This window comes from Helicobacter aurati, from assembly GCF_003364265.1.
In the GTDB taxonomy this organism is placed as follows: domain Bacteria; phylum Campylobacterota; class Campylobacteria; order Campylobacterales; family Helicobacteraceae; genus Helicobacter_A; species Helicobacter_A aurati.
In genome coordinates, this window is sequence record NZ_NXLW01000011.1 from 1 (window position 1) to 57671 (window position 57671).

Consider the following 57671-nt stretch of genomic DNA (forward strand, 5'->3'; position numbering starts at 1 on the left):
TAATCCAAATGCAAAAGGCTTTAAAGAAGGTAATCATACAACGCATTATTCAGTAGTGGATAAATGGGGTAATGCTGTGAGTGTGACGTATACGATTAATGGTAGTTACGGTGCGATCGCTGCTGTTGAGGGAGCAGGATTCTTGCTTAATAATGAAATGGATGATTTTTCTATTAAGCCTGGAGTAGCAAATATATGGGGGTTAGTTGGCAATGACGCTAATGCTATCGTACCCAATAAACGTCCCCTAAGCTCTATGAGTCCTACTATTCTCCTTAAAGAGAATCAAGTTTTTATGGTAGTAGGTACTCCGGGTGGATCTCGTATTATTACCACTATTTTACAAGTAATTTCTAATGTTATCGATCATGGTATGAATCTAGCTCAAGCCGTAGAAGTGCCAAGATTCCATCATCAATGGATGCCAGATGAATTGCGTATAGAATCTTTTGCTTTCAGTAAAGATACACAAAATATTCTTCAAAAAATGGGATATAAAATTGTAGAACTTCCAGATATGGGTGATGTTAATGCTATTATACGAGATATGAAGACAGGTGTTTATTATGGGGTGCCTGACCCTAGGAAAGAATTTTAAGGTATATAACTTTGTTGTCCTTGTTACGTGCTAATATAGATCTTATTGGGATTTAGGAATAACATAAAAAAGTATTATGAAAGTGTTGTGAGCATCATTGAAACGGGGATAGAGTTTCAAGTGATTGGTTAATTGGTGATAACTATTATTAAACTATTACTTATTAGTTCGCCGAATTATTTAAGTATAGTTTTATGTTTTCTTTTTAGTTTTATCGGATAGTGCTTTCTTATAGAAGTATTTTTTGTAGGTTATATTTTCTTGATTTCATAAAGCAATCTAATTATAGATAATCTACAAAGATTCAGAATCTTGCTAATTTTTACCTCATGTTTTAATGAAATATTTCAGTGATTCATGTTTGTCAAGTTATTTGAAAAGATAAGGTTAGGTGTGTTGCAATTTTTATAATTTATATTGCGATTCTTAGATGAAGATTAAAAGCTTCATATTTGTGATAAACATATTTTATAAAAATTCACTATTTGTAACTTCCAGACTTAATTTATTAAGCGTACGATTAAAGCTGTCATTACGACAGAGAATAGGGCATTTTGAGCAGTCAATAGCATTATAGACTTCTTTTATACGAGTACCTTTCCATATATCTTCTAGGCTTTGTTCTCGCAAATCCCCCAAGAAATGTTTTTCACTCTGTCTGAAATGTAAGCATGCCCACACTTTGAAATCAGCACTAATTACTGTGCTGAAAAACATGCCATGGCATTTGTTGTAGCCTCGTTCATTGGTGTGTTTTAGATTTTCCATTTCTTTATATTTTTGATAGCTTGCAACGATTTTAAAATTTGCATCTTCATATTTTGCGCGTAAAGATTCTAATTTTGGGATAATGTCTAGTTTGTCTCCAGTAAAAGGTCGAAATTGTGCAAAATCCGCGCCCCTGTCTTTCACTAATCGCACAAAGGATTCCATGTCTTTCTCTGTTACGCAGCTTGTAAGAAAACCTACGCCAAAGCTTATTTTGCTGCCTAATTTTTGTTTTGTTTTTGCAAAGTTTTCAATATTTTGCAATGTTTTTTCGAAGTGATAATCTTTCATGCCGTGTATCTTTTTATACATTTCTGCACTTCCCGCGTCAAGGCTGATTCTGAAATATTCTAAATTTTCTGCAATAACTTCATTGAATTGTTCTTTGAGATTCATTCCATGTGAGTTAAGTCCAATATTTTGCCCAGCTTTCTTGAGCAGTTTAATGGCGTATTCAAAGTATGGTGAACAGGTGGGTTCTCCGCCTCCGCTTAAAATTACTCCTTTATTATCCATGTTTTTCAGGTTTTCGACAACACTTTCTACCTGTTCTTTGCTAAGTTCAGCGTTATTTTCATTGTGTCCGCAACATCCGGGACATCTGTGGTTGCATTTGTTTGTCAAATCTAATTCAGTTACAATAAGCGTTTTGTGCGCATTAAAAAAATAGTCAATTTTATTGTGATAACGTAAGATTTTTTCATCTGAATTAAAATTATTTATTTTCATTATTTGTCTCCATATTAGAATCCTTAGTATTAAGAGCTGCAAAACGTGGCTTTAATTTTCAACTAAAAATAAGCGATTGTCTAATTCTTAAAATTATTTTGAGAATTATAGTGAATAAAGAAGTTTCTCTAAATATTTCCCATAGCCGCTTTTGTCTAGTTCTTTTGCTCTTTTCAATAATGTTTCTTTATCTATCCAATTATTGTTGTAGGCGATTTCTTCTAAGCACGCTATTTTAAATCCTTGTCTACGTTCAATTGTTTGCACAAAACTACTTGCTTCCAAGAGATTATCATTTGTGCCTGTGTCAAGCCAAGCAAACCCTCTGCCAAAAATTTCTACTTTTAGTTTTCCTGCTTGGAAGTAACATTTGTTGATGTCGGTAATCTCTAGTTCTCCTCTTGCTGAAGGCGTCATTTCCTTGGCGAAAGATAGGACATTATTGTCATAAAAATAGAGTCCGGTGATAGCATAATTGCTTTTGGGGTGCTGTGGCTTTTCTTCTAAACTTACAATTTCTAGGTTTTTATTAAATTCTACTACTCCAAACTGTGTTGGATCATTGACTAAATAACCAAAGATTACCCCACCCCCCTCCGTTAAAATGCGATTTTTAGCATTTAAAAGCATAGAGCGGAATCCTTGTCCATAGAAAATATTATCGCCAAGAATAAGACAGACATTTTTGTTTCCTATAAAGTCTCGCCCTAATAGAAAAGCTTCGGCTAATCCATTTGGTTGCTCTTGTATGCAATAGTCAAATTGCATACCTAACCATGAACCATCTTTAAAGATTTCTTGGAATCGAGTAATATCTTTAGGTGTTGATATGATAAGAACTTCACGAATGTTTGCAAGCATAAGAACCGATAAGGGATAATAAATCATTGGTTTATCATAAACAGGCAAAAGTTGTTTTGAGAGAGTTTGTGTTGTAGGGTAAAGTCGTGTTCCACTACCGCCTGCTAGAACGATGCCCTTCATTATTTTTCCTAAAATGACGTTATTAACGTAGCGATTATATCCAAACAAACTAGAATTTTGTAAAAGGTTTTGTATAATTTTAGTATCTAAATTATGGTGAATTGTATGAAATTACAGGGTCAATTGCGTATAGTATATCGTTCCACTATCGCAATATTATTAATCTATACTTTTGTTTTTGTGGGCTGTGTCAAAAATGAAAATGTTGTAAATGAATCTTCTGCGTCTTCTTTTGAATCTTTACTCAAACAAAGCATTGCAGATAAACAGATTTTTCCTAAGGCGGCACAAAGTGATGTTCTTGCGCAATCTCAAAAAATTAACCTTTTTGGTAAATGTTACTATTATGAGGATATGAGTATTTGCAAGAAAATTTTAGATTCTTTACAACAAGAATGTCAATATGATTCTAGCGGATTGAGTTGCGCTTTGCTTGGAGTAGCTGTTCTAGATCGCAAAGACGGTTCAGATACTCAAGATAGATTACTGGCATTACGTTATTTTATTGATGGTTGCAAGCTACAAGATTCTTTAAGTTGTCTGTTTATGAGAAAATATTACAAACAATATGGCTATGAGAGTGAGGCACAAGCAATATTAGATTCTGTAACAAATATTTGTAAAAACGGTGGTGCATTTGAATGTTTGTTGCTATCAATTTTGTATGAAAATGATGCAGAATTTAGTGCAGAACAAAAATATATTAAAGAGTACAGAATAAATGCTTGCAATAAGAATCTTGCTATTGCGTGCGGCTATTTTGATTCTTTTTCTTTACCAAAAAAGGATTATGAAAAGTATCAAAGGAAAGCTTGCAATCTCGGTATGCTTCCTGCCTGTGATGCTTTAAGCGAGTCTATTGAACTCAATATACGTACAAAGCATTTGAGGACTTATAGGATATGGTAATGGACAATAAATACGAAGTTTATATTGTAATGTTCTCTATGAAGAGAATTTGTTTTCCTTGGATTGCTAGAGCATCGAGACAAAAACTACAAGAGTAGTGATGTTTTGCAAGAAAAACATAAATAGTTTTTATCATTTTTTCTAATTTAGTGGGAGTAATTTTTATAAGGGGATTTAGAGATGTCGCGCTTTTTACTTCAATAAAATGTAGAACTTCTTCTTTCTGCATGATTAAGTCTATTTCTCCGTAACGGCTATAAAAATTTTTTGCAATAAAAGAAAAGCCTCTGTCGGAAAGATACTGCAAAGCTATTTCTTCATAATGAGTGCCTATTTTTCTTGTGTTCTTTTTCATTATTTTTCTTATTTTGGGTTGTGATAGATTGTCTATTTTAGCATAGTATAATAGGAGTTTATCTCTCTCAATCGAGGAAGTACATGCAAGAGCTAGAGAAAGTAATAGAATCTACTACACAAAATTTTAAAAGAGTCAAGAAATATATTCGCGCAAAAGATATTAATATATTTTTACGTATGAAATTTATGAAAAAAACAGATATGGAATTTTTAGAGGAAATATGTCTTATTCATATTAAAAATATTGAGCAAGGCGATAAAATAGAGCAAAATTTCTATGCGATATTGGATAACTTTGTTTTTAGTAGTCTTTTACAGAAGCATTTTTTTTCTAGCTTTGAAATATTTAAGATATTTTGTTATAGAGTTTGTTTGCTACCCAAAAAATTATTTATGTGGGAAGTAAAAAGATATTCTCGCAAGGTTATAAGTGATAATTTTGCAAAACTTACTTTTTATAATATGAAAAATGGTGTGCATTTTTTTGCTCCTTTGCCACTTGATGATGGAGAGGCTGAAAAATATTTGCACGATTGCCTCAATATTCTCTCGCATGCAAAGGTAGAAGTGCTTATTGTTAATCCTTTGAATCTTGTACCTAAAGCGCATTTGTGTATGCCTGAAATATTTCAGGAAGTGTTAACGAAAAACCTTAAAATTCTCTTGGAGAATTCTAACGCTAAAGCTATTTTTTTTAATAACACTTATGAGTTTTTTGATACTTTTTTGGAATCTCTGAAAGTTTGCTTGGAAAATATTCCTTATATTGTGAATGTGGGCGTGAGCTTGCAAACCTATTATTTAGATTCTCTACACGGCTTAGATAAGGTTGCGAATCTTAGTAGGGAACTAGTCAACAAAAAAAAAGCAAAATTGCTTGTAAGATTTAAAGATTTAGATTTTGATTATCACAAAGCTTATTTCCAGAGTCTGCACAGGCATAGAACCAATAAGGTTTTTGCTAACCATACAAATAGTAGGGCAAACTATATAGCTATCTTGGCGCGATATAGAGAGTATAGTGAGATTTTAGAGGCGAGTCTTACTAGCTCTAATCTTTTCATTCTTGAATTATTGTCTTTATGGGGACTAGATTCCCAAATGCTCATAGAGATTGAGCCAGAACTCAATTATCCACTCTATAAGTTTGCTAAACAAAAAAAATTACGTTTGATGTCAATACAGTGTTATACCAAACACTTTACGCAAATGTTAGCATATCGTTTAAAATATGTGCATACGGAATTATTGCAAGGAATATGCAGCTACATTGCTATGTCCAATAAACAAGAATGGCAGAAAAAGTGCAATGATTTTACACATAGTTTTGGTATTGCGCAAAAAATTATTCATAAAAAAGATTCGTTAAACTCTGAAGCCACTAAAGACTTTTTGGCAAACTTATCTCAACCTGCAGATTCAATGGTATTTGCTGTGCAACAATACCATTTTGAAACTTTTGATTATGAATTGCAAAAGCCTTTATTGGAATCTTCACATTCGTTATCTTTTGCATACCGTTTAGAATCCTTGCAATGTAGCATTCCTAGTCGGCATAAATTAGATGATATTCTTTATCTCAATACTAATGATATGAATAGATTGATAATACAAGATATTAGTATGCCAATTGTGTTTTCTTTGAACGCGCAAAAGGAGAAGGATGCTATTGCACGTGCACAGGCTAAAAAAGAAGAGATAGAAACAAATAAAATCAATATTATGACGATGATTATTTCGCATATCAAAAATGAAATAAAGACGTTGTTTGCTACATTGTGTGAGGTTTTTCCTGAAACGCCGCGAGATATTTTAGAAGAGCAAGTCTATCTTTTAATTGATACTTTTAAGTACTATGGCTATGTGTATCGCAATCTTATGAGCGAAACGGATTCTGTTTTATTAACACCAGTTGGCAACGTTCTTATTCACGCGGAATCGCTAAGTCTTAATGAGATTGCTTCATGTATAGCAGCGAATATTATGATAGGCAATGTTTCTTTTGTAAAGGATTGTTTGCAGGCGAGAATTTTGTATTATCTTTTCGAGCCTATTTTGGATTTTTGTCCATTCATGTCCCTTTATCGTGATAATTTGCCTTTGGAGATACATAAGCAAATTATCTGTCAGAAAGAGGTGTCTAAACATATTGATGTGACTAATCTTTTGGTAAGCAATAGCGGTATAATAGTAGTGTTTATTAGTTCGTTTTATGACGTTTATGAGGCTTTTTGTGATGTTATGCGTTCTCGCATGACACATTCTATGCCAATGGTTATTTACACGGATTCTTATCTTTATAATGATGCGAAACGTATTTTTGTTCCCTTAAGTGTTTCATACATGAATCTTAATGATTTGATTGCTAATTTACCAAAAGAGACTGCTAATGTTAGTCTGTTTACTTATAATAAAGCTGAAATGAATTATGTGATTACACATGTTAATGTTTCTATTTGTATTAATTCTGCCTATAAGCTGCGCATTATATCTGGTAATTCAAGAGTCTTCTGTGGAGGATATTTGCAGCCATTTTTAAGCCGATTTCTTTTGCATAATCTTGTACATGCGAGTCCTAGCAATGTGATTAAAAAAAATAGTCTTTATTCTGATGTGATTGGTTGTTTTAGTGAAATTCTTAGTATTGACGAAATTGAATTTCTCTATAACCTTAACCACAATTATAGTCAGTATCTTAAGAATCTTGAACGTGTGTCAAACTTTGATAATATTTATGAAATAAAAAAACATTATCAGACAACTTTACGCATCTATCAAGAAGATGATTTTTTCCATGTTTGCGTGATTATGCTTGTTGTGTATTTATTGCAGATTCCAACTAAGTTAAGCTTTACTCGTGAATATTTCACTAGCAATGAAAGCGCAAAACAAATAAGTATTGAGCAGCTTGCCGCAATTTTTGCAGAAAGATATATTTCTATTTTTACTTTTGTTGTTGAAGAAGAGCAAGAGTTTATTGAGCTTTTGCAAACAGGAGAATTACTACGTATCTTGCAAGATGAGGGAGATTTTTCTAGCAAGCAATCACAAACTTATCAACAACTTAGAAGCAAAGGTATTATTGCAGAGTATTCTTTGCCTATTCTCAATAAGAATCTTGAATTAGAACGTTATCTTTATACGCAATATTTACAAATAGAGCCACATATACTTCTTCAAAGTCAAGCAGGGCGGAATGGAGAAGCTTGGTTGTCTTTTTGATTCTACATAGAAGTAATTTATCAAGTTAGTTATTGTGTTTGTTGTGTTGTCGCATGGGTTCTGTGTTGCTTTGTGTACAATAAAAAGATCAAGGATAGTTTTGTAGAAATGTGTAGGAAAGGTTAAGGTAGAGTAAGAATAATATTATGTTCGATACCCAAACACGTGATAGTGCATGTCGTATTTTGTGTGAGATCTAGATTTGGCATTATGTGAAAATACATTGTTATCAATTATAGTGATTCTTCTAAACCTGAATTGTATCTCTTTTGAGCTACTTTGATTCACAAAGCTATTTGTACTATTGTGGTTTATTGGATTGATTATGTTTGTGTATTTGAAGAATGTATTGGAGTTTTTCTATTGTTAGAAGTTGGTAAAAGTTACACGTATAATAATAGAGGTTTCCAAGGAATCTATAACGTCTCTAATATAAGGTAACTATGAAGAATCATTCAAGCAAATCGTGTTTTGGCGACCCTTGGAAGATTTGAACTTCCGTTTCCACCGTGAAAGGGTGGTATCCTTGGCCACTAGATGAAAGGGTCAAAAATTATAAAAGTAGATTCTAGCACTAAAAAGAATATTTGAGTAATTTTTCGTGCGTCCGAATATTTGTATTCGCAGCACTACTCTAGTTACATAAGATGTGTTTGCTTTGCAATCCCTTTTTGCATTATGTGGCTAATTTTAACTGCCTAAGTATTGTCGTAGTTGTCGCCCTATACGAGGGTGTTTGAGTTTTTTAATTGCGCTAGATTCTATTTGTCGTACTCTTTCTCTTGTTACATTTAGTGCTTTACCAATCTCTTCTAATGTCCTATCGCTCTCATCCTCTAGTAAGCCAAAGCGCATTTTTATCACCGCTTTCTCTCGTTCATTTAATAAATCCAATACATTATCAATTTGATGTCGCAAATCCTCTTTAAGTAAATCCTCTATTGAGCTAACCATGCTTTTGTCCTCGACAAAATCGCCGAATTTACCATCATCATCATTTCCAATAGGTGCTTCTAAGCTAATAGGTTCTTTTGTGATTTTTATGACATTTTTTACTTTATCGACAGTTAGCCCCACTTGTTCTGCGATAGTTTCAACATCAAGCTCTTCTCCTTTTTCTTGAGCATGCTTACGCATAAGATTTTTAATTTTATTAATTGTATCAATCATGTGAATTGGGATTCTAATGGTTCTAGCTTGGTCGGCTATTGCACGAGAGATTGCCTGTTTTATCCACCATGTTGCATAAGTTGAAAATTTATATTGTTTACGATATTCAAATTTATCTACTGCCTTCATTAATCCGATATTTCCTTCTTGGATTAAATCTAAGAAAGGTAAGCCGCGATTAGTGTATCGCTTTGCAATACTTACAACAAGCCGTAGATTGCTGCGACTCATTTTTGTTTTTGCAGTGTCTGAAATCTTTTTACCACGTTTGATTTGCTCGAGTATTTCTTTGAGTTTGTCTGGTTCTAAATTAAAACCATTTTCGCTAGCCTTACGTGTTTTATAGAGTTTTTGTAGTTCAATATATGTTGCTACCATAGTATTTTCCGGCACTTGCGCTACAATATCTTCGCGAGTCATATTGGTGATATTTTCCAAGATATTTTTATGGTTTTGTATCAAAGCGTCGTTGAAAAGATTAAGTTTGTATTCCAACCTCTTGAGTTCGCGTTCGAATCCATCTCCGTTTTTGAGGCTGTTTTCCATAGCTTTTGTGAGTTCGTTAATGAGCTTGCTAGTAGGACCTAAGGCAAGCAATCTTTGTTTTAAAATATGCTTTTTGTGTGCAAGTATCAAAATATGTAGAAGTTCTTCGTTTGCTGTACGATCCGATTGACCGTTTTGATTGCTTTTGAATTCTTTTTCTAAAATCGCCAACCAATCGTTTTTTGCATCGTTTAAGGCTTGAAAACTTTCCAATACTTTTTCAATACGCGCCTCGTCAGTTTTACAATTTCTTTTATTTTTTGGCTTAATTTCTTCTTCGTCTTCAAATTCTATTTCTTCAAATTCTATTTCTTCATCTTCTTGGATATCTTCGAAGCTTTTAAACAACTCTTTGACACGTCGTTCTCGATTAATAAGCGCATCTTTGTAATCATAGATAAAGTCAATCAAATAAGGTACGGAACAAATCGCATCAATAATAATATCTTCGCCTTTTTCCATATCTTTACTAAGGTTGACTTCTTCCTCTTTACTTAAAAGCGGAATTTGTCCCATTTCTCGCAAATACATTCGCACAGGACTATCGCTTCTGCTCCATTCTAATAGCTCTCTTTCGCGTTGAAAGTTAAATTCTTCATTAAGCGACATTTCTATATTTTTACGTTTTTTCTTTTGCTCTTGGATTTTATCTTCCTCGTTGAGATTTTTTGCCATTTCAGATGAACTGATAATCTTCTTTTTATGGGTTTTACAAAGCGATTTTATTTTTGTAATGACTGCCATATTGGGCTCTTTGTCAATGGTTTGCGCAATAATTTCGTAGGAAATATATTTCTCTTTTGAGTTTTTAAAGAGATTCTCTAATTTTTCGTGAATTTTCTTATCGGTTACTTTTGTAGTGGGTTTTTTTGTAAGCATAACTCAAACTCCTTTAGTCCATTCATTAGGTATATAGAATTTACCCATTATATCGGTTTTGGAATAATAAATATTAGTGTGAAATAAGAATAGTTAAGTTTTATAGGTTATTTCTTTGAGATTTTAAGTTGGATTTAACAATATTTTCATTACACTAAGGTAAGGGTAAAGGATTGGGCTAATGGGTAAAAAATTCTTTCTAACACTCGCCGTTATATTCATATTGTTGATAGTTTTGATTATTGTTCGTTGTTCAGAATCGAATATTCAAGAGGAAAATATTCAACAAACAGCCAATACATTAACACAAGTGCAGCGAAATCACAACTCGAATATTGATTATCCGCAAGATTCTTCTTTGGATACGAATGTCTCAAGCAATAATCAAGCAAATATTAATCAAGAAAATAATATACAAGAACCAATGAAAGAACAAAACAGCAAATCTGATTCCAATGCACAACAAAATATATCGCATACTCAAACTGCAACAGCCCATTCTCAAACAATAGACAACAAGCAGCCTCATATTTCTAGTGGAGATTCTAAAAATCCAGTAAAATTTTCAGAATCTTCTAAAGAGAGCACTAAAGGGCAATTTAGCAATTCTTCTAGTTCGCAAGGAAGTGGAATGAGTTTAGATAGAGGAGATTCTAAACCGAATAGAGATTCCAGCTCTACAACAGCTGCTCCTGAAGCCTTACATAATAATACTGATAATACTGCGAATTTTAAACATACAGATGATAGACATACTTCGTCAGAGGATACTGATTCTCTAAAATCCAAAAAAACACAGAGTACAACTAATTCGCTTGATTCTTTAGAATCTAGACAAGCAACACAACATGCTATGATTCATAAAGATTCCACGAATATTATACAATCTCAAGAATCCTCTTCTACAAAAGATAGACAAGATACGTCCACGAAAGATATGTATGCTGCTCATACGAATCCCCCTCTATGGCAGGATAATCAGGATAATCAGGATAATCAGGATAATCAGGATAATCAGGATAATCAGGATAATCAGGATAATCAGGATAATCAGGATAATCAGGATAATCAGGATAATCCCGCGCAATTACCCGTTGCAAATAATCAAATTGATGATGGATTAGATAAGGCTAACCATAGCGACAATGATAACGATAAAGTTGATTTACAAGCACATAGCCAAAGTGATGATTTGAGACAAAATGACACCAATGTAAAATGTCAAATCGCACCGAAATGTAATGATATTGCAGTCATACGAAAAATCGCGACTGCTAGCTTAGAATCTCATGCAAATATTCGATATAAAGAGGAACAAAGATTGCGCGGGGAAAAGGCAGCGGCAAATTTTATTGCATTATGGAGAGAGACACATAAGCTTGTTTTGCCAAAGCTTACTTCTCACGTTAGTCGTATTAATGAAAAATCTTTGAGTAAAGATAAACAAATGCGAACTTGCAGTGCCCATTACTATACAGAGGTTTTAGAGGATTTTGGTAATGGATGGCGTGATAAAAAGGGCGATAAATCCCCAAAATATGTAGCCACATATCGTATAGCATGCAAACACAATAAGGCTACGAGTATTGCGATTCTTACAAATAGTATACACAAAGCAGTTTCTGCGCAACATTACCGTTTATATACTCAACAAGACACTCCTAAGAAAAATCCCGAAAAGGCGGCTTTGCCACTTTGTTCTAATGAGCTTGTGCATAAGAATCTCACACGTGCAAGTCTTACATCTCATGCCCGCGCCCGAGCAGATGAAGAGAGACGTAAATATGGTGTGCAAGCTGAAAACAAATTTCTTGCATTATGGGAAAAAACAGAGCCGATTTTATCTTCCAAGCTCGTTTCGCATATAAGCAATATAGAATCAAAAGGAATGGATTATACGTCTAACGCGAGGATTTGTAGTGCCCGTTACTATACAGAGGTTTTAGAGGATTTTGGTAATGGATGGCGTGATAAAAAGGGCGATAAATCCCCAGAATATGAGATTTATTTTACTTTGCGATATAGCAATGACAGACGTGTTCTTATTGTCAGGATTCTTTCCCAAAATAAAGTACGCAATAAATAATTGCTATAACTTATTGTATTACTATGTTAAAGGTATGATTGGTCGCAAGCATTAAATGTATGAATATTAAGTTTCACAGAAGCAGTATTTTACCTTAAAACAACATTTAGCCTTGGGCGATTGTTTGTCAATGAAATAACCCTTTTTCTCTTTCATCTAAATATAAGTCTTGAATTTCAATTGTTGTGCCTTCACTTAAGATACAGGCTCTTTCCACGACGCTTAATAATTCTCTAATGTTGCCAGGCCAGCTGTAACTTAGCATTTTTTCTTGCGCGCTTTCACTCATCTTTTTTTCGCTAAATCCGTAATTGGCACAAACTTCTTTAATATGCTCCTGCGCTAATGGCAAGATTTCTTCTAAACGTTCTTTCAATGGAGGTATCTTTATAGGTACTGTTTGCAAGCGGAAAAACAAATCTTCTCGAAACTCCTGATTCGCAATTTTCTCTTGAATATTTGCATTTGTTGCAGAAATAAATCGTACATCAATTTTCACAGGTTTTGATGATCCTAGTCGTATAATTTCTTTTTCTTGTAGCGCGCGCAAAAGTTTTGCTTGTAATCCCATAGGCATTTCTCCAATTTCATCTAGGAATATTGTGCCTTTTTGCGCAGATTCTAAAAGACCGGGCTTAGTAGCAATGGCGTCTGTAAAAGCACCTTTCTCATAGCCAAAAAGCTCGGATTCTAAGAGATGTTCAGGTATAGCCGCCATATTTAACCCCACAAATGGCGCATTTGCACGTTTTGAATGCTCATGAATAAATCTTGCAAAAACCTCTTTACCCACACCACTTGCACCAAGCAATAGTACTGCAGCGTCCGTTGGCGCGACTTTCTTTGCTAATGTTTTTGCTGTTTCTAGTTGCGGTGAAGTAGACTTAAACAGCTTGTCTTTACTAAGTGTTTTTTTTGGAGGTTTATTTGATTTATTTGTTTTGTTAAACTCAAGAATTTTTTTTGTTCGATAAATTGCGGCTAGTAAGTCTTCTGGCTCAAATGGCTTTTGGAAAAAGTCTTTTACCCCCAATCGAATGGATTCTATCGCTTTGTTTAATGTAGCATTGCCAGTGATTACGATTGCCTCATATTTGCCGTTGAGTTGAGTTAAAAACTCAAGACCATCCATTTGTGGCATATTAATATCTGTAATGATTAGATCAAAACTTGAATCAAGAGATTTTAAGGCGTCTTTAGGATTTTTAAAGCTTGTAATTTCCAAGTCTTTATAATCTGAAAAGAAAAATTCAAGACTTTTTCTCATATTAATATCATCTTCCACAATAGCGATTTTCATTTGCTTCCTTCTCTAGGTAATCTCACAAAGTAATAATTAATTCTAGCAAAACTTAGATAAAACTTTCTTTACTTAAAATAGCCTTTGCTGTATAATTCTTACGTATTTGTTATCGTTAATAAGGATTTATATGGATATTGTTACTCTTGCACACGGTAGTGGTGGTTTGCATTCAGCAGAGCTAACACAGCAAGTTTTCATGCCGTTTTTTACTAAGTTTATGCCTTATGCCAATGAAGATTCAGCACTTTTTGTAATTTCGGATACATCTAGTCATGATTGCATTAATAAACAAGCAATCGCAGTTACAAGTACTGATTCATATATTATTAATCCTCCCTTTTTTCGAGGTGGAGATATTGGAAAACTTAGCGTATGCGGTAGCAGCAATGATGTCGCAATGATGGGTGCAAAACCACTATTTCTCAACATAGCTTTCATTATTGAAGAGGGATTCAGCATAAAGAAGCTTAAGAAAATTGCTAATTCTGTTGCAATAGAATGTGAGAATCTGGGGTTAAAAATTCTTGCTGCTGACACTAAGGTTTTGCCTAAAATATCTCAAGGAGATTCGCAGATTTTTATTAATACTAGCTGTATTGGCATTTTACAAAAAGTAGGTATTAGTGCGAAAAACTTGCAACACAATGATTGCATTATCTTAAGTGGCAAAATCGGCAATCATGGTGCAACAATCTTTTTAGAACAGAATCATATTTCTCTTGATAATCACATACAAAGCGATTGCGCGAGTCTTTATCCTTTATTAGAGGAAATTTTAACAGGTGATATATTTATTCACGCATTAAGGGACGCAACAAGAGGTGGCATAGCAAGCGTTCTTAACGAATGGGCGATTGCTTCAGAGGCTTGCATTGAGATTGAAGAGGAATTAGTAACGATTGATACGCAGGTTCGTGGGGTATGCGAAATATTAGGACTTGATCCATACATATTAGCAAATGAGGGGGTATGTGTATTGGCAGTAGCAGAATGTGATGCCAAGAGAGCATTAGAAATCTTGCATAAGCATTCATTGGGTAAAGATGCGTCTATTATTGGAAGAGTGCGTAAGGATTTTTCTCAATTATCAAGGGGACATCTCGAGGAAATATATTTTCAACGTGTTGTATTGCAGACACAATATCAAAGTCAAAGATTTATGGAATATCCAGAAGGAGAGATTTTACCGAGAATTTGCTGATTTGTGCGAACTATCATGCTAAATGGGGGACTAAAGCCGCAGTAACTATGATGCACCTAGTACATGAGTGATATACTTTAATTCATTAATAAGCGATTGTAATTCTTTTTGTTTCTTGACAAGAGAATCTCGTAAATCCTGTGATTTGCTGTTTTCTCTTTGGATAAGCATTTGAGCGAGTGCTTCTTTTTTATCTGTGATTTGCTGTTGAATAGATTCTTCTTGTTGTTTCCCTAGTGCTGTAAAATATGTTGAAAATGCTAATGAGATTTCTTTGCTTTTTTCAGAAATCACTTTATAAAATAATGCAAATGATTTGTCAAACACAGAATCTAGCTGTATAGCTAAATCATTTTGCGTTTGAAGAGAATGTTTGCTGATAAGATCTGGTATGTGTGATTGTAAAAATGTGAGGCTTTGCTGTATTTGTTCCTTGTTTGCTTGGAGAATAATTCTTGGCTGTGTTGGTGTTACATGTTCTTGCGAGTTTGCAATTTGATGTAAATTTGCTTCTTCTGTTTCTTGGTTTGTTAGCAATTGCGCAATTTTTTCTGAAATTTTTTGTTTGTAATCGCGATTAGTGTCTACGAAACAATCATGCAGTGCTTGCGCTAAAATTTCACAAATGGTTTCTTTGCTTGGAATCTTATTATTGTTGTATCCATAAATTGCATCATGATAGATTCTACTTTTTAGCTTTTCTTGTTCAATCTTGAGATGTTTATTAATAAGATTTTCCGAGATTTGTAGAAAATTCTGCAATTCTTGTGATTTTGCTTGTAACTCACTTTGCTTGTTTTGCAAAGATTGTAAAAGTTCTTTGTTGGCTTTTTCTAGCTCATGTAGCATAATTTCTAGTTCTTCTTTTGAAGCATTAAGTATTTGTGATTCTAAAAGAACCTCTTGTTGTGCTTGAAGGGCTATTTTAAGAAAAGCACGATAAGCAAGATAGAGAATATCTTTATGTTTGAGACTATTTTCTCCTAAAAGCATTGTGTCTAAGTATTGCTCTACGTCCAATATCCCTGTTTTTTCAAGCGTATAACCTTGCGCTAATGCTTCTTCGTTTCTGTTGGTTCTATGGAGGAGTGCTAGGAAACTAGCTATCGGAATAAAATCAATACGTGCAAGTAGTGATTCTATATCGCCTTTGTAATGCGATTTTTTAAGTTGCATAGAGAGACTAGATTTTGTATATTCAAGAGATTGTTGTAGTTCACTTTCTCCTATTAAATCAGCTCTTGTTAATATCACTAAAAGTCTTGAGATGTTTTGTTCGACAAGTGATTCTATAATAAAGTCAATGTCGGTTTGTGTCGCCGCACAACTTGCATTCATCACATGAATAAGCACATCACATGTTTGAATGTAAGTTTTTGTGATTTCTTCCCTTTTTGTTACCGGATCGTCAAGACCTGGCGTATCTACAATTTCAACACCATTTTGTAAAAACTTTAAATCTGTCAAGAGTTCAATTTTTTTAACTAAATTACAAAACTTACTTTCGTGGTTTGCAGAAGTAAAAGTGTTTAATTGCTCTAATTGTATTTCTTCTATTTTCCCTTTTTCTGTAAGAAAATCATAGAGAGTGTTGCCAAATTTTTCTTCAGTAGTTGAGATGAAATCAAGCAGATTTTCATCATGAATAGCCGATTCCTTGAGTGCCTCCCATTCTTGAATGTTCCAAAAATGCACTTTCGCACATTGCTTTTCTCCATATTTAAGTACCGTAAGATTTGCAGTTTCAGGTATAGTAGAGCTACCTAGTATTTCTTTGCCTAAAAGAGCATTGAGGAATGTGCTTTTCCCTGCGCTAAGAATGCCTGTGATTCCTATAGAGAATTTTTGATTTTTTGTGTGAGTAAGAACATTATTAAGCTTGAGATAAAAAGAGTTATTGAGTTGAAGCTCCAAAAATCGTGCTTGTAGAGATTCTAATTCGGTCTTAAGTGTGTGCAAGTCAAGTTGTTGTGCTTGGGTTTTAGAATCTTTTCTGGCTTGAGAGATTGTAGCGTTAAGGAACTGTATAAAATTTCTAGCGTGAGTATTAGTAAGGATATCAGCAGCATTTAATCGAAAGATAGAATTTTTTAAATCATGCAATTCATTTATCTGTAGATTCTGCAATAAGTACCGTTGAAGAAGTTTGACGCTTTGTATAGTTATAATGTCTGATGCTGTTGGAATATGTTGTGAATAGCATTGTTTGTGAAGTGATTGAAACGACGGTGTTGCGCTATAAAGCGCGAAATTATTTTCATTTACCGATAAGAGTATGCTTTTTACATCGGTTGGCAGGGTGTCAATGATCTCGCAGCTTAATTGGGAATATTCCCCTTCAACTGCGCATTCATTATAGAATGTTTGAAAAAAACGCGTTGCAATATCCATATTTATGCTCCTTAATTATATGGTATTCTATAATAACAGTCTTAATAAACACAATAATCAAAGGAAATTAAAAAAGACAAAGGTAAGTTAAGAAAAAAGCTGATTATCTATAAAAGCCACTAAGAAATAGATTTCGTCTAGTATGATTAAGATGCCCACAAAAACAAGGAATATACCACATAGTATTTCAATGATACGCATTTGTTTTTTAAGATTACGTAACAGAGAAAGCCCTGCTTCTAGGAAGATTGCTAGAAGCAAGAATGGAAGGGCTAGTCCTACAACAAAAGCAAAAATAGCGAATATAGCGAGATGTTGGTTGGTTGAGGCAAGTAGTGTGATTGAGCTTACAATTGGACCAGTGCAAGGTGTCCATCCTGCCGCAAAACCTACGCCAAAAATAAAAGGAGCAATAGCTTTTAGGATTTGATTCTGTTCAAATTTTTTGAGATTAATTTGCTTTGTGTGATAGAGAATCTTGATTGGTAAGACTCCCAAGAAATGCAAGCCAAACAGGATAACTAATCCTCCTGAAAGATAACGTACAATAGGATAGTGCAATACATTATCGATGATATTAATCATGGCTAAACCAAATAAAAAAAACACTATACCAAATCCCGACACAAAGAGCAATGCGTTACGGAGAGTATGTGGTCGTGAGTAATTTTCTCTATTATGTAAGCTAGTACCGGAAATATAGCTCATATACGACGGAATAAGCGGAAGTATACATGGAGTAATAAAGGCAAGAACCCCTCCAAGAAAGCTAGCTAAAATCGGTAGGCGAAAAAAAAACGTTTGCAGGATTTCCATTGTTTTCCTTATGTTTGACATCAAAGAAGATTCTAACTAAAAGTTTTTATACGCAGAGTAAATTGCATAGATTTTCTGAATCAAATCAGTTTGTCAGTGATTTTATTATGCAAAATATCATAATTTTCTATCCATTCCCCACACCAACAGAGAATAGCAAGGAGATAAAAGCTAAGCTGGGCGTTGTAGAAATCAGCTCTTAACATAACTTTTCCGCATAGTAGAAAGAGCAATATGCTCATGGCAAAAAGAATCATATTTGCATATTCATAGAATCCGTATGTTTTTTTACTTTGTAGTGAATATAATAACAGGCATGCGCCACTACAAAGGAATATTATATTTATATAATGGCTTGAAATATTTGAGAAATAAGGGTGAAACGCACTAGCAGTAAGTGCTATTGTGGTGCTTGTTAAACGAGGTTTGAATATAAATAAAGATTTACCTAAATGATTCTGTATATCAATATGTAAACGAAACATCTTGTAACACAAAGGCAAGACAATAAAACCTAGCCCGCAAATTAATGCAACTACAAAATCTATCGAAGTATAATATTCATGCCATTCTATGAGATTTGGAATCTTTTGCGACTCCAAAAAATTGTCATTAGATAATGTGTAATGAAAAAGAATCTTGGCGCAGATATGATAGAACAATATTGATAGGCAAGAGACAACTATGAATACTATTAATAAAACAAAAGTAAGAAAGGTTTTACTAAGAACACGTGCTTTCACAGAGATTCTAAGGGAATTACAACAGATAATTAGTAAAACAACACCTAGCAAAATAAGACAGAATATGTCATAAATTTTACCGTCTTGGGCTAGAAGTGGAAAAACTTGTGAAAAAGTATGTGAAAATTCGGAACTCAAAAGTGCAAGCCCATTGAATGATAAGAGTGAAAAAAAAAGGTAGGAGCAAATAATAGTATTAAATCTCAAGATTTCTCCTAAATAAACTATATTTTATTTCACAATCATAGCAAAAAATAGGAATGTCTGGATTGCTTACGATTTCATTTTTCTATTCTTAGAATCAATTATTGATTGACGTTATGCTCATTGTTACAAACATTTATAGAGTTACTTTTTGTAAATACTCTATATATTCAGCCATTTTTAAGTCATTTAAGTTTTAATAAGCAGTGATTTGCGCTAGTATAAAAGCAAAGTGATTTAAGGGAATTGTTGTGATTTGTTTAGAGCATGTCAATAAATTTTATGGCAAACATCATGTGCTAAAAGATATTAATCTTAATGTTCATGAAGGGGAAAAATTAGTCATTATAGGTCCTAGTGGTAGCGGTAAAAGTACAACTATTCGCTGCATGAATGGCTTAGAGCAGATTAGTGACGGTAAAGTGGTTATCAATGGTATTGAATTAACACACAAAACAAAACTTACTATTTGTCGCAAATATTGTGCCATGGTGTTTCAGCATTTTAATCTTTATCCTCACATGAGCGTTTTGCAAAATTTGATATTAGCACCTATGAAGATTCAAAAGAAATCCAGACAAGAAGCTGAAGAGACTGCCTATAAATATCTTAAAGTCGTAGGATTAGAGGAAAAAGCGAACGTGTATCCCGCCACACTTAGTGGAGGGCAGCAACAACGAGTGGCAATTGCAAGGAGTCTTTGCACACAAAAGAAAATCATACTCTTTGATGAGCCTACTTCTGCACTTGACCCAGAGACTGTGCAAGAAGTGCTTGATGTAATGCGTAAAATTTCAGAAGAAAAGGGCACAACAATGGTTGTTGTTACCCATGAAATGGGCTTTGCAAAAGAAGTTGCGGATAGAGTCATTTTTATGGAGGATGGTATGATTGTTGAAGAGAATGTGCCTAAAGAGTTTTTTAGCCATCCAAAAAGTGAGCGCACAAAGAACTTTTTAGGCAAGATTCTCTCACATTAAGGTTGTAGAGGTTTATCTTAAATTAAATATGAATATTGTTTTGAGTTTCTTGATTGTAGTTTAACTAAATATGTTAACGTGATTTTATTTTATTGTTGAGGGAATATTATGATGAGAAAAACGTTTTTTATTAGAGTATTAGTTAGTATATTGTTTATAGGTATTGGAATGCTTTTGAATGCGTGCAATGAGGGTAGTGATAAGGCAAGCGCAAAGGCTTCTAATCAGTTGGAGGCAATTAAAGCAAAGGGTGTTTTGGTTGTAGGTGTTAAGAAAGATACTCCTAATTTTGCGTTACTCAATCATAAAACCAAACAAATAGAAGGTTTTGAAGTTGATATCGCGAAATTGCTTGCAAAAGAAGTATTGGGTGATGAAAATAAAATAAAATTAGAGCCAGTAACAGCAAAAACAAGAGGACCATTACTTGATAATGGGACGCTCGATGTGGTGATTGCGACTTTTACTATTACAGAAGAGAGAAAAAAGACTTATAATTTTTCGGATTCTTACTATAAAGATCCAATCGGATTTCTCGTGTTAAAAGAAAATAACTTTACTGATTTTGAAAGTTTAGATGGCAAAGTAATTGGTGTTGCACAAGCCGCTACTACCAATCAAGTTGTAAGCAACGCGGCGCAGAATATGGGTATTAAAGTAACAATTAGAGAGTTTCCAGATTATCCATCTCTAAAAAGTGCTCTTGATTCTAAACGAATTGATGCCTTTGCTGTCGATAAGTCAATCTTGCGAGGTTATTTAGATAATAACAATATGATTTTGGATGATAGTTTAAATCCGCAAGAGTACGGTATCGTAACAAGAAAAAATGATACAGAATGGAGCAATTATGTGAATAATTTTGTTAAGAATCATCGTGAAGAAATTGATTCTTTGGCAGTTAAATGGAATTTAAAATAAGATTCTTTTGATTGGGAGATTCTTGTGGATAATTCGCCTTTTGCATTGTGGAGATGGGTGGATACCTTTAACCATATTCATCTTTTTATACAGGGTTTTTCATTAACTTTGCTTATTTCCGTGTTGGCATTAAGCATTTCGATTATTTTAGGTGTCGTCCATGCTTTGATGGCAACAAGTAAAGTAACTATTTTGCATTTATGGGCAAGAGCTTATGTAGAATTTTTTCAGAATACTCCTTTGCTAATTAATCTCTTTTTTTTATATTATGTTTTACCGCAGATTCCTTATTTTGGCGTTACTCTTGATGTTTTTACAATAGGAATGATTGGTGTGGGAGTGTATCATGGTGCTTATATGAGTGAAGTTGTTCGTAGTGGAATCGAGTCTATTCCACGAGGGCAGTTTGAGGCAGCCGCTTCGCAGGGGTTTGGTTATATGCAAAGAATGTTTTATATTATTCTTCCTCAAACTATCCCCATTGTTTTACCACCGTCTGTAAATCAAGCAGTGAATCTCATTAAAAATACTTCTGTATTAGCAATTATTGCGGGGGCAGAGATTATGTATAATGCAGATTCTTATGCTCAATCTACATTGAACTATGCTCCAGCCTATGTGGTTGCTGGAGTATTTTATTTTTTTGTTTGTTATTGTTTGTCTATGATTATGAGAAGATATGAACAAAAATTAAAACATAAGTATTTTACAAGATAGAGATTATCATGAGTATCGAGAATCTATATGCACTATTACACGGTTTGTGGCTTACCATTGTTATGGCTTTTTTTGCAGCAAGCGGTGCTATCATTTTTGGGTCAATTTTAGCTGTTATGCGTAATTATTTTACGCATAGATGGCACAAGATTTTTGGATATTTTGCGGGAATATATATTGAAGTTTTTAGAAACACACCTTTATTATTGTGGATGTATGCAGCTTGTTTTGTGTTGCCTGTTGTGCTTGGAATCCCCGCAAATTATTCTGTGTTGGGAACAATAGGGTTATTTTTGTATACATCTTCTGTTATGGCAGAAATTATTCGTGGAGGATTAAACTCTATTCCACGAGGGCAGTTTGAGGCAGCCGCTTCGCAAGGATTTGGTTTTGTTTTTACACTCTGGTATATTATTCTTCCCCAGTGTTATCGTAAAGTTACGCCGACTATTCTTTCACAATGTGTTACTACCATAAAAGACACTTCTTTTCTTGCAGCATTAAATGTAGCAGAGCTTACAAATGTCTCTAAAGATATTTTAAGTAGACTTACGAGTTTTGATGAGATTGTTGCTGTTTTTATTACGGTTGCTGGGCTATATTTTATTGTCTGTTTTTCACTCTCTTGCATTGTTCGATTCTACTCTCATTATACGAGGATTAGGACTTCTTAAAGTTATTCTTTTTTTGTAGTAAAAATGTAGAGGGAATGTAAAGCAGCATTGCAGTAAATCCTAGATACCATAAAATAAAATTCATGTGTGTATGTACAAAAGAATGCGCTTTACCAAGTATAAACCAACTTAGAGCAGGAAGCGCGAAGACAAATAACATAGACGTTAAAAGATATTTTTCTTCTTGATTTTTCATTTGTACTAACAATGCAATACTTACAATGAGCAATACAGCAAAGCCATATTTTCCTGTTCCAGCTAAAAAACTTCCTTCCCAATAGAGATATTTGCCTATTACAGTAAAAATATTCGCATTTAATGACTGTGCATAAACCGGATCAAAAGCTTCGGCTTTGCCTCCTATCATTCTACGTAAAAAATCATGTTGATAGACGTCTTGCAATCCCAACCATATATTTCCCTCACCACGAATATAAATATGCCAAGTGAAAGCCAAGAAAAACCCTATAACACTTAACGTAAAAAGTATGATTGTATAGATATATGCGGATTTGATAGGGATTAATCGATAATTGTTGCTATAAATAGGGGGTGTTTTCCCATATTTATAGCGAGTTATCAGAGAAAATACTATGACAATCAGGAATGGACTAAGAGAGAATAGCACAATACTTGTGAGGTATTCATAACTGCATAGAGACTTCATGCAAATTGCTAAGGAGTAACCTATACAACAAAGAATAATGGGAATCTTACTTTTCATTCTACATATATATATGTAGAATGAAAATAGGGCAGGTAAAAACCACACAGAAATGCTCCAATAAAGATTGTTGCCAAAATTTGTAACCCATCCAGAAAGGAACATTGAAGCAAAAAAGAGTATTCCAAAAAGCTTTCCGAAAATCTTCATCAATAATATACTAATCAACACAATCGACAATGCGCTCATTAATGAATTTATCATACGCAAAACATCGAGATTTTCCAAATGCAACATTTTGTATGTCCATGCCCATACAAAGCCTTGTATACCAATAGCTGATTTATATGGGTGAAAAGATTCTGGTGGAATATGTGTTTCTAGCATTCTCAATGTTCCGTTGCCATAATTGTCTTTGATTCCTTTGGCAGATACAAATCCCAATCCGTAACCTTCTGTATCAAAGTGATATTTTTGGGCTAGGATAGTTGCTGGAATATGACTTTCTACATCTTTACCGAATCTGGCAAACCAATTCTTTCCTGCAATACGAAAAGCATTGTTGTAAAAACTTGCACTCATTGCCAATACACACAAAATAAGAAGAATAATTTGTAATGTTTTACGTTCTGAAATGATCTTTGAGAGATTTTGTAAGAAATCAATACATTTTTCCATCTTTTTCCTTTATAAATTATTAGGCATTGAGCATAAGCAACAGCCTTTTGGGATAGCTCAATTCGTCAACTAATGTTTTATGCTGCTTGCCTCCATTGCCAAAACGCTGCTTTTACCGATTCATAAAAATTGAGCCCTTTGATTCATTGCGTAGCAAAGTCAGACTCACATTGTTATTGTTTGCTGCTTTCTTGGTAATCATAGTCCGTATTAATATGCCATAAATCACATTCTTTCCCTAGAATCTTATCTGCACACATAAGTCCCATTAATATGCTATGATCTTGATTGTTGTATTTAAAGCTGCCATTCCTTCCTATGAAGTAGAGATTCTTAAATTCATCAAGTGCTTTGTAGATTTTGTGTAAATTTTCTTTATAGCCTCGCTCATAGACGGGATAGCTTTTATGAATTTTAAGAATCTTTGTACGTTTTATAAGAGATTCATTGGCTACAAGTTGAGAATCTAACAAATCTTTTTTGGCAATTTGTGTAAGTTCGCTATCGCTAAGATTCCATAATTCTTCATTATCATTGGCCCAATATTCAAGGCACAAAATAGTTTCCGTTTTACCGCATTTGAGGTCTTCAGTCCAATTGGCAAAATTGGTAATTCGTCCTGTATGCGTGTTTTTGCTATGCACATAAATCCAATTATCTTTAAATAAACTAGATTCTTGAATCTTATTTTGCGTATCGGCAATGGGGCAATATATTTCTACATAAACTAAAATAGTGTTACGGAAATGCAATTGTTTAGCGAGATTCTTAGTGTTGCTATCTAATTCCCCTAAAGAAATAACCATATCATTAAAAGGTGCACTTGAGATAATAATATCGCCTTCAAAATTCCCTTTGTCTGTAATAACTCCCGAAGCTTTTTTATTTGTTGTTGTAATGCCTAACACTTGTGTTTGTAGGAGGATTTTCCCTCCGTGTGCAATAATGTCTTCTGCCATGTTTTGATAAACTACGCCACAGCCCTTTTTGGGATAGCTAAATTCGTCAACTAATGTTTTATGCTGCTTGCCTCCATTGCCAAGGAACGCTGCTTTTACCGCTTCATAGAGATTGAGCCCTTTGATTCGTTGCGCAGCAAAATCAGAATCAAGTTCACTGCATTTTATACCCCAAAGTTTTTCGGTATATGATTTGAAAAAAATACTATATAGTCTATAACCAAAGGCATTTGCTACCCATGATTCAAAACTATTGCCTTGGAATGGTTTGAGTTTTGCTCGAATATAACTAAGTACACAGAGAATAGATTCTATGATACCAAGCTTAAAAAGTGCATCAAAGCCCCGTAAGGGATAATAGAAGAATTTATGATTATAAAAAATTCGCGTAAGACGCGATACTTTTTCGTATTCATTGCGGGTATGATTATGCCAAAAGTCATTCAATCTTTTGTCTTTGCTAAAAAAGCGATGCGGTCCAATATCAACAATTTGCTCAAACAGATTAAGACTTTTGCTCATACCGCCAACTTTCGAATCAGATTCAAAAATGATAATTTCATAACCGTTTTCACTTAAAATTCTTCCTGCGCTAAGTCCAGCAGGACCTGCGCCGATAATCAAGACTTTTTTCATGATTATTCCTTGTATATAGGTTTTCTCAAATTCGCTTTAGTAAAACTGAAATGCTTATGTCCTAAGAAATTCAAGATAAAGCCAGCACCAACACCGCTAATATGTGCGAGAAATTCAATAGCAGTAGAATCCAATGAGAAATGTTTATTTTGCGTGAAAGAGCTAGAAGATTCCAAGAAAGATAAGATAGAAGGCAGATAATGCTGTAATAGTGAGAGACTAAACACACTAACATAGAGTGCTACTACGAGCCCAATCAAAGCAACAAGGCTAAATTTCCAAAAGGTAATTTTCCAATTGTACCCTTCAGCATATTGCGATGGAAAGATAAAAATGCTACTTAGAGAAAAATTCACAAAGTGCCCAATGATATAAGCAATAACAACGCTAAGCCAGAAACTCATAAAGAAATTCAAGAAATATCTCGACATCAAATTCGCGAATAATGCAAGTAAAGAGACAAAGAAATATCCTATGAATTGTTTTATTGCTGCATAATTTTTAGTAGATTGTCCAAAAGGATTTTTGAGCGATTCGTTAAGAATCTTTTTAGATTCTATCGAGTGTGATGTGTTATCCGTTGTGGTATGTGGCAGTTTGTTTTGATGATTCTGAATAATTCTGGTTTTTTTTGAATCGGCTGTCTGATTATTAGAGTGAATTGCAGTGTTGTCTGCAATGTGATTAGTATCTCGCATTGCTGTGCCATCTTAATGCGGATTTTATAATTGTTTGTAGGTTTTCGAATTGCGGATTCCATTGCAAGATTTTTCGCGCCTTTGTGCTATCACCAATCAGTATGCTAGGGTCCCCGTCTCGTCTAGGTTCTATGGTATAGGTAATGTTTTGGTTTGTGAGCGTGCTAGCGCATTCTATTATCTCAAAGACAGAAAACCCCCTTCCATTACTAAGATTGAAACTATCGCAATTACCGCCATTTTGCAAATAATGGTATGCTAGAATATGGGCGCTTGCTAAATCGTCGACATGAATATAGTCGCGAATACATGAGCCATCGGTTGTTCCATAATCATCACCAAAAACACCAAAAGATTCTCTCTTTCCAAGTGCAGTTTGGATAACTAAAGGAATAATATGTGTTTCAGGAGTATGGCTTTCACCAATATCAAAAAGCATGCTTGCTCCTGCGGCATTAAAGTAACGTAAAATGACATATTGCAATCCATAAGCGCGGGAAAAATCTTTTAACATTTGTTCAACTACAAGTTTTGAATATCCGTAAGGATTAATAGGGTTTTGAGGATGTGATTCTGTAATCGGTAGATAGATAGGATGACCATAAGTTGCGCAAGTAGAGCTAAAAATGATTTTTTTACAATTGTATTCTTGCATTGTCTCTAAGAGAGTGACCGTATTGGCAATGTTGTTGCGATAATATTTTGCAGGATTGTAGACACTTTCCCCTACATAGGCGAATGCAGCAAAATGGATTACAGCAGCAATGTTATAGGTACGAAAAATAGCCTTGAGGGAGTTTTTATCATTTAGGCTAGCTTGAATAAAAATCGTACTTTGATTGGGCGCGCTAGCAATGTCATTGCCAATTGGGCTTCTGTGTGAATCTGGATTGTTCGTTGTAGTGTTGGAAAGAAGATTGGCTTTATGTAAGAATTGTATTATTGCATGATTTTGTTGGATATTTTGCTGTGTTGAAAGATGTATTGTGTCGGTTGTATTACTTGTACAAGAGTCTTGCCCCCCCCCCCCCGTTTATTGCTTTGTTTAACAGAATCTATTGGTAAATTTAAAAAAGAGAAATTCAATGATTCTTTATGTCCATAAATGAGATTGTCAAGTACAATAGTTTTACTGTCCAGTGTATTAAGGAGAGCGTTGGTGTGTGAACCGATATAACCTGCACCACCTGTGATAAGAATATAAGAATCGGTAAGAGACATGTGTTGCAAGCCTTGCTGTTTAATGAAAATTCAAGTTTTGAGATTATATCAAATTTTGCAAATATTTCTTAATAAATAAGGAATGGAATCTTGAGTAAGACATAAAAAAGCCGTGAAAGAATATAATAAGATTCTGAAGCGAAAGTATCTAGTTTTAGCGTTAATTTCAATGAAAATAATAACGTGTTTGCCTTTATTCTTGTATAAATATGGAGATATTATAAGCAAAAGATGTTGTCTGCTTACGAAAACTATAAGCTCCATGCTCTTATATAAGGGAAGCGAATTGATATTTAGGCTGATACTATTTGCCAACAATGAGATTCTTCAATAAGATTCTTATGAATCTATGGTTATTGATGTAATTTATCTATGATTCTTAATTTAGTAACATAGTAAGTTAGGATTAATAAAGGATAACTATGCAAAATATTCAAAACACTACAAAAGACATTATCAATATGGAAACCACACAGACAATTACCGATAGTGCTCTTACTAGTCGTGTTATGTCAGACAATAAACCCATTTCACACGTTGCACAAACCATACAACCACAGACGCAAAGCATTATTCCCGTTCTTACTCTAGCGGGTAGTGATTGCAGTGGAGGGGCTGGGATTCAAGCGGATTTAAAAACCTTTAATGCACATAAGCTTTTTGGTATGAGTGTGATTCTAAGCGTAGTAGCAGAGAATACGTCTCGAGTAATTTCTAGCTATGATGTCCCTACACAATCTATTAGCGAACAAATGGAGGCGATTTTTGAAGATATTCCACCTTATGCTACGAAGATAGGAATGCTTGGCTCGAATGCTATTATTGATTGTGTTGCAGAGAATCTTGCATTTTATAAGCCACAAAATGTTGTTGTTGATCCTGTGATGTTTGCCAAGAATGGCTTCCCCTTGATGCCCAAAGACTGCAGAATAGCCTTTAAACGACGTATATTGCAGTTGAGTGATGTGCTGACACCAAATATTCCTGAAGCGCAGGAATTATGCGGTTTTACAATCAACGATAAAGAAGATATGCAAAAGGCTGCCTTATGCCTCTATGAAATGGGCGCAAAAGCGGTTTTGCTTAAAGGCGGACATAGTCAAGCAAATGCAGATGATGTTTTCTACAACGGCACATTTCATATTTTAGAATCTCCTAAGATTGCTACCAAAAACACACATGGCACAGGCTGCACATTAAGCTCCGCTATTGCCGCCAATCTTGCGCTTGGGTGTGATACTCTGTATGCTGTTAAAAAAGCAAAAGAATACGTATTTCATGCTATTTTATATTCATTGCAGCTTGGCAAGGGAAATGGTCCAACCAATCATTTTTTTAGATTCTAATTTTATATTCTATTTACCGCGTCTCTTTATGTGGTTTTATAGAAATATCTGTTGCGAAAAGTTATTTGTCCGCACCATTATTGGGGGTAATGATGGTCTCGGGTGTAATGTTAGTTGCATGGTAGACGAAGCTTTGGTAATGCCTTGCATAGTATTTGATAATCATTTGTTGCATGAAATGCTGTATAGACGGAGAGAACCATGCGTTGTTACTGCCTACAAGGATATGTTTCGCTCCAGTTTGGTAAGGCAAGGGCAGTGTTGCTTCATAGCAATTTGCTATTGTAATAGTGTGATTATCCCAAGTCAAACTAAGTGGTTTTTCTCCCGTATTAAATCCAAACGTAATATTGAATCGTTCTAGTAAGCCAGCAAGGTATTGTTGAAAAGGCAATGTTTCTCCAAAAGGCACAAGCACTACTTTGTCTGCCACAGCCGCTACTCCTTGTGTAAAAATATAATAGCTATTATAGAATCCTTCTTGTGTGTTGATGGGATTAATAAACTCTTCACTTGGAAATTGCTTATCGTGATTTTTTATTGTTGACAAGTCGAGGATGAAGGAATCTTGCCTCTTGGTATTTAATGTGATACCAAAAAGCAACTTGGAACGTGTTGTTTCCGTCCATGGTGTTTGCAAAGAATGTGAAGAATATTGTGTAATATTTTGATTAGCGATTGCGCTTTCTTTGGAATCTTGCAGTCGTATTCCTCCTGCATAAATGATAATCTCTCGACTTTTTGCCAAGAGAGCATTAAAGATTTCCTTGTTGTGATTAAGGCTAAAAGGAAAGCTCGTTTCAGGTAGCAATATCATTTTGTAGCCCTCATGTATTGCTTTGGTAATTTGTGTCATATTGTCCTGAATGATTGTTGCTTGATTGTCTTGTAGCCATCGATAATCTTGCGCATAGTTAGTTTGAACAATTTTGAGGATTTTGTTTGTAGTGAAATAATCTTGCATGCTATTGAAGTTATAATCGTAGCTGGCTATTGCAAGGAAGATTCCACAATAAGCAATTTTAGTTTTGCACATTATTAAAGATAGGCAAATGGCAAGACAGGTTAATCCCATTAAGGAAGGAATGAAGATTGTATATGAACTAAAGAATACAAGATTGAGCCAATTGAATCCAAAAGGATGAATAATACTTAGTGCTAGTACGGCAAGGATGCGAAAGAATAAAGCTTGAAAATAGAGTAGCAGACTAAATAAGATTGCATAAACAAGCCCTATGCAGATCACAAGCAAAGGTATAAATTCAGACGCGTCTTCAAAACGTAAGCTAAGCGACATCCAATAGAATCCAAAAACACCAATGAAAAAGCCAAGATAGAATCGATATTGTCGTGGCAGAAACAGCAAAATACTAATGCTTATAGGGTAGGAGAGGCTTACGCAAAGATAAGGATTCTTATGCAAAATATGCAAGAGTATTATGCCAATAGTAAGACAAGAAAGAATGATAAGAGGCATTTGCAAATGTGATGCTAACTTGTTAAAGAGAAAAAGCTGTTTGAATAATAATCGTCGAGGGACAATAGGCTGCGATGTTGCTGTGTAGTAAAGCAATACAACACTTATACTACTTATTATGATGAGTATATTTCCCCAAAACCCTAGGAGTTCTATTAGCATAAAACTCCAGAGTGGCAACCAAAAAATCAGCGCCGCAATGATGGCTGGGTATGCGAGTTTGCCTTGCGTATTGAGTAATCGCTTAAGAGAATCAAGAAACGATTGGTTGTGAAAACTTTTGTTTTGCTTATGTGAATTCGCGGCATTCATTTGAGGGAAATTAGGATGTAAATTATGCTTTGTATTACTCTGCAAGGTTTGCAACGTTATTGTTTGTAGTGTTGTCTTCTCTTGTAGAAAAATATAACTTTGTGTTTTGCATAGGAAAAACCATTTTTGGAAAAACTGCCACATTCTTTGCTCTCAATTAGGATTCTATAAGTTATCCCCAAAAGAATTTTCTTAAGGGCTTAGGAATAAATTTCTTCGTTTTGTCGCGTATTCGCAGTATTTCTTGATAATGTATATAAGCCATTCGTTCGTTGTGTTCTTTTTTCGCATGTTGTGAGAAAAGAATTTTTTTCGGATTGCTGGATTCGAAAATATTGCTAAAGAAGTTCAAAATTCTCTCCCTTACTATATATATATATATATATATATATATATATATATATCAGAATTAGAAAATTCAGAAAACATGTCGTCATCTAAGGAAAAATCAGAATTATCAATATTTGTGAAAGTGTCTTGTTGTGAATTTTTTAATGTTTGTTCTAAGTCAAGGAATGCTGGTTCTTTTAGCATGGCGAAATAGGCATTATCGTCATTATCAATACGTTTAATTTCTTCTAGTAGGTCTGCGAAGTTTTCAAAATCATGCGCATTAATAAAGGCACGTGGATTAAAGACAAATCGATTTGTAGCATATTGTTTATCGCACAAGCTCCAATCTCCCCAATAAATCGGTACGCAACCATTCGCATAACTTTGGATAATCTTTTCTGTTACATACCCTAAATAAGAGGAATTTTCTGGGCATAAGTTAAATTTATAGGCAGGTAGCCACTCTGCTTTAGGTGATGAAAAATCGCTATATCTGTCGCCAATACAAAATCCTATGTTATTTAGCCATTGTCCCCCTGAATCTACTTTTTTATATTGACAAATTGCCTTGAAGAGTTGTTCTCTATAAGGATCACCATGAGGATTGCTTGCGAGGAAACTACAAAATTTTTGTTTGGATTCCATGAATTGTTGCGCTCGAGAATGTTTTGTTGCTGCAAGAAGTAAGTCTCTTGTATAGAGCATGAATAAAGGCAAATGTAAATGTCTGTCTCCAAATTCTAAGAAATCGAAGTCTATACCATAATCTGCTATATTCCAATCTGTCCTTACATTTTCGCCTGTATAAAAAATGCGCACACATTCGTATTGCAAATGTTTTTTCCCAAATGAACCATAGAGCAAGAAATCTGGTTTGTCGGAATAGTTGATGTGATATTTTTTGCTTAAGATTTTGACAAAATAGTTTTTGTAAAAATTTTCCTCGTTTTCTTCATCATCCCAATCTACTATGCGCATAGCAATAGCTTTTTTCATAGTATCCCTTAGACGTGGTAATTAAGGCATTATTATAACATAGCTTGGGTTGATTAAGGAGCTATATCATTGGTTCTATTTTTATGACTATTTTGGGAATCAATTGTGAGCTGGCTGTATGGAATCTTTGCTAAGCTTTTGTTTTTCTAATTCTATTTCTAATGCTTGTTCTAATAATTGCGTGTATTGATTGCAGGCTGTTTGTTCTCCTGCTCGACACTCTTTGCTAAGAGTATCGAGTTTTTTTTCTAGTTTTTCTTGGTGTTTATTTGCGCTTTGTTGTATAGTGTAGTATTGCAAAGTGAAGATTGAGATTGCAGCAATTGGAATAAGAAAAATATCTGCACGGCGAAATTTGAATTTTAAAAATCTCATTATTTCTCCTTAAGAAAACCGATATAAATTCTAACATACTACAATGATTTTTTGAAAATCTTGATAGAATCTTATCGCAAATTTTCTCTGAAGATTTGTATGCAATCTTCAAACAGAAATAAGGAAAAATATGCAGGATAATTTAGAGACAACCATTCCTTCAAATATTTTTGAGATTTTTATTCAAGAATGTCTTCAAGAAAAAAACAAACACACTAGCAACACACCATTACATGCGCTTATTGTTAAGGCACAATACGCTCTTGCGCAAAGCTCCCCTTTGAGTGCTAATACTAAAAAGATTCTTAAAGGATTGCTCAACGATAGTAATACACCCATGAAAGTGGCAATTATAGGGCAATTTAGTAGTGGAAAAAGCACATTTTTAAACGCCCTTTTAGGTTCAGAGATTCTGCCTAGTGGTATCACACCTGTTACGGCAAAAGTTTGTGAGATTGTCTATGGAGAAGAAACTACTTTAGAAATTCACTATAAAAATGGCATGATAATTCATAGGCATCCAGAATATCTCAAGCAAATAGATTCTATTGAAAACGCAAAGATTAGCTTTTATAGGTTGTTTGTGCCATTGGATTTATTGCGAGAAATCACTTTTTTAGATACCCCGGGGTTTAATTCACAAAATGAAAGCGATACTAATACAACAAACGCTTTATTAGAAGAGGTTGATGGCATTATTTGGTTAAGTCTCATCGATAATGTAGGGAAGAATACTGAGAAAGAGATTCTACAAAAATATATTCAAAAGTATGCGAGCAAAAGCCTTTGCGTATTGAATCAAAAAGACAGGTTAAAAAATGCCGATGAAATTAACACAAGTCTAGCTTATGCTAAAAGGGTATTTGGTGATTTCTTTGAGACAATTATTGCTATTTCTGCAAAGCAGGCGATAGATTCTCTCAAAATGCAATCTGACACTCAATCCGCGCAAAAACTCTTTGAAGATTCCAATATAAAGGCTGTGTTAGATTTTATTACAACATGTATTAAGCCCCAATCTATCTATGCAAAAGAATATAGAATCTTACGTAACTTACGCATGCTTCTTGTTATAGAGAAAAAGAAAATTCATCGGAGCAATCAAGCGTTTATCGCATTAACAAAGAAATTAGGAATCTACATTGAACAAGTGCGCTTTCACGCATTGCAAAGCGGACTTGAAAAGAAGTTTCAACGTCTTTTTAATGCCTTTGAATTACATTTAGATTCTTTAGCGCAAGAGATTTTTAATAGTTTTGAACTCAAGGAAATTATTATTGTACGTGAGAGTAAAAGTAGATTGGGGTTTAAAAAAGTAGTAAAACAGACAAAAAATATGAGCTGTATTCCAAAGGATAGGTTAATTACTCGACTTTGTAGCGATGAAAATGAGTTTATGCGCAAATTTAAAAAGTTGGGCTTTGAGATTAGTGAATTTGGTAAGAGTTTTGAGGAATTTATACAATCTGAAACAAAGGAACTTTATGCGCAAATAGAGGAATGGCGCACGCATTCTTTGCGGTTATTGCAATTTGGTTGCGATGATGATAATAGTGATTTGGCATTAGGGCGAATGATATTAGACAAAAGATTCTGGGTAGAAACATTGGAATGTGAGATTTTGAATGATTATAGAATAAATGCTTTACATTGCATTCATTTTTTACAAGATGAATTGTCTTTTTTGCAGAAGATTCTTAATATGGATTTTTGCAACATGATAGCTTTAACACTAGAAAAACTGCATTTTGAAGTACAGAACGCTCTTGCAAAGCACCGTAGCGCACCAGATTCTTTGCCACTGTATAATCCTACGTTAGAAAATGTTCGTATTTTTATTAATAGCGGGATTCATTACGGATTATTTCAAGAAAAACTTAGCCTCAATTTTTCATTATACAAAAAAGCATTATGGAATCTTTCCGAAGAACTTACAAGGCTGCATCAAGACAAAAAAGAGCTGCTTACTTTGTGGATACAGAATAATAATGACAAACAAAATATTTTGCAGAATTGCACTCGTGATATTTTGTCATATCTGCAAAGTTTACAAAGATAAATTAGCAATGATTTATATTCTTGTTTTGACAGTTTTCTTAACAAGCTATTAAAAGCAGATTGGGCAGTGTAGATTTGTTGTTGCATTATTGGTGCTCTTAAGTTTAGATATAATATCTTTAGGCTAATAAAGATTTGCGCTTACAATTATTGAGGAAGAATTATGGTTATTTATGCGTTGATTGTTTATGCGTTGATGAGTGTAGCTATTGTGCTTTCTTGTGTTACTTTTTATAAGCCGTCATTTTACTTTTATAGCCCATTATTAAAAATTGCTTTTAGTTGTGGCATTTTTGCGCTTTGTTTATTCCCTCTTTCTTTCAGTATTTCTTCGTTTTTTTATGTTTTTTTTGATATTCCAAGTTTTTCTATTCTTATTCTTTCTATTGTAAGTATCGTGCGGTTTTTCTTACCAAGCATTCGTTTAATGATAGGCTATCGCGGTTTTATAGCACTGTTTGCTGCATGGTTTTTTTTATCATTAAATTCTTTAGATATTTGGGTTTGCGGATATGTGGGCTTAAGTGATGAGATATTGGTTGCGACGTGGATTATTGCGCTTATTTATTGTATTGATAGGTTATGTGCAGTGATGCTTTTAATTGCATGTATGTTGTGGTTATTGTTTCCTAATATGACAGATATTTATGATGGGTTGTTTGATCCAATTGTTGCTATTTTTGGCTTTTGTATGCAAACTATTTCTCCGAGCAAAGCTGTGTTTATGAAATTTTCTAGGGTATAAATATTAAAGGATAACTATGCACGAATATTCTCTTGTTGCTTCGCTTATTGAGCTTGTATTGCAAGAATTGGATAGACATAATGCGGATTTTGTAAGTAAAATCATTGTCAGTGTAGGAGAGAGGGCGAATATAGAAAAGACGCTTCTTATAAGTGCTTTTGATATATTAAAAACGGAATATAAATCATTATCTGAATGTAAAATTGATATAATTACAGAGCAACTTTTACTTGAATGTAGGGATTGTCAAAAGTCTTTTCATAGTCTCAATGATCCTAATTGTCCTTTTTGCAACAGTAAAGATACTATTATTATTAGTGGCAGAGAAATAAAGCTAGAAAAATTGGAATTGGAGATTTTATAAAGGAGTATTTTTGAAAGAAGATGAAAGAGAAGTCTTAGCACATATTATTCAAAATATTGATGAACAAGAAATTTTTTTAGAATTTGTTGCAAAAGCGGAGGCAATTAAGGAATCTTGGCAAATTGTCAAGATATTTGAAAATAAGAAAAAAGAATTTGCAGAACGTTTGCGCGAATACAATTTGCTTATTAAAGACAAAGAAAAACAACTCAAGATTCTTACTGCGGAAATTACCGATGCCAATAATCTCTTAAAAGATGCTCATAAAGAACTCGATGAGGTACAATCAAGATTAGATTATGTTCGCACAAATGCAAAGATTGTTACAAAAACCAATCAACAACTTACATTCCAGTGTCAAGAAGAGGAAGATGTTGAGAACATTTTAGATTTTGATGGAATCATAGGGGATTTCCAGCCTGTAACTGCAGTAAGCGTGCATGTAAAAAACGGGGCAACGGCTATGGCAAGGGCTGCGCAAATCATCTATGATTCTACTCTTTATGTAGCTTATCAAAAGGCTAGCAATAGGCTTTTACAATTGAAAGAATATGTTACAAAGTTAGAGCTTACAAATAAAAAACTTGCTGTGGAGTTGCGCGATTTGTTTGAGGAAGATAGCTTCAAAGAGATGCTGAATTCTTATGAACAAATGCTTCCACATGCGAAATATGATGAGAACAGAGAATTAGAAAATACGATTTCTTTCAATCCGATACCCAAAAAATCTCATACTAATTTGCAACAAGATTCTATACAATATTCTTTTTTGGGAGATTCCCCTACATCATTTCCGTATGATTCGGCAGTAAGGCAGTCTAATAACCAATTTAATGCACAACATCAGCAACAAGACTATGCTTTAAGCGATTCGACTTTTAAGACAAAGAATCTTCATCTTGATTCACTTGACTTCAATCGAAAGGCTCAGAAAAAAGAACAAACAGTTGAGCAAATTTTCAGTAAACTCAATGAAATATTAACAGAAGATGGTATGAGCATACAAAAACAAGAAGCCATTAAGGAAGCTTTAAGGAATGTCAAATGAAACAGCAAATGAGAATCTTTGTGAGTGCATTAGAGCCTAGCTCTAACCTGCATTTAAAGAGACTTGCTGCTATATTACCTAAGCATTGTGAGCTTATGGGCGTTTGTGATTCCGAAATTGGCAACGCTTTGTTTCTCCCTAGCGATTTTTCTGTGATGGGATTTAGCGATGTCGCACAAAAAATATTATTTTTACAAAATGCGCTGAAGATTCTAAGTATTGAGGCAAGTTTGTGCGATCAAGTTTTGCTTATGGATAGTTCTTCTTTTAATATTCGTTTAGCAAAGCTGATTAGGAAGCATAATCCGCAAATCCCTATTATGTATTATATTCTTCCACAGGTCTGGGCTTGGAAACCTTGGCGTGCCAAAGAAATAGAATCTCTTTGCGATAAGCTTGCTTCAGTCTGGCGTTTTGAGCTTCCTTATTATCGACGAAAGGCTCGTTATGTCGGGCATCCATTGCTTGATATTTATAAAGACAATGAGGACTTTAGCAATAAAGATTCTAATATCTTTGTTTTTATGCCAGGTAGTCGCAAGACAGAAATTAAACAGCTTATTTATGAATATAAAATCCTTGCAAAAAAGCTCTTTGCCTTGAAACCGGATGCGGTACTTCGACTTATTGTTCCCCCTCAATTTAAAGGTGCAACGATAATGAAGCATTATGGAAATATAGACGACTTTGAATTATGCTACGACACAAAGGAGGGATTGAAGGGCGCATGTTTTGCATTCATTTGCTCTGGTACCGCCACTCTTGAGGCAAGTCTTATGCAGATTCCCTTTGTGCTTGTTTATAAAGCAAGATGGTTGGATTATATTATTGCTCGTATGTTTGTGCAGCTTAATTTCATCGGTTTAGCAAATATTATTTATCAAGCAATGCTCGTTGAGCAGGGCAAACAAAGTGAAAAAGTAGGGTTAGGAAGCGAATGGCTACATGAAGAATTAATACAGTGGGATTGTTGCGCAGATAACATGTTACAGGCTTATCAACGTTTTGATTATGAAAAATATTATAATGGAATTCGAGAATTACGTAATTATCTGGGACATGGAAGTGCAAAAAATGTTGCTGAATGGTTGTTAGAGAATGAATATTCCATACAAAAAAATTAGAATCTAAAGCCAGAATAAATATATTTTCATATAGTTGAAAAAAATTTATAGGTTCTTGTAGCATTGTTATTGTCGGTGGTGATAGTAACAAGCATATTAGGAAATCCTAAACTTGCTAATTGTGTCGCAATTTCCTTATTTCCCCATTCGATAAAATGTATCCCTTCTTTGCTTAGGGATTCAAGAAATTCATATTGTATTGCAGAATATTCTTTGAGATATAAATCATAATGATAAATGCAGGGAATCTGTTTAACATGCAATAACAAATCTTGATGATAAGATTCTTTATTATTGGTTTTTAGAGGTTTTTGCGGATAGTTTTGATTGCTATCAAGCGAATACTCTTGAATGAAACTAAAGCTAGGGGAATTTACACATTGTATGCCTAATGTTTGCGCATAATGTGCCACCAAAAATGTCTTGCCTGCGCCAATTTCTCCTTCAAGTAGAAATATATGTATCCCCATTTTTTGATAGTTTAGTAGAGAATCTATAACGGCTACCAAGTTACATTCGTCTGTTGTGATTGTTGACAATTCTTGCATAATGCCCTTTCTATTTTGGTTAGTCAATCATACTCGAGCTCTTGAAAACGTGCATTATGAATAGAATATTACTTTAATAATGTTTCTTAAAAAGTTACATTTTTTTACAGAGTCATTTATATTTCAAGAATATTCTATAATTTACTGAAAAAATATTCAATTTTAAGCTTTATTTAAGAAAATATTGTATAACTTGTTATTAAATTTTAGGATAGATAATTCTAAAATTTATATTATTTGATTCTTAATTATATTGAAATATATTACTTTTAGTAGTTATTGTCTTTCATAAAACAATAAGAATTGGTATTATATGTTTTAATATAATTTATAGTAACTATTCATAAGAGTCTAATGGTATTAATTTTTAATAAGGAGTTTTTATGTCAAAAACAATGAAAGCAGCTATTGTTGAGCAATTCGGTAAGCCATTAGTTGTAAAAGAAGTCGCGATTCCAAAACCACAAGAGGGTGACGTGTTGGTAAAAATTGAGGCTTGTGGCGTATGCCATACAGATTTACATGCCGTTGATGGGGATTGGCCAGTGAAACCTAAGCTTCCCTTAATACCAGGTCATGAAGGTGTCGGATATGTTGTAGAAGTTGGTAAAGGCGTAAAGCACATCAAAGAAGGTGATGCAGTGGGTATCCCGTGGCTTTATAGTGCTTGCGGACATTGTGAACATTGTATGGCTGGTTGGGAGACGCTTTGCAAGGAGCAGCAAAATGGAGGGTATTCTGTTAATGGTGGATTTGCAGAATATGCCATTGCCGATGCAAATTATGTTGGCGTCCTAAAGAAAGACAGCAATTTTCTGAATGTAGCTCCTATTCTTTGTGCAGGTGTAACTGTTTATAAAGGATTAAAGATGACAGAGGCAAAACCCGGTCAATGGGTAACGATTTCTGGAATCGGCGGTCTTGGGCATCTAGCAGTGCAATATGCAAAAGCTATGGGATTAAATGTTGCAGCTATTGATGTTGCTGATGATAAATTAGAGTTGGCAAAAAAATACGGGGCAACAGTTGTTGCAAACGCCAAAGAGCTAGGCGAGCAGGGTACGATTGATAAAATCGTAAAAGAAACCAATGGCGGAACACATGGTGTGCTTGTAACAGCTGTGCATCCCGTTGCTTTCAAACAAGCCGTAGGAGTAGTGCGACGAGGCGGCACTGTGGCGATGAATGGGCTCCCTCCTGGTGAATTTCCTGTCAATATTTTTAATATGATTCTTAATGGCGTAACAATTCGCGGGTCCATTGTTGGGACAAGATTAGACTTACAAGAAGCGATTAATTTTGCAGAAGAAGAAAAAGTACGTGCGCATGTTGCACCTGCTAAGCTAGAGGAAATCAATGATGTTTTTGATAGAATGAAAAAAGGTAAAATTGACGGTCGTATGGTCCTTGATTTTAGGAAGTAATTTTTCTTCGTTAATTCATTAGGCTTTATATCAAAGTGTATAAGCCCAATTTCTCTCATACCATGATTTAATCGTCATGGCTTACATATTTATAAATCTTTTCTTAATGATTAATTGCTTATGCTGAAGGATGTGTTATGTCAGATTTACCCCTACAAGTTATTGCAACGCAAAATGCCATTTTACTCATTAGAGAGCTTCAACTTCAATATGGTGAAATACTTTTTCATCAATCGGGCGGTTGTTGTGATGGTTCTGTTCCTTATTGTTATGCTAAGGGTGATTTTCAAATAGGCAGCAATGATGTATTGTTAGGTTATGTTGAAAATGCACCTTTCTATATTCATAAGGCGCAGTTTGTTTATTGGAATCATACACAGCTTATTCTTGATGCAAAAGAAGGGAGCGGGAGTGAATTTTCGTTGGAATATGGTTGCGGTAAGAGTTTTTTCTTAGATTCTAGAATCTTTACTGAAGATGAATATCGCTCGTTGAAAAATGCACAAAAGATTTAATGATTCGTCATTGCCGAATCATAATCAGATTCACGGCAATATGGTAACACTTATTTAAAATAAAGCAGTGGGATATTGTCAGTATATCGATAACTTAGATTCAGTTTGTTCTATTGAATGAATGGCTGCAATTTCTTTTCTTTCTGTTTTCTCTTGTAAAGTGCTTATGGTATTAGCAAAAATCAATGAACAATTATTCATCAAACCATTCAGATAGTCAAGTTTCTAACATTTATAGACGTTTATAGGTAGTTTCATAGTTGCAAACAAATAACAGAATATTTATGCGCTCTTTATGGGTTTTCGCGATGTTTAAGTTTGGTTTTATAAAAATCTACAAATTTTGTAAAGAGTTGAATCCTAAAACGTAAAATATTGCAATGTTTCTTTCGCTCTCGTAATTTACGTTGTATGGTATTGACTGTTTAATAAATCGCTTGGTTGTTTGCTTAGCCCATCTTGGCTTTGATAAACAATACGAGTGATAGGATAGGCTATATGGATATTTTCATCTTGTAAGTATTTCTCAATAATTTCTTGCGCAATAAGACTTTTGAGATGTAATGTTCCATAGGCATAGTTTTGAAACCATACAGAAATCTCCATTCCATTTTCTTTGATAAAGTTAAATACTCGTGGATTAACATTGACTGAATGTACGAAAGAGAATCTATCTCGCATACGTTGCATTTGCATCCTTGTTTGTTCTGTATAAAGCTTGGCATGCGTGGTTGCGACTTCTAATGCAATGTTTTTTGCTTTAGTGATATTAGAATCAAACGTAACACAAACTTCGACACTATCCCAAATATTGCTTAAATCCCCATGAGTATAATTGGCAATCAGATGCGTAAATATATAGTTATTCGGGATAAAAATAAGCCTTCCAGCACGGTGATTATCTCGATAAGAAGTAAGTGTAATATCATCATAAATGGTAATCCGTAGCATTGAAATATCGAGGACATCACCAATAAAAACTTCGTTTTCTTTTTTGATTCGGATTCTATCCCCTACATGCACGCTGCCACCTACAACTATAACAAGCCAACCCAAAGTACTCATAAACATATCTTTCATAGCAATAGCAAGCCCAGCAGAAGCAAAGCCTACCATTGCTACGGCGTAAGTTGCGTTGTCAATATATGCAAAAAGCAAGATAAGGAAAATGACCGTGATATTAAAAAAATTAATAACTTTACTTGTTGTATAGGCTCTTTCATGGTGGTGAATATAACGTTTGACAAGCATTTTCAATGCAAAAGCAATGACTATGCTAATTAAGATTCCAATGCCAATATATCCCAATTTAAGAATCTGATTCTTAATGTGCATTTCTAAATTCGCAATAATTTCGTCTGAGTCTTTGCCGAAAACATCCATTGTTGTTTCAAAAATATTACGTGCGCTTTGCAATTCTAAAATTTCATTTTGAACATCTTCAAGAGAATTTTTATAGTGATTTTTTTGCGATATTGCTAAATGATTGTCTTTAAGAATAGCTTGAAGGATTTCTGATTTTTTCTCCAATGTTGTAATGAGTTGGTCTAAATCATACTTGTTTTTTTGCATATTATCTCGGACAGAAGAAATATGCTTAATGAAAGACAATGCTCCAAAGATTCCAAAAGGATTATTAATAATTGGCGGCTCATTTAGGAGTGGCTTATCAAGCAATTCTCCAAACGGTTTGCTACGATATTGCTCCAAAAGACTTTGTTGTTTTTTTAGTGTTTCTAGTCTGTGAGATTCTTGAGAATTTAGTGTAGATTCCAAGTTGGTTTTTTCTAGAATCGAAATTTCATTAGAGATGTGATGATAGTTTCTAAAATTATCATATCGTTTGAGCCAAATACTGTCGTTATATTTTAATTGCGCATCGATTCTATTAAGCTTTTCTTGATTCGAATATTCATTGTGTGTTGCACGGTTATTTTTTGTTTCGGCTTGTGTGGTACGTGGAATGTTTGTGGCACTATCAGGGTTCTGCGTTAGACTTATTTGTACTGTCAAGCAAAAAACAAGCAAAAAACAAGCAAAAAAATGAAAGATTTTATTTTGTTTTACTATATTAGCAGAATTCATGTAGAACCTCTAATATCGTGTCTTTGTCAATATCGTTATGGATACGAGCGCAAACATGCGGTTTTGATTCTAATAATACAAAATGCAGTTTGGAATCTAAACTCTTTTTGTCAAGAAAGAAAGATTGGTAAAATAACTCTTTATCTTTAATGCAATACATAGTTGGTAATCCACACCGATTTAATAACTCTTTAATTTGCTGCATTTTATTCTTTTTAAGAATGCCAAGTTTATAAGAAAGTGCATTTGCCATAACGATCCCCATACTCACTGCCTCGCCGTGTAAATATTGTGTAAAATTTCCCTCTAATTCAATGGCATGTCCAAAAGTGTGTCCGTAATTAAGCAAGGCACGTACACCATTTCGTTCTTCTTCATCTTGCTCTATAACTCGCGCTTTAAGTTTAATGCTTTGCTGAATCATAGTCATAAGGAGAGGGGATTCTAAGAGCTTATTTTGTATGGGTTGGGTTTTGTTGTGATGCGGTGTTTCTAATCGTTGTATTTCTTGCTCTAGCTCTTCTAGCATGGAGTAATCAAAGCAAGCAAAAATTTTAATGATTTCAGCAAAGCCAGCACTGATTTCTCTTTTTGGTAGAGTTTGCAAGAAGTTTATATCGATGTATACGGCACTTGGTTGGTGAAAGAGACCAATTAGATTCTTACCATATTTGTTGTTTACCCCGCATTTTCCACCCACACTTGCATCAACCATTGCAAGCAATGTTGTGGGAATGCTGATAAAATCAATGCCTCTTTGGTAAATTCCACTTGCAAAACCTACCATATCTGTGATAACACCGCCGCCTAGAGCTATCATTAAGGAATTACGATTAAGCTTCGCAGTAAATGCTGCATTAAGGATTGTTTCAATGTGCTCTAAATCTTTAGTAGATTCACCATCTGGTAGAATACAAATGGGCAGGCTATTGATTTGCGTACTATTTTTATTGAACAATGCGAGTAAATCATTAAGAAAAATTTTGGCAATAGAATCTGTTGTTACAATAAGAATCTTTTTTGTAGTCATTTCTTGTAATTGTTGAGTGTAGCAAGTGAGATTCCCAAAGTAAATAGGATAACTTTTTGACGTAACGTTAATAGTAAAATGATTAGCAGTGTGTTTCATTGGTTTATCTTTATAGGGGTGTATCTGGGCTTATTGTATCGGATTTTTATTACTTTGATTACTAAGTATTAGCCTTTCATAATTTTTGTTGCCTAATGTAAAGAGGATATTTATCGCAGTATCTTGGTTTTAATTGCTATTTTTTCTCCTGCTGTAAATATATGTTTGGTAAAGATATTTACTCAATTTGTGATAGCCTTTCATTTTACAAAAATTCCAAAACACAAGGTGAGTTTATGAAAAAATCATTCCTTTTTACTTCAGAATCCGTTACTGAAGGACATCCAGATAAAATGGCAGATCAAATTAGCGATGCGGTACTTGATTATATAATAGAGAGAGATAAGAAGGCACGTGTAGCTTGTGAAACACTTGTAAGCAATGGCTTTTGCGTTATTGCAGGAGAGTTGAAAACACATATTTATGCTCCTATGCAAGAAATTGCGCGTAAGGTTGTGCAAGAAATTGGCTATACGGACGCGCTTTATGGTTTTGATTATCGTTCCGCGGCTGTACTTAATGGCATTGGTGAGCAAAGTCCAGATATTAATCAGGGCGTAGATAGAGAAGACGGAGAAATTGGTGCTGGGGATCAGGGATTAATGTTTGGTTATGCCTGCAAAGAAACAGCCTCACTAATGCCCTTACCTATTTGGCTTTCCCATCGACTTACAGAGGGTTTAGCGCAAAAACGTAAAGATGGAACATTGCCTTTTTTGCGCCCAGATGGTAAATCTCAAGTCACTGTACGTTATGAAGATGGTGTACCTGTGGGAATTGATACGATTGTGATTTCCACACAACATAGCCCTGAAGTACAACAAACTCATTTAAAAGATGCCGTGATTGAGGAAATTGTGCAAAAAGTATTACCCGCACAGTACTTAAATGATAATATTCGTTATTTTGTCAACCCTACTGGGAAGTTTGTTATCGGTGGACCACAAGGCGATGCAGGATTAACGGGGCGCAAGATTATTGTAGATACCTATGGAGGAAGTTGCCCGCATGGTGGCGGTGCCTTTAGCGGCAAGGACCCAAGTAAAGTTGATAGAAGTGCAGCGTATGCCGCACGTTATGTAGCGAAGAATCTTGTAGCAAGCGGTGTATGTGATAAAGCAACTGTGCAAGTAGCGTATGCTATTGGAGTGGTTGAGCCAGTTTCGATTTTGATTGATTCGCATAATACAGGCAGAGTAGAGGATTCGAAGCTTACAGAATGCGTAAAACACATTTTTCGACTCACACCAAAAGGCATTATAGAGTCTTTGGATTTATTGCGTCCTATTTATCGTCAAACAGCAGCTTATGGACATTTTGGAAGGGAATTGCCAGCTTTTAGTTGGGAGAAAACAGATAAGATTGAAGCAATTAGAGATTTTTGCGGTTTGAAATGATAATTATTGCTTGCATGAGATAAGTTACGTTAACTTTATTGTTATCCGCAAGCTCCCAATATTCTTAGGGATTCTAAGTTTCTATATTTTGTCTCAAGAATCATATTGATTCTCAACCATGTCTTTCTATTTACGATTTCACTTACCCATTCAATAACCCCGATCATTTAGTAAGAGTGTTGCAGCAGAATCGGTGCTTTATTAACTCTTGCTTTAGACTTCTAATAACTTTATTGCATTATTGGTATTTGGAATAATTTTAGGTTTTTGCAATCGTTTAATGAGGCTTATGGGTGGGTGCGCCATCAAATTTATTAACATTTAGAGCTGAAATAGTTAGAGTAAGCTATGAAGTTATTAGATCCCAAAATTTAAAAATTTGTATGAGAAGTGAAATGTGGAATATTTTGCTATTTTATTATGTATGGAGATAAATAAATACTTATTATTTGATTATCAAATAACCATATAAGATTTATAAGATTTATATCGAGGTGGCGGACAGGGAGGGATTCGAACCCTCGGTAATCTTGCGACTACGCATCCTTAGCAGGGATGTGGTTTCAGCCAACTCACCCACCTGTCCATAGCTAAAAGTAAAAATAGAGTTTGGATTCTATTCTAATAAATATTAAAAACTACTTAAATATTAAAATAACAGACAATATGTTGTTTTATATTGAAAATAACAAAAATTTTTACAAATTAGAGAGCTTGTGCTTTTTGCATTGCATACAATCTACTTGCATTACCTACAACGCTTATTGAACTTAGACTCATGGCAATACTTGCTATCATTGGGTTAAGTATGATTCCAAAGCCGCTAAATATACCCATTGCAATAGGTATGCAAATACTATTATAGAGAAATGCAAAACCGAGATTCTGCGTAATATTATTGAGTGTTGCTTTACCTAGTTGCAATATTTCTACAAGACCCAACAAATGCTTATGAAAATAAATAATATCGCTATATTCAATACTGACTTCATGCCCAGATGCCATAGCTACTGAGACATCAGCTTTTGCAATGGCTATAGCATCATTTATTCCATCGCCTACCATCATGATTTTATGTCCTTCATTTTGTAGAGAATGTATATAGCGCATTTTATCTTCGGGAAGACATTCTGCGCAGTGTTTTATTCCTAAAAGATTAGCGATACTTGCTACATTGCTTGCAGTGTCTCCGCTAAGAATTTCGCATACGAAACCAGCCTTTGTAAGCTTGTCTATCGTTTCTTTTGCATCTTGTTTAAGAGTTTCTTGTAAAACAAGATTGCCCAATAATTGATAGCCGTCTTGTTTCTTTTCTGCGAGATGAATAGTTAATAAATTCTCTTGAGACTTCTCCATTATTGTTATGTTGGCTTTTTCTTTAAGAATCTTGGCATTACCTATTACAAAGTGTCTTTGTTTAGAATCTATCTCTAATGTGGATTCTAGGCCAGCGTTAGCAAGAATAGTCGTCCGCTTATTCTTATAGAGTTCGAATCCTTTCCCTGCTTGCACGATTGCTTTAGCAATCAGATGATTGCTTCCTGTTTCAATCGAAGCGCAGATTTTTAGCAATTCTTCTTTTGTATGGCATGATTGTGTATCGATTAGGTTGATAGAGTGTAATTGTAGATTTCCATCTGTAAGCGTGCCAGTTTTATCAAAAATAATGTAATCTATTTTTGATAAATTTTCTAGGCTTTGAGAACTTTTGAAAAATACACCTTTTTTATTCGCGCGTGCATTAGCAAACAGGGTTGCCATAGGAGTTGCAAGCCCCAAAGCACAAGGACAAGAGATAAGGAGAGTGCTAGAAAAATACAATAGAGCCGTTTGTGTATCTGCATAAAAAAACCAAAATATTCCACTAAGGATAGCGAGTATTATAACGATAGGCACAAAGAAAGCTGAGATTCTATCCGCTAACAATGCAATACGCATTTTACTTTCATAAGTCTGTTTAATAAGCATCTGCATTTTGTTGATTGTAGAATCTTTTGCTAATTGAGTAACACGTGCAATAATCATTGTATCTGTGTTAAGCGTTCCTGCGAAAAGCAAAGAATCCTTTTCTTTATTAACGGGTAGGCTTTCCCCGCTTAACATACTTTCATCTATGCTAGCGTTAGGAGAATATAGTAATGAATCAATGGGAATAAAACTTTGTGGCAGTATTTGTATATAGTCGCCAATTTGCAATGTATCCACTAAAACTTCTTGTATTTGTATCGCTTGATTGCTAGCAGTCGATGCTTGCATCGAATCTACAATTTCGGGATTAAGAATCTTTTGAGCAAACTTAGTGTTTCTTTCAAGTAACTTTGTAGCATTCTGTGTAGCAAGAGACTTTGCATTTTCCTCAATATATTTACCTAGCATGACAAAACTAAGAATCACACAAACGCTTTCAAAATACAAATGCCAGTTTGCCAAATGTTCCTGCGTTATCACTCCAAATTGTAGCAGTGAATATAAACTATAAAAGAATCCAGCCAAGCTTCCTATGCTTATTAAAGAATCCATATTTGGTCTCAAGGAAATAAGTGCTCGAATGCCGCGAAAGTAAAACGTCCTTCCTAAGTGCATAACAATAAGGGTAATTATGAGTTGTGCCATTCCATTATAGAAATTATTGTATAGCCAAGCAGGCAAAGGCAAATGTAGCATTTCATGTAGCATACTTATATAGAGTATTGCGGCTGATAATATGAGGCTTAGTAGTAGACGTCTTTTGTTAGTAAGTAATCGATTCTCAATGAAACAATGAATCTTATTAAATAATGATATGTTTTGCGTAGAAGAATCAGTCAGGAGTACGCTTGGATTAGGCGATGAATGCAACGAAGCAGGGTTGCCATTTTGAGTGATATTTGTTGGGATTGCAGAAGCTAGAGGGGAGTTATGAGCTTGATTGGATAATGTAGAGGAATTTATATCCGAATCAATAATCGCTTCGAATCCTAGTTGTTTAATGCTTTCCATGATGTGTTGGACACTGCATTGCAAGGAATTAAATTTCACTATTCCACTATGTGTAAGAATAAAGATATTCGCTTCTAAGATTCCTTGTTGCTTTCGCAAAGCGCGTTCAATAGACGCAGAGCAACTCGCACAACTCATGCCTTTAATTTGCAAACGAAGAAGTTGTATAGCGGAATCTTCAGCCTCTACATTGTGATTCTGTGTTTTGATATACAAAGGCTTGTTATGCACAGGTGCTAGCCTGTTTTGCTGTATATTATTATGATGGCTATCAGTAGAAAAACGCATATTCTTGTTCCCTCCTCCTTTGTAAATAAAGCAAATTATAGTTGATAATTTTACATTTAGCCAATAATTTTTGTCAAGAGAAAGAGCCAGATTGTGGTTGTAAACGATAGAATCACTTTTGTTTATTTTATATAGGGATATAAGATGATGAAGTCAAAAAAAGTAACATCTCTTTATGAATGTCAGCATTGTGGATGGCAAAGCAGTAAATGGCTTGGTAAATGCCCTAATTGCAATGCTTGGGAGAGCTTTATTGAGCTAAGAAATCAGCATGGATATTCCTTGCAATCTCATTCTACAAATAGCATTTCCTCTGATAAAAACGCAAAGGCACTTCCTATAACGCATATTCAAGAAGAGCAAGTTGAGCGATTTAGTTCTACGCAAAGTGAGTTGGATATTGTGCTTGGAGGTGGTATTGTGCGGGGCGGGATATATCTTGTAGGAGGCAGTCCTGGTGTTGGAAAGTCTACATTGCTTTTAAAAGTGGCAGGGGGGTTAGCGAATGGACAAATGCAAGGGGGAAATTTGACAGCAGATGGAGCGGGTAGCATGCAACACACATCTATCAAAAAAGTATTGTATGTTAGTGGTGAAGAGAGTTTAGGGCAGATTCACAATCGGGCAAAACGTTGCCAATGCTTGAGTGATAATCTCTATTTATTGAGTGAAATTAATCTTTTAGAGATTAAAGAGAATTTACTTAATGGTGGATTTGAAGTTTGCATTATTGATTCTATACAAACGATTTTTTCGCCTAATCTTTCTGCTGCACCTGGTTCTGTGTCGCAAGTAAGAGAAATTACTTTTGAGCTTATGCGACTTGCAAAAAGTTGCAATATTGCTATATTTATCATCGGACATATTACAAAAGATGGACAGATTGCAGGTCCTAGAGTGTTAGAACACATGGTAGATTGCGTACTCTATTTCGAAGGTGAACGTACAAATGAATTAAAGATTTTGCGCGGGTTTAAAAATCGCTTTGGTACAACAAGTGAGATTGGAATCTTCGAAATGAGAGAAAATGGCTTGGTGAGTGCGAATGAGGCAATGAAGAGATTCTTTACTATCAAGAAAGATATGCCCGGAAGTGCTGCCGTGGCAATCATGGAGGGAAGTAGATGTATTGTTGTGGAGATTCAGGCACTAACTTGCGAAAATGATTTTGGGATTCCGAAACGATTATCCAATGGCTTTGATGGCAATCGTTTAAATATGTTGTTGGCTTTGCTTGAGAAGAAAATGGGGATTCATTTAAGCAAACATGACGTATTTATTAATGTCGCAGGTGGGATTAAAATTAATGAAACAAGCGCGGATTTGGCTCTGATTGCAAGCATTCTCTCAAGCTATAAAAATCGCCCGCTAAAATCTTGCACAGCGTTTATTGGTGAAATAAGTCTTATTGGAGACATTCGAGAAGTAGGTGGACTGGAGTTGCGATTGAAAGAATTAGCGAATTTTGGTTTTAGTCATGCAATTGTCCCTAATATTCCTAAGGGATACAAAGGGCAAGTGAAATGCACAAAAGTGTCGGAAGTTGCGAAGATCATTGATTGGATGTAATCCTCTAATGAATAATCTTACTATGATGAATCAAAATATTTACTCGGCTTTTAGATTCTCTTTGTCAAACTTTATGTTTGATATTACTTATTTTCTTGTTTGTCATAAAGCTCGCTTTCTCTTGCTATGTAGAATTGTGCGATTTTGTCATAGGCAGCTCCCCAAGCCTCTAAAACACGATCGTCTGGGTTGAGAATATTTTTGATAGCTTTCAGCAATGATGTGCCAACTAAAGGATAGTGTTCTGGTTGTACCTGAAGTTTTACATGAGTGTGCGCCACTTTATCGACAAATGAGGTTAAAGCGTCTAAGTTTTCTATATTTTGCGCTGCTTTTAAGATAGCTGTCGCCAAAGCTTTAGGTTGTTCTTCTGATTCTTGTTTTTGCGGATTAAAGAGAGGCTTCACTTCGGGATAGTCTTCAAATAAGATTCTATAAAATTCTTTTGTGATTTCTTTACCATGTTGTTCTAATGCAGGAATGCAATCTTTAATAATTTGTATTTGTTGTTGTGTCATAGTTTTCCTTATAAAAAAGTTAAGGAGGTGATTGTAGCTTGAAAGCAAGATAGAAAAATTGACCTATGTCAATAAACGGGCAAGCAAACGTCATTTTGTTGCCGTCTTTTGTGTCTCTTAGATGATATTCTCCAAAACATGATAGAATCTACAACCTTTATTCATTAAGGTAGCCTTATGTCAAATCATAAATTGATTTATTTTATTCTCTATCGATATCTTAAGTTTGATAAAACACAGCCTTTTATTTCCATTACTGCTTTGTTGGCGTTTCTAGGTGTCGGTGTAGGGGTTATGGTTCTGCTCGTAACAATGGGCATTATGAATGGTATGATAAAAGAATTTGAACGTAAACTCTTTATTATGAATTATCCAATCACGATTTTTTCTACTTCGATGCAAGGTTTGCAAGAGGACTTGATTGTGTTTTTGGAGCATAGATTCCCCAATTTGCAATTTAGCCCGTATATGCAAACACAAGCTGTGGTACGTGAAGGTAGTGAAATTTATCCCGTTATTGTATATGGTGTGGATTTGCCACGTGAGAAGCGAGTGAATAAAGTACTAGAAGAGAGTAGAGCACAAATTTTTCATCATACCTTTTCTATGCTATTGGGCGAAAATCTCTACTATGCTTTGCATTTGCAACAAGATGAAAAAGTTACTTTTATATTTACGGATTTAGCACCGACAGGATTAGCACTTACCCCTAAGCTTAAAAAATTCAGTGTGGAATCTACTTTCTCAAGTGGATTAAGAAATTATGATAACTCCATAGCTTACACTTCATTTGAAGCTTTACGTGCTATTCGCGGATTAACACAGAATGTTTATGACGGTATACATATTTTTTCGCAAAAACCTATGGAAGATATTATTTCGATTCAACAGGCAATGCAAGAATATCAAGACAACACAGGTAAGATACTTTATGCCGAAACGCAAGGTTGGTGGGAGCAAAATGGCAACTTTTTTTCTGCGATGGAATTAGAAAAAAAAGCACTTTTTTTGGTTCTTATGTTGATTATTCTCATGGCAAGCCTTAATATTATTAGCTCTTTATTGATGGTTGTAATGAATAGACGAAAGGAAATCGCCTTACTTATCAGTCTTGGGGCAAGCAAGAGTGATATAAAAAAGTTGTTTTTTCGTTTAGGGGTAGTCATTGGCGGTAGCGGGATAATTTTTGGAATCATTGCGGCTTTTGGAGTAATGTGGATATTAAAGACATTCCCTATTATTTCCCTTCCCGTTGATGTTTATGGGGTATCAAGATTGCCTATTGATTTGTTAATGAGTGATTTGATAGGCACTATAATCGGTGCGATTTTTATTGTTTGTTTGTCTTCTTATTATCCTGCAAAAAAAGCTAGCGAAGTGAATGTATTGCAAGTATTGCGCAATGAGTAGCCTAGAATAGCCTAATTTAGCAAAGATACAACGTTAGTTCATCGGCTAAAAATAAATTGTTAGCATAGATTCTTGAATCTTTTTTATAGCATAGTTTGTTATTAAGGACAATAGGCAATTTTTCTTGATTCAGTAGAGTTTCTCGCACTCCGACTTCACTACGTAGCCCTAAAAAAATTTCTTCAAATTCTAAGTCTGTTTTACTCAATTTTTCTATTGTTTTATGCAAAGGATTGGCGATATATTTTTGTAGATTCTTTGGAGCATACTTACGATTTTGCCCCACTCTGCTTACCGCACTTGCGCCAAACCCCAAATATTCTTCACTATTCCAATAGCCTAAGTTGTGTTTGCATTTTTTAGGTATGGCAAAATTTGAAACTTCATAATGCAATGCGCCATTCGTGCACAAAAAATCCCTTACAAAAACCCCTAAGCTTTCTTTTCGCAATAAATGATGTTGATTTGTTTTTGCAAAATGCGAATCTTTATCAATACTTAAGCTGTATGCCGAAAGATGTGAAATACCCAATTGCAATGCGGATTCTAATTCATGTTGTAGTCTGTGTTGAGAATCTAATTGGCAATCATAGATTAGATCAAGGCTTACATTATCAAAAATACGTGTTATCACATCAAACGCGTATTGTATATCTTGCAGAGAATGTTCACGCTGTAATAATGCGAGCTTATCAGCATAGAAGCTTTGCACTCCCAAGCTTATGCGATTCACACCAAAGGAATGAAGTGCATGTAACCATTCGAATCCCAAGTTATTTGGGTTAGATTCTATTGTGATTTCTGTTAGGGAAGAGTTGTTCGAATCTTCGTGTTTGCAAGCCTTGTTGTTTGGTGAATCTTGTAAATTGCAAAGCGGTAAAAGTAGGGCAAAGATTTTTTCGTAATATTGAGGTTTTATAAGATTAGGAGTACCTCCGCCGATAAAGATACTTGAAATGTGCTTGATATTGTATGAACTGAGATTTGATTCTATCTCATGATATAACGCTCGAAAATAATCGTCTATTAGATGTTCTTGATGTGTTTGAGAGAAAAAGGCACAATATCCGCATTTAGAATCACAAAAGGGAACATGGATATATATTCTCATAAATTTCTTTCTTTAATCATTCAACTCAAGTAACTTGATAAATCTTATCAAGAAGTTTGCTAGAAAATTCGCTAGAGACATTAAAATGAAATTGCAAGGGCTGTAAATTAGTTTTGTTTGATGATTTGCAGCACTTGTAATAAACTTATATTTTCGCGTTGCATGCCTGATGTCATATTCTTTACAGTAATGGTTTTTGTTTTAAATTCTTCTTCGCCAATAATCAGACTAAATTCGTGCCCTTTGGTGTTGGCGTAGTTAAGAGATTTTTTAATTTTTGTAATATCTGGATAGACTTCGGCTCTGATATTACTTTGCCGTAATGTTTCACCCACTTTGTGTGCAAAGGGTAAATAATCTTGATGCAAGGGAATAATAAGTGCCCTTGCCATTGTGCCTCGTTGCTCGAGTAAGCCTAGTTCGAGTAAGCCTACCATCAATCTATCAATGCCTATGCTTGCTCCAACGCCGCTTAACTGCTCTTTGCTAAAGCTTTGCGTGAGATTATCATAGCGACCACCACTGCATACGCTACCGATACTCTTTAAACGATTAAGTGTCGTTTCATAAACAATTCCCGTGTAATATCCAAGCCCTCGAGCAATAGAAAAATTCACACGGCATACGGAAATATCAAATTCTAAATCATGTAAAATGTGCAACATAGATTCTAGGCTTTCTAAGCCTCTTTTTAAACTTTCATTGTAGTTTTTTAGATAGGCAATCTCTTTGAAGAAGTCCTCATAATGATTGTTTTGCTTAATTGTAATGATAGAGCAAATTTCTTCAGCCATTTGCACACTGATAGATAATTCTTTTTGCAATTCTAATTTGACAGAATCTATTCCTATTTTATCGAGTTTATCAATAATTCTTAATCCAGAATCAATATTATCTTGTAATCCAAAATGTTCAAAAATCCCATTGAGAATCTCTCTATGATTAAGCCAAATGCTAAATTCTTGCAGATTCAATGCAGTTAAAGAGCTATAAATGACTTGCAAAATTTCGGCATCACAACTTAGTGAACTACTCCCAATGAAATCAAAATCACATTGTGTAAATTCTCTGTAACGACCTTTTTGCGCGCGTTCGCCGCGAAACACATTGCCTATTGCATAACGTTTGAAAGGCATTTCAAGTTCATGTCTATGTTGTACTATGAATCTTGCAAGCGGCACGGTTAAATCAAAACGTAAAGCAACATCTCTATTTCCGTGGTCTTTGAATCTGTACATTTCTTTTTGTATTTCATGGCTACCTTGTTTTATAAGTGTCTCGGCATATTCTAAATGCGGTGTTTCAATTGGCATAAATCCGTAGCTTAAAAATACCTTACTTACGACATTAAGAATCCTAGATTTAGCTGCAGATTCTTTAGGCAATCTATCGCGGAAACCACTAAGAGTTTTAGCATTAACAAGTGTATTGTCCATAACGTAAAACCTTGTTATTCTGTGCTAGAAGTAATTTGATAATCGTTAAGAATGGCTAAGAGATATTCAATATTTGAATCTGCTTTTTGAATAAATGCAGGTAAATCAGCAAAATTAAGCGGAGTTGTTGTTTTTCGTTTGAGGGTAATTTTTGCAGATTCTTTTCGAGAAATAAGCACGTCAGCTATTGCACCGCCAGCTTTAGAGAGGTTAGCATTTGTTTCGCTAGTAATTTCTTTGAACTGCGCCAATGAGGCGGGTATCATAGCAGCCCCTAATGCAATGGTAGAATTATAACTTTCTCTTGTCATGTCTGGCTGTGTGGTTTTCATTGCTTGAAATAATGAATCACCTAGTTTGCTGCCTTTTAATTGAATGGTAATTTGTTTGGGATTAACTCGGAATTTAGAAAGGATGTTTTTTAATTCTTTTTCGGTGGTATTTTCAGATATTGTTGCAAGCGAATCTATTATTTCGTCAAAATTTTTAGATTGAAAGTTTTCAGATTGAATATCAAGTAGATTATTTAATAACAATGTGTAGATTGACGAATCAATTTGGCAGTTTATTTCTTGAGCCATAGTAACTTTTTGTACGGAATATTGGGTAGAGCATTGAAATCTTTGTGGCAAAAATGGCTTTTGTGTCGCTGTAATCTCTTGGTCGGTTATTTGAATATTTCCACTCATGTGAAAAGATGCGTTTTTATTGTTAAGCGCAGTGGTAATCTTGAGGTTTTTTATTGCAGTAGTACTAGTAGAGTCATTTGCAATCATTATTTTTGGTGCACTACATGTTGCTTTAAAACGATCGCCTTCACAGGAATAACTATTGTCCTTTGCCATAAAGCGCATAAAACTCTCCGCGATATCTTTAGCTTCTATAGTAAAAGCACTATTAAATAACCATAGGAACAAAAGAGAAAGGCTAGAGCAAAGAGAAAAGATTCTGCAATAAGAGTTACTAAGAGAATGTCGCATGATATTCCTTGAAGTTGAATTTGTGTAAGAATTATGATTATACAACAAAAAGTTATTTTTATTTGATAATTGGGATTTATTTGAGAGTAGTGGTTTTGTGATATAATTTAAACAGCCTTGCATTTTGAGGGGATAATAATGTTACGATATGTGATATATTTTTCTTTAAGTATTCTTTTAGGAGTAAGTATGGCAAATGGAAAGGACAATAAAAAGCCAAACAATGATAGTGAAATAGTTGAGAAAGCTGCTACAAAGGCGAATGATTTTCGACTATTACATGAGAATGCTATGGATTTTCTTGTGATCAATGGGATAAAAGTACCTGTTATTAGTGAAATTTCTTCATTTCTCCCTGTTGGGCATTTGCAACTCGTTTTTATCGGCGGTGGAAATATTTTTAACCCGAACAAAAAGCCGTTAGCAAAAGTTGCTAGCACACTGCTTAATTTTGGTACAAAGAAATTAGGAAAGGTGGGATTTGCCAATTTACTTGACAGCAAAGCGGTGAGTATTAATGCCTCGGTTGGACAAACTACTTTAACTATTGAAGTCGATTTTTTAAAGGAATATGAAGATTTTGCTTATGAGCAATTACATAGTTTATTAAGCGATCCCAATATTACAGAATCTAGCCTCAAAGATACAAAAACACAATTACAGGCTGCATTTATGAGCAAGCAAAGTGATTTTGATTATCAGGCAATGACATTGCTCAATAAAAACGTTTTTGCAAATACTCCTTTGGCATATCCAGCACTTGGCAATAAGGTTTCCGAAATAGATTCTATAACCTTAAGAGAGGTTAGAGAATATTTGCAAGATAATCTTGCATTAGCAAGATTGGTGGTTGTCATTGGAGGAGATATGAATCTCTCCTCTAGCTTAGAAAAACTTACTAAGATGCTTTCTATGTTGCCACAAGGCACACAAATCCAAATCCCCAACTATCAAGTTAAAAAGAACCCGTTAAAAATTTTGCGAAAAGACACGCAGCAGGCATTTATTTACTTTGCAAGTCCATTAAATATTGATAGTCTTCGTACCGAAGGATATAAAGCGCAAGTAGCTGGCTTTATACTTGGGAGTTCCGGGTTTGGTTCTCGTTTAATGGAAGAAATTCGTGTAAAAAGAGGGCTAGCTTATTCTGCCTATATGTATCCTAATCTTTCTAAAATTACCACTTCTTTCTTTGGATATATACAAACTGCCATTGACAAACAAGACACAACTATTGCGCTTACACAAGAGATAGTTAGAGATTTTGTAAGCAAAGGTGCTACACAAGAAGAGCTTGATTCTGCAAAACAATTTATCATTGGCAATAAGCCATTAAATGAAGAGACGTTAAGTCAAAGATTGCAGGCAAAATTTATGAATTATTATAATGGATTGCCACTTGACTATAAAGAAGAATTTATTGAAAATGTAAAGAATTTAGATTTACAGACACTTAATGATTTTATTCTAGCTCATCCAGAAATCGCTAATTTGACTTTTAGTGTTGTTACTAAGCAAAATAAGTAAGCAATCATTTCCTATTCTAATCAAATTATGATAGCTCAAATTTATAGGAGAAAAAATGCTTATATGTTGCTTTTTGTTACCTTGGTTAAGTCTTTTAATGATAGGTCGCCCATTTGCCGCAATCATTTGTCTCATTTTACAAATTATTTCTTTGATAGGTAGCTCTTGGATATGGTGGCTTATAGCAGTGATTTGGTCAGTTTACGCTCTTAATCAATATAAAACATACAAGAAAATTGAGGAAGCATTGAATCAATATGAAATAGATAGAGAAAGCACAGAGAGCTTCAACAAATGATAATTTTTGGTAAACAATGCTTTGAATATGTTTTTTTGCATAGTCCTAAACAAATACAAGAAGTTTATCTCTCAAAGGAAATACCAAGAGCACTGTTTCAACAGATTTGCAAGCACAATATAAAAATTCTACGCATAGATAATCAAAAGGCGCAGGCTCTAGCACATGGGAAAAATCATCAAGGCATATTAGCAAGAATAACAGATATAGAATTGATGAGTTTAAAAGAGATAATAGAATGTAATTCACTGCTTATTCTTTGTGGATTAACCGATGTCGGGAATATTGGATCTATCATTCGAACTGCTTATGCCATGGGTGTAGAGGGCGTAATTCTATGCGATAGAGAATCTCTTCGACAAAATACATTAGAGGGAATATTTCGTGTAAGCAGCGGGGCACTATTGAATTTGCCCTTTTGCTTTGAGCCTTCGAGCCTTGAAGTAGCCAATCAACTTAAAAATCGTAATTTCTTTCTTTTAGGTGCTGGTATGCAAAATGATGTAGCGCATTGCACAGAGCGAAAAAACGATACACTGGAATTAAAAACTACAAAAAGTTATAAAAAATGGGCGTTATTTATTGGAAAGGAAGATAGCGGATTAAAGCAAAAATTATTAAAAAGATTCGATAAAATTATTCATATTGAAATGGCAAATCAATTTAATTCATTGAATGTGAGTATAGCAACCGGGATTTTGCTTGACAGAATACGATGTCAAAGACTTTAAAATTACAAATTTATTTTAAATAGAATCAAAGGATTGGAATGCAGGATTTTGAAAAATTGAAAGAGTTAGATATAGAGGAAATTCATCGTAAAACGCGTATTACTGTTTCAAAACTTCATGATATTCTTGATAAAAATTTTGCAAACATTCATTCTATACGTGCACATGGATTTATAAAGATTCTAGAACGTGAATTTAATCTCAATCTTCAAAGTTGGATAGACGAATATGAACAATATCACAAATATAAGAACACGCAGGATAACAAACGTTTAGAATCCACAGTGCCAAATTATACACTAAACTCGGCACAACAAAACTCTACAATAGAATCAAAAGAATCAAAAACTACCGCTAAAGGAATATCAAATTCGCAACAAATAAATATCCAAGAAATCAAAACAACTAAACAAAATGAAAAAGCGAAAAACTATAAAAACACTTTTCGCAAACATGGTATACAGCTAAATACAAAGAAAAATACAAAAACGAAT

Annotated in this window: 49 protein-coding genes and 2 tRNA genes (1 of these 51 running past the window's edge); 24 read left to right on the plus strand and 27 right to left on the minus strand. The window is 34.4% G+C overall.

Going from position 1 to position 57671, the window contains the following annotated elements; genetic code table 11:
- Nucleotides 1-598, plus strand: a 598-nt coding sequence (locus CQA66_RS06150; protein ID WP_181882247.1) for a gamma-glutamyltransferase, incomplete at its 5' end; no start/stop codon positions are given.
- Between the two features lie 468 nt (nucleotides 599-1066).
- On the opposite strand, the gene CQA66_RS06155 is transcribed toward CQA66_RS06150, so the two are convergent.
- Nucleotides 1067-2095, minus strand: coding sequence for a radical SAM/SPASM domain-containing protein (locus CQA66_RS06155; RefSeq protein ID WP_104763781.1), 1029 nt, complete (start codon nucleotides 2093-2095; stop codon nucleotides 1067-1069).
- A gap of 105 nt (nucleotides 2096-2200) precedes the next feature.
- Nucleotides 2201-3079, minus strand: coding sequence for a glucose-1-phosphate thymidylyltransferase RfbA (gene rfbA, locus CQA66_RS06160; protein WP_115582566.1), 879 nt, complete (start codon nucleotides 3077-3079; stop codon nucleotides 2201-2203).
- Nucleotides 3080-3184: 105 nt separating this feature from the next.
- Here rfbA and CQA66_RS06165 point away from each other — a divergent pair, with 105 nt between their 5' ends.
- Nucleotides 3185-3988: a sel1 repeat family protein gene (locus CQA66_RS06165; RefSeq protein ID WP_104763780.1), complete on the plus strand. Its 804-nt coding sequence runs from the start codon at nucleotides 3185-3187 to the stop codon at nucleotides 3986-3988.
- 19 nt (nucleotides 3989-4007) lie between these two features.
- Here CQA66_RS06165 and CQA66_RS06170 read toward each other — a convergent pair whose 3' ends face one another.
- Nucleotides 4008-4343, minus strand: coding sequence for a YraN family protein (locus tag CQA66_RS06170; RefSeq protein WP_104763779.1), 336 nt, complete (start codon nucleotides 4341-4343; stop codon nucleotides 4008-4010).
- An 83-nt stretch (nucleotides 4344-4426) separates the two neighbouring features.
- Between CQA66_RS06170 and CQA66_RS06175 the strand changes: the two genes are divergently transcribed.
- Entirely contained in the window at nucleotides 4427-7567 is a 3141-nt protein-coding gene (locus tag CQA66_RS06175; RefSeq protein WP_104763778.1) for a hypothetical protein, read from the plus strand.
- Nucleotides 7568-8039: 472 nt separating this feature from the next.
- Here CQA66_RS06175 and CQA66_RS06180 read toward each other — a convergent pair.
- Both CQA66_RS06180 and rpoD read right to left on the minus strand, forming a co-directional pair.
- A tRNA-Glu gene (locus tag CQA66_RS06180) sits at nucleotides 8040-8115 on the minus strand.
- A gap of 142 nt (nucleotides 8116-8257) precedes the next feature.
- Nucleotides 8258-10162, minus strand: coding sequence for an RNA polymerase sigma factor RpoD (gene rpoD / locus CQA66_RS06185; protein WP_115582567.1), 1905 nt, complete (start codon nucleotides 10160-10162; stop codon nucleotides 8258-8260).
- Between the two features lie 181 nt (nucleotides 10163-10343).
- Between rpoD and CQA66_RS06190 the strand changes: the two genes are divergently transcribed.
- Nucleotides 10344-12248, plus strand: a complete 1905-nt coding sequence (locus tag CQA66_RS06190; protein WP_115582568.1) for a hypothetical protein — start codon at nucleotides 10344-10346, stop codon at nucleotides 12246-12248.
- 127 nt (nucleotides 12249-12375) lie between these two features.
- Here the strand turns inward: CQA66_RS06190 and CQA66_RS06195 are convergent, their stop codons facing one another.
- Nucleotides 12376-13548 carry a sigma-54-dependent transcriptional regulator gene (locus tag CQA66_RS06195; RefSeq protein WP_104763776.1) on the minus strand — a complete coding sequence of 391 codons (1173 nt, stop codon included), beginning with the start codon at nucleotides 13546-13548 and terminating at the stop codon, nucleotides 12376-12378.
- A 130-nt stretch (nucleotides 13549-13678) separates the two neighbouring features.
- On the opposite strand from CQA66_RS06195, the gene hypE reads away from it, so the two are divergent.
- A complete protein-coding gene (gene hypE / locus CQA66_RS06200; RefSeq protein WP_104763775.1) occupies nucleotides 13679-14752 on the plus strand; it encodes a hydrogenase expression/formation protein HypE in 1074 nt (357 codons plus the stop codon).
- 45 nt (nucleotides 14753-14797) lie between these two features.
- Here hypE and CQA66_RS06205 read toward each other — a convergent pair whose 3' ends face one another.
- The 3 genes from CQA66_RS06205 to CQA66_RS06215 all read right to left on the minus strand — a co-directional run bounded on the left by CQA66_RS06205 (nucleotide 14798) and on the right by CQA66_RS06215 (nucleotide 18909).
- Nucleotides 14798-17143 carry a dynamin family protein gene (locus CQA66_RS06205; RefSeq protein ID WP_104763774.1) on the minus strand — a complete coding sequence of 782 codons (2346 nt, stop codon included), beginning with the start codon at nucleotides 17141-17143 and terminating at the stop codon, nucleotides 14798-14800.
- A gap of 87 nt (nucleotides 17144-17230) precedes the next feature.
- Nucleotides 17231-17959 carry a cytochrome c biogenesis protein CcdA gene (locus CQA66_RS06210; RefSeq protein WP_104763773.1) on the minus strand — a complete coding sequence of 243 codons (729 nt, stop codon included), beginning with the start codon at nucleotides 17957-17959 and terminating at the stop codon, nucleotides 17231-17233.
- Between the two features lie 80 nt (nucleotides 17960-18039).
- The gene (locus CQA66_RS06215) at nucleotides 18040-18909 is read right to left on the minus strand and encodes a hypothetical protein (protein ID WP_104763772.1); all 870 of its coding nucleotides are present in this window, start codon (nucleotides 18907-18909) and stop codon (nucleotides 18040-18042) included.
- 248 nt (nucleotides 18910-19157) lie between these two features.
- On the opposite strand from CQA66_RS06215, the gene CQA66_RS06220 reads away from it, so the two are divergent.
- The 4 genes from CQA66_RS06220 (at nucleotide 19158) to CQA66_RS06235 (ending at nucleotide 22198) form a co-directional block, all read left to right on the plus strand.
- Nucleotides 19158-19886: an amino acid ABC transporter ATP-binding protein gene (locus CQA66_RS06220; RefSeq protein ID WP_104763771.1), complete on the plus strand. Its 729-nt coding sequence runs from the start codon at nucleotides 19158-19160 to the stop codon at nucleotides 19884-19886.
- Between the two features lie 168 nt (nucleotides 19887-20054).
- Nucleotides 20055-20807 (plus strand): transporter substrate-binding domain-containing protein, encoded by a 753-nt coding sequence (locus CQA66_RS06225; RefSeq protein ID WP_199770438.1) that lies wholly within the window; start codon nucleotides 20055-20057, stop codon nucleotides 20805-20807.
- A gap of 18 nt (nucleotides 20808-20825) precedes the next feature.
- Entirely contained in the window at nucleotides 20826-21524 is a 699-nt protein-coding gene (locus CQA66_RS06230; RefSeq protein WP_411698904.1) for an amino acid ABC transporter permease, read from the plus strand.
- Nucleotides 21521-22198 (plus strand): amino acid ABC transporter permease, encoded by a 678-nt coding sequence (locus tag CQA66_RS06235; RefSeq protein ID WP_104763769.1) that lies wholly within the window; start codon nucleotides 21521-21523, stop codon nucleotides 22196-22198. Before CQA66_RS06230 ends, CQA66_RS06235 begins: the two co-directional genes overlap by 4 nt.
- On the opposite strand, the gene CQA66_RS06240 is transcribed toward CQA66_RS06235, so the two are convergent.
- From CQA66_RS06240 to CQA66_RS06260, 5 genes are all read right to left on the minus strand, one after another.
- Nucleotides 22185-23540, minus strand: a complete 1356-nt coding sequence (locus CQA66_RS06240) for a hypothetical protein (RefSeq protein WP_104763768.1) — start codon at nucleotides 23538-23540, stop codon at nucleotides 22185-22187. The two genes, CQA66_RS06235 and CQA66_RS06240, sit on opposite strands and share 14 nt — an antisense overlap.
- Before the next feature lie 173 nt (nucleotides 23541-23713).
- Entirely contained in the window at nucleotides 23714-25135 is a 1422-nt protein-coding gene (locus tag CQA66_RS06245) for an FAD-dependent oxidoreductase (protein ID WP_104763767.1), read from the minus strand.
- Nucleotides 25136-25137: 2 nt separating this feature from the next.
- Nucleotides 25138-25833, minus strand: a complete 696-nt coding sequence (locus CQA66_RS06250) for a GtrA family protein (protein WP_104763766.1) — start codon at nucleotides 25831-25833, stop codon at nucleotides 25138-25140.
- Nucleotides 25820-26818, minus strand: a complete 999-nt coding sequence (gene galE / locus CQA66_RS06255; protein WP_115582569.1) for a UDP-glucose 4-epimerase GalE — start codon at nucleotides 26816-26818, stop codon at nucleotides 25820-25822. The genes CQA66_RS06250 and galE overlap by 14 nt, the downstream gene beginning before the upstream one ends.
- Nucleotides 26773-27054 carry an NAD-dependent epimerase/dehydratase family protein gene (locus tag CQA66_RS06260; RefSeq protein WP_115582570.1) on the minus strand — a complete coding sequence of 94 codons (282 nt, stop codon included), beginning with the start codon at nucleotides 27052-27054 and terminating at the stop codon, nucleotides 26773-26775. The genes galE and CQA66_RS06260 overlap by 46 nt, the downstream gene beginning before the upstream one ends.
- A 548-nt stretch (nucleotides 27055-27602) precedes the next feature.
- On the opposite strand from CQA66_RS06260, the gene thiD reads away from it, so the two are divergent.
- Complete coding sequence (gene thiD, locus CQA66_RS06265; RefSeq protein ID WP_411698902.1) at nucleotides 27603-28400, plus strand: bifunctional hydroxymethylpyrimidine kinase/phosphomethylpyrimidine kinase; 798 nt, start codon at nucleotides 27603-27605, stop codon at nucleotides 28398-28400.
- A gap of 61 nt (nucleotides 28401-28461) precedes the next feature.
- Here thiD and CQA66_RS06270 read toward each other — a convergent pair whose 3' ends face one another.
- The 4 genes from CQA66_RS06270 to CQA66_RS06285 form a co-directional block, all read right to left on the minus strand.
- Entirely contained in the window at nucleotides 28462-30333 is a 1872-nt protein-coding gene (locus CQA66_RS06270) for a hypothetical protein (RefSeq protein WP_104763764.1), read from the minus strand.
- Nucleotides 30334-30361: 28 nt separating this feature from the next.
- Nucleotides 30362-30541, minus strand: coding sequence for a hypothetical protein (locus CQA66_RS06275; protein WP_115582571.1), 180 nt, complete (start codon nucleotides 30539-30541; stop codon nucleotides 30362-30364).
- 14 nt (nucleotides 30542-30555) lie between these two features.
- Nucleotides 30556-31518, minus strand: coding sequence for a glycosyltransferase family 10 domain-containing protein (locus CQA66_RS06280; protein WP_115582572.1), 963 nt, complete (start codon nucleotides 31516-31518; stop codon nucleotides 30556-30558).
- Between the two features lie 99 nt (nucleotides 31519-31617).
- Nucleotides 31618-31893, minus strand: a complete 276-nt coding sequence (locus tag CQA66_RS06285; protein ID WP_104763288.1) for a hypothetical protein — start codon at nucleotides 31891-31893, stop codon at nucleotides 31618-31620.
- A 130-nt stretch (nucleotides 31894-32023) separates the two neighbouring features.
- Between CQA66_RS06285 and CQA66_RS06290 the strand changes: the two genes are divergently transcribed.
- The 5 genes from CQA66_RS06290 to lpxB all read left to right on the plus strand — a co-directional run bounded on the left by CQA66_RS06290 (nucleotide 32024) and on the right by lpxB (nucleotide 37232).
- On the plus strand, nucleotides 32024-33952 hold the full coding sequence (locus CQA66_RS06290; protein ID WP_104763289.1) for a dynamin family protein: 1929 nt from the start codon (nucleotides 32024-32026) through the stop codon (nucleotides 33950-33952).
- A gap of 162 nt (nucleotides 33953-34114) precedes the next feature.
- Nucleotides 34115-34696 (plus strand): hypothetical protein, encoded by a 582-nt coding sequence (locus CQA66_RS06295; RefSeq protein WP_104763290.1) that lies wholly within the window; start codon nucleotides 34115-34117, stop codon nucleotides 34694-34696.
- Between the two features lie 16 nt (nucleotides 34697-34712).
- Nucleotides 34713-35060, plus strand: a complete 348-nt coding sequence (locus CQA66_RS06300; protein WP_104763291.1) for a hydrogenase maturation nickel metallochaperone HypA/HybF — start codon at nucleotides 34713-34715, stop codon at nucleotides 35058-35060.
- 10 nt (nucleotides 35061-35070) lie between these two features.
- Nucleotides 35071-36108, plus strand: a complete 1038-nt coding sequence (gene mua / locus CQA66_RS06305; RefSeq protein WP_104763292.1) for a nickel-binding protein Mua — start codon at nucleotides 35071-35073, stop codon at nucleotides 36106-36108.
- Nucleotides 36105-37232: a lipid-A-disaccharide synthase gene (lpxB, locus tag CQA66_RS06310; RefSeq protein ID WP_233707757.1), complete on the plus strand. Its 1128-nt coding sequence runs from the start codon at nucleotides 36105-36107 to the stop codon at nucleotides 37230-37232. The genes mua and lpxB overlap by 4 nt, the downstream gene beginning before the upstream one ends.
- A 26-nt stretch (nucleotides 37233-37258) precedes the next feature.
- On the opposite strand, the gene CQA66_RS06315 is transcribed toward lpxB, so the two are convergent.
- Nucleotides 37259-37780 (minus strand): tRNA (adenosine(37)-N6)-threonylcarbamoyltransferase complex ATPase subunit type 1 TsaE, encoded by a 522-nt coding sequence (locus CQA66_RS06315; RefSeq protein WP_104763293.1) that lies wholly within the window; start codon nucleotides 37778-37780, stop codon nucleotides 37259-37261.
- Nucleotides 37781-38163: 383 nt separating this feature from the next.
- Between CQA66_RS06315 and adhP the strand changes: the two genes are divergently transcribed.
- Nucleotides 38164-39204 carry an alcohol dehydrogenase AdhP gene (gene adhP, locus CQA66_RS06320; RefSeq protein WP_104763294.1) on the plus strand — a complete coding sequence of 347 codons (1041 nt, stop codon included), beginning with the start codon at nucleotides 38164-38166 and terminating at the stop codon, nucleotides 39202-39204.
- A gap of 137 nt (nucleotides 39205-39341) precedes the next feature.
- Nucleotides 39342-39719, plus strand: a complete 378-nt coding sequence (locus CQA66_RS06325; RefSeq protein WP_104763295.1) for a DUF779 domain-containing protein — start codon at nucleotides 39342-39344, stop codon at nucleotides 39717-39719.
- A gap of 402 nt (nucleotides 39720-40121) precedes the next feature.
- Here CQA66_RS06325 and CQA66_RS06330 read toward each other — a convergent pair whose 3' ends face one another.
- Nucleotides 40122-41804, minus strand: coding sequence for a mechanosensitive ion channel family protein (locus CQA66_RS06330; RefSeq protein WP_104763296.1), 1683 nt, complete (start codon nucleotides 41802-41804; stop codon nucleotides 40122-40124).
- Nucleotides 41791-42933, minus strand: coding sequence for a 3-dehydroquinate synthase (gene aroB / locus CQA66_RS06335; protein WP_104763297.1), 1143 nt, complete (start codon nucleotides 42931-42933; stop codon nucleotides 41791-41793). The genes CQA66_RS06330 and aroB overlap by 14 nt, the downstream gene beginning before the upstream one ends.
- A 236-nt stretch (nucleotides 42934-43169) precedes the next feature.
- On the opposite strand from aroB, the gene metK reads away from it, so the two are divergent.
- Nucleotides 43170-44330 carry a methionine adenosyltransferase gene (gene metK, locus CQA66_RS06340; protein ID WP_104763298.1) on the plus strand — a complete coding sequence of 387 codons (1161 nt, stop codon included), beginning with the start codon at nucleotides 43170-43172 and terminating at the stop codon, nucleotides 44328-44330.
- 495 nt (nucleotides 44331-44825) lie between these two features.
- On the opposite strand, the gene CQA66_RS06345 is transcribed toward metK, so the two are convergent.
- Nucleotides 44826-44916 (minus strand) — tRNA-Ser (locus CQA66_RS06345).
- A 119-nt stretch (nucleotides 44917-45035) separates the two neighbouring features.
- On the minus strand, nucleotides 45036-47597 hold the full coding sequence (locus CQA66_RS06350) for a heavy metal translocating P-type ATPase (protein ID WP_104763299.1): 2562 nt from the start codon (nucleotides 47595-47597) through the stop codon (nucleotides 45036-45038).
- Between the two features lie 147 nt (nucleotides 47598-47744).
- Between CQA66_RS06350 and radA the strand changes: the two genes are divergently transcribed.
- On the plus strand, nucleotides 47745-49166 hold the full coding sequence (gene radA, locus CQA66_RS06355) for a DNA repair protein RadA (RefSeq protein WP_181882248.1): 1422 nt from the start codon (nucleotides 47745-47747) through the stop codon (nucleotides 49164-49166).
- A gap of 83 nt (nucleotides 49167-49249) precedes the next feature.
- On the opposite strand, the gene CQA66_RS06360 is transcribed toward radA, so the two are convergent.
- Nucleotides 49250-49684: a globin domain-containing protein gene (locus tag CQA66_RS06360; protein ID WP_104763301.1), complete on the minus strand. Its 435-nt coding sequence runs from the start codon at nucleotides 49682-49684 to the stop codon at nucleotides 49250-49252.
- 177 nt (nucleotides 49685-49861) lie between these two features.
- On the opposite strand from CQA66_RS06360, the gene CQA66_RS06365 reads away from it, so the two are divergent.
- Complete coding sequence (locus tag CQA66_RS06365) at nucleotides 49862-51094, plus strand: ABC transporter permease (RefSeq protein WP_104763302.1); 1233 nt, start codon at nucleotides 49862-49864, stop codon at nucleotides 51092-51094.
- A gap of 16 nt (nucleotides 51095-51110) precedes the next feature.
- On the opposite strand, the gene hemW is transcribed toward CQA66_RS06365, so the two are convergent.
- The 3 genes from hemW to CQA66_RS06380 all read right to left on the minus strand — a co-directional run bounded on the left by hemW (nucleotide 51111) and on the right by CQA66_RS06380 (nucleotide 54621).
- Nucleotides 51111-52205 (minus strand): radical SAM family heme chaperone HemW, encoded by a 1095-nt coding sequence (gene hemW, locus CQA66_RS06370; RefSeq protein WP_104763303.1) that lies wholly within the window; start codon nucleotides 52203-52205, stop codon nucleotides 51111-51113.
- A 107-nt stretch (nucleotides 52206-52312) separates the two neighbouring features.
- Nucleotides 52313-53641, minus strand: a complete 1329-nt coding sequence (hisS, locus tag CQA66_RS06375; protein WP_104763304.1) for a histidine--tRNA ligase — start codon at nucleotides 53639-53641, stop codon at nucleotides 52313-52315.
- A 14-nt stretch (nucleotides 53642-53655) separates the two neighbouring features.
- Nucleotides 53656-54621: a hypothetical protein gene (locus CQA66_RS06380; protein ID WP_104763305.1), complete on the minus strand. Its 966-nt coding sequence runs from the start codon at nucleotides 54619-54621 to the stop codon at nucleotides 53656-53658.
- A 138-nt stretch (nucleotides 54622-54759) separates the two neighbouring features.
- Between CQA66_RS06380 and CQA66_RS06385 the strand changes: the two genes are divergently transcribed.
- The 4 genes in view from CQA66_RS06385 to CQA66_RS06400 are tightly spaced (at most 55 nt apart) and all read left to right on the plus strand, a layout consistent with a single transcriptional unit that may run on beyond the window.
- Nucleotides 54760-56148, plus strand: a complete 1389-nt coding sequence (locus tag CQA66_RS06385) for a M16 family metallopeptidase (protein WP_233707758.1) — start codon at nucleotides 54760-54762, stop codon at nucleotides 56146-56148.
- A gap of 55 nt (nucleotides 56149-56203) precedes the next feature.
- Nucleotides 56204-56446: a YqaE/Pmp3 family membrane protein gene (locus CQA66_RS06390; protein WP_104763307.1), complete on the plus strand. Its 243-nt coding sequence runs from the start codon at nucleotides 56204-56206 to the stop codon at nucleotides 56444-56446.
- Nucleotides 56443-57177, plus strand: coding sequence for a 23S rRNA (guanosine(2251)-2'-O)-methyltransferase RlmB (gene rlmB / locus CQA66_RS06395; protein ID WP_104763308.1), 735 nt, complete (start codon nucleotides 56443-56445; stop codon nucleotides 57175-57177). The genes CQA66_RS06390 and rlmB overlap by 4 nt, the downstream gene beginning before the upstream one ends.
- A 38-nt stretch (nucleotides 57178-57215) precedes the next feature.
- On the plus strand, nucleotides 57216-57671 hold the 5' end (the start) of the coding sequence (locus CQA66_RS06400) for a hypothetical protein (RefSeq protein ID WP_104763309.1). It continues 609 nt past the right edge of the window; the window shows 456 of its 1065 coding nt (coding positions 1-456); its start codon is at nucleotides 57216-57218; its stop codon lies beyond the right edge, outside the window.

Excerpts from the sequence above, each read along its gene's own strand:
- CQA66_RS06205 (WP_104763774.1), bottom strand. The coding sequence starts at position 17,143 with ATGGATATTGCAACGCGTTTTTTTCAAACATTCTATAATGAATGCGCA.
- CQA66_RS06270 (WP_104763764.1), bottom strand. The coding sequence starts at position 30,333 with ATGTGGCAGTTTTTCCAAAAATGGTTTTTCCTATGCAAAACACAAAGT.
- CQA66_RS06365 (WP_104763302.1), top strand. The coding sequence starts at position 49,862 with ATGTCAAATCATAAATTGATTTATTTTATTCTCTATCGATATCTTAAG.
- CQA66_RS06280 (WP_115582572.1), bottom strand. The coding sequence starts at position 31,518 with ATGAAAAAAGCTATTGCTATGCGCATAGTAGATTGGGATGATGAAGAA.
- CQA66_RS06385 (WP_233707758.1), top strand. The coding sequence starts at position 54,760 with ATGTTACGATATGTGATATATTTTTCTTTAAGTATTCTTTTAGGAGTA.
- hemW (WP_104763303.1), bottom strand. The coding sequence starts at position 52,205 with ATGAGAATATATATCCATGTTCCCTTTTGTGATTCTAAATGCGGATAT.
- CQA66_RS06260 (WP_115582570.1), bottom strand. The coding sequence starts at position 27,054 with ATGTCTCTTACCGATTCTTATATTCTTATCACAGGTGGTGCAGGTTAT.
- CQA66_RS06390 (WP_104763307.1), top strand. The coding sequence starts at position 56,204 with ATGCTTATATGTTGCTTTTTGTTACCTTGGTTAAGTCTTTTAATGATA.
- CQA66_RS06285 (WP_104763288.1), bottom strand. The coding sequence starts at position 31,893 with ATGAGATTTTTAAAATTCAAATTTCGCCGTGCAGATATTTTTCTTATT.
- radA (WP_181882248.1), top strand. The coding sequence starts at position 47,745 with ATGAAGTCAAAAAAAGTAACATCTCTTTATGAATGTCAGCATTGTGGA.
- aroB (WP_104763297.1), bottom strand. The coding sequence starts at position 42,933 with ATGAAACACACTGCTAATCATTTTACTATTAACGTTACGTCAAAAAGT.
- CQA66_RS06290 (WP_104763289.1), top strand. The coding sequence starts at position 32,024 with ATGCAGGATAATTTAGAGACAACCATTCCTTCAAATATTTTTGAGATT.
- CQA66_RS06295 (WP_104763290.1), top strand. The coding sequence starts at position 34,115 with ATGGTTATTTATGCGTTGATTGTTTATGCGTTGATGAGTGTAGCTATT.
- CQA66_RS06170 (WP_104763779.1), bottom strand. The coding sequence starts at position 4,343 with ATGAAAAAGAACACAAGAAAAATAGGCACTCATTATGAAGAAATAGCT.
- rlmB (WP_104763308.1), top strand. The coding sequence starts at position 56,443 with ATGATAATTTTTGGTAAACAATGCTTTGAATATGTTTTTTTGCATAGT.
- CQA66_RS06300 (WP_104763291.1), top strand. The coding sequence starts at position 34,713 with ATGCACGAATATTCTCTTGTTGCTTCGCTTATTGAGCTTGTATTGCAA.
- adhP (WP_104763294.1), top strand. The coding sequence starts at position 38,164 with ATGTCAAAAACAATGAAAGCAGCTATTGTTGAGCAATTCGGTAAGCCA.
- CQA66_RS06175 (WP_104763778.1), top strand. The coding sequence starts at position 4,427 with ATGCAAGAGCTAGAGAAAGTAATAGAATCTACTACACAAAATTTTAAA.
- CQA66_RS06240 (WP_104763768.1), bottom strand. The coding sequence starts at position 23,540 with ATGGAAAAATGTATTGATTTCTTACAAAATCTCTCAAAGATCATTTCA.
- lpxB (WP_233707757.1), top strand. The coding sequence starts at position 36,105 with ATGAAACAGCAAATGAGAATCTTTGTGAGTGCATTAGAGCCTAGCTCT.
- CQA66_RS06380 (WP_104763305.1), bottom strand. The coding sequence starts at position 54,621 with ATGCGACATTCTCTTAGTAACTCTTATTGCAGAATCTTTTCTCTTTGC.
- hypE (WP_104763775.1), top strand. The coding sequence starts at position 13,679 with ATGGATATTGTTACTCTTGCACACGGTAGTGGTGGTTTGCATTCAGCA.
- CQA66_RS06245 (WP_104763767.1), bottom strand. The coding sequence starts at position 25,135 with ATGAAAAAAGTCTTGATTATCGGCGCAGGTCCTGCTGGACTTAGCGCA.
- rpoD (WP_115582567.1), bottom strand. The coding sequence starts at position 10,162 with ATGCTTACAAAAAAACCCACTACAAAAGTAACCGATAAGAAAATTCAC.
- CQA66_RS06195 (WP_104763776.1), bottom strand. The coding sequence starts at position 13,548 with ATGAAAATCGCTATTGTGGAAGATGATATTAATATGAGAAAAAGTCTT.
- CQA66_RS06330 (WP_104763296.1), bottom strand. The coding sequence starts at position 41,804 with ATGAATTCTGCTAATATAGTAAAACAAAATAAAATCTTTCATTTTTTT.
- CQA66_RS06210 (WP_104763773.1), bottom strand. The coding sequence starts at position 17,959 with ATGGAAATCCTGCAAACGTTTTTTTTTCGCCTACCGATTTTAGCTAGC.
- CQA66_RS06225 (WP_199770438.1), top strand. The coding sequence starts at position 20,055 with ATGCTTTTGAATGCGTGCAATGAGGGTAGTGATAAGGCAAGCGCAAAG.
- CQA66_RS06315 (WP_104763293.1), bottom strand. The coding sequence starts at position 37,780 with ATGCAAGAATTGTCAACAATCACAACAGACGAATGTAACTTGGTAGCC.
- CQA66_RS06165 (WP_104763780.1), top strand. The coding sequence starts at position 3,185 with ATGAAATTACAGGGTCAATTGCGTATAGTATATCGTTCCACTATCGCA.
- hisS (WP_104763304.1), bottom strand. The coding sequence starts at position 53,641 with ATGGACAATACACTTGTTAATGCTAAAACTCTTAGTGGTTTCCGCGAT.
- metK (WP_104763298.1), top strand. The coding sequence starts at position 43,170 with ATGAAAAAATCATTCCTTTTTACTTCAGAATCCGTTACTGAAGGACAT.
- rfbA (WP_115582566.1), bottom strand. The coding sequence starts at position 3,079 with ATGAAGGGCATCGTTCTAGCAGGCGGTAGTGGAACACGACTTTACCCT.
- CQA66_RS06190 (WP_115582568.1), top strand. The coding sequence starts at position 10,344 with ATGGGTAAAAAATTCTTTCTAACACTCGCCGTTATATTCATATTGTTG.
- CQA66_RS06325 (WP_104763295.1), top strand. The coding sequence starts at position 39,342 with ATGTCAGATTTACCCCTACAAGTTATTGCAACGCAAAATGCCATTTTA.
- CQA66_RS06350 (WP_104763299.1), bottom strand. The coding sequence starts at position 47,597 with ATGCGTTTTTCTACTGATAGCCATCATAATAATATACAGCAAAACAGG.
- CQA66_RS06360 (WP_104763301.1), bottom strand. The coding sequence starts at position 49,684 with ATGACACAACAACAAATACAAATTATTAAAGATTGCATTCCTGCATTA.
- CQA66_RS06155 (WP_104763781.1), bottom strand. The coding sequence starts at position 2,095 with ATGAAAATAAATAATTTTAATTCAGATGAAAAAATCTTACGTTATCAC.
- CQA66_RS06250 (WP_104763766.1), bottom strand. The coding sequence starts at position 25,833 with ATGCGAGATACTAATCACATTGCAGACAACACTGCAATTCACTCTAAT.